The 57671-nt window shown below is 61.0% G+C and carries 46 protein-coding genes and 5 pseudogenes (1 of these 51 running past the window's edge); 25 read left to right on the forward strand and 26 right to left on the reverse strand.

The features are described 5' to 3' along the window. Positions 1-500 (reverse strand): annotated as a pseudogene (locus tag B5E41_RS32235) (IS5 family transposase); the annotation flags it as partial. Between the two features lie 123 nt (positions 501-623). Here B5E41_RS32235 and B5E41_RS14845 point away from each other — a divergent pair. After that, positions 624-1637, forward strand: a complete 1014-nt coding sequence (locus tag B5E41_RS14845; RefSeq protein ID WP_020919719.1) for a substrate-binding domain-containing protein — start codon at positions 624-626, stop codon at positions 1635-1637. 108 nt (positions 1638-1745) lie between these two features. On the opposite strand, the gene repC is transcribed toward B5E41_RS14845, so the two are convergent. The 3 genes from repC to repA form a co-directional block, all read right to left on the reverse strand. Continuing rightward, positions 1746-3050, reverse strand: a complete 1305-nt coding sequence (gene repC, locus B5E41_RS14850; protein ID WP_088394769.1) for a plasmid replication protein RepC — start codon at positions 3048-3050, stop codon at positions 1746-1748. A gap of 154 nt (positions 3051-3204) precedes the next feature. Next, a complete protein-coding gene (gene repB, locus B5E41_RS14855; RefSeq protein ID WP_088394771.1) occupies positions 3205-4206 on the reverse strand; it encodes a plasmid partitioning protein RepB in 1002 nt (333 codons plus the stop codon). Between the two features lies 1 nt (position 4207). After that, positions 4208-5401 (reverse strand): plasmid partitioning protein RepA, encoded by a 1194-nt coding sequence (repA, locus tag B5E41_RS14860; protein ID WP_088394773.1) that lies wholly within the window; start codon positions 5399-5401, stop codon positions 4208-4210. Between the two features lie 307 nt (positions 5402-5708). On the opposite strand from repA, the pseudogene B5E41_RS32240 reads away from it, so the two are divergent. Together B5E41_RS32240 and B5E41_RS31300 are read left to right on the forward strand one after the other, a co-directional pair. Next, positions 5709-5891 (forward strand): annotated as a pseudogene (locus B5E41_RS32240) (nucleotidyltransferase); the annotation flags it as partial. 90 nt (positions 5892-5981) lie between these two features. After that, positions 5982-6491, forward strand: a pseudogene (locus tag B5E41_RS31300) (3-oxoacyl-[acyl-carrier-protein] synthase III C-terminal domain-containing protein); the annotation flags it as partial. A gap of 45 nt (positions 6492-6536) precedes the next feature. Here B5E41_RS31300 and B5E41_RS14870 read toward each other — a convergent pair. From B5E41_RS14870 to B5E41_RS14905, 8 genes are all read right to left on the reverse strand, one after another. Further along, entirely contained in the window at positions 6537-7526 is a 990-nt protein-coding gene (locus tag B5E41_RS14870) for an ABC transporter permease (RefSeq protein WP_088394775.1), read from the reverse strand. Beyond that, complete coding sequence (locus B5E41_RS14875) at positions 7523-8503, reverse strand: ABC transporter permease (protein WP_088394777.1); 981 nt, start codon at positions 8501-8503, stop codon at positions 7523-7525. The genes B5E41_RS14870 and B5E41_RS14875 overlap by 4 nt, the downstream gene beginning before the upstream one ends. Beyond that, positions 8500-10053 carry a sugar ABC transporter ATP-binding protein gene (locus B5E41_RS14880; protein WP_088394779.1) on the reverse strand — a complete coding sequence of 518 codons (1554 nt, stop codon included), beginning with the start codon at positions 10051-10053 and terminating at the stop codon, positions 8500-8502. Before B5E41_RS14880 ends, B5E41_RS14875 begins: the two co-directional genes overlap by 4 nt. Positions 10054-10135: 82 nt before the next feature. Further along, positions 10136-11260: a sugar ABC transporter substrate-binding protein gene (locus tag B5E41_RS14885; RefSeq protein WP_085861867.1), complete on the reverse strand. Its 1125-nt coding sequence runs from the start codon at positions 11258-11260 to the stop codon at positions 10136-10138. 530 nt (positions 11261-11790) lie between these two features. Continuing rightward, positions 11791-12576: a PhzF family phenazine biosynthesis protein gene (locus B5E41_RS14890; RefSeq protein ID WP_064914143.1), complete on the reverse strand. Its 786-nt coding sequence runs from the start codon at positions 12574-12576 to the stop codon at positions 11791-11793. A gap of 951 nt (positions 12577-13527) precedes the next feature. Next, positions 13528-14553, reverse strand: a complete 1026-nt coding sequence (locus tag B5E41_RS14895; protein WP_088394781.1) for an ABC transporter permease — start codon at positions 14551-14553, stop codon at positions 13528-13530. 43 nt (positions 14554-14596) lie between these two features. Beyond that, on the reverse strand, positions 14597-16138 hold the full coding sequence (locus tag B5E41_RS14900; protein WP_088394783.1) for a sugar ABC transporter ATP-binding protein: 1542 nt from the start codon (positions 16136-16138) through the stop codon (positions 14597-14599). Positions 16139-16212: 74 nt separating this feature from the next. Next, positions 16213-17175, reverse strand: coding sequence for a sugar-binding protein (locus tag B5E41_RS14905; protein WP_011428525.1), 963 nt, complete (start codon positions 17173-17175; stop codon positions 16213-16215). A gap of 328 nt (positions 17176-17503) precedes the next feature. On the opposite strand from B5E41_RS14905, the gene B5E41_RS14910 reads away from it, so the two are divergent. Next, a complete protein-coding gene (locus B5E41_RS14910; protein WP_088394785.1) occupies positions 17504-18607 on the forward strand; it encodes a LacI family DNA-binding transcriptional regulator in 1104 nt (367 codons plus the stop codon). Positions 18608-18923: 316 nt separating this feature from the next. On the opposite strand, the pseudogene B5E41_RS14920 reads toward B5E41_RS14910, so the two are convergent. Beyond that, positions 18924-19192, reverse strand: a pseudogene (locus tag B5E41_RS14920) (AbrB/MazE/SpoVT family DNA-binding domain-containing protein). Between the two features lie 56 nt (positions 19193-19248). Next, positions 19249-20000, reverse strand: a pseudogene (locus B5E41_RS14925) (SDR family oxidoreductase). Between the two features lie 336 nt (positions 20001-20336). Between B5E41_RS14925 and B5E41_RS14930 the strand changes: the two are divergent. From B5E41_RS14930 to B5E41_RS14960, 7 genes are all read left to right on the forward strand, one after another. After that, a complete protein-coding gene (locus B5E41_RS14930) occupies positions 20337-23975 on the forward strand; it encodes a PAS domain-containing protein (RefSeq protein ID WP_088394787.1) in 3639 nt (1212 codons plus the stop codon). Beyond that, positions 23972-24613, forward strand: coding sequence for a response regulator transcription factor (locus B5E41_RS14935; RefSeq protein ID WP_088394789.1), 642 nt, complete (start codon positions 23972-23974; stop codon positions 24611-24613). Before B5E41_RS14930 ends, B5E41_RS14935 begins: the two co-directional genes overlap by 4 nt. Before the next feature lie 2 nt (positions 24614-24615). Next, positions 24616-24993 carry a response regulator gene (locus B5E41_RS14940; protein WP_085861875.1) on the forward strand — a complete coding sequence of 126 codons (378 nt, stop codon included), beginning with the start codon at positions 24616-24618 and terminating at the stop codon, positions 24991-24993. 1 nt (position 24994) lies between these two features. Beyond that, complete coding sequence (locus B5E41_RS14945) at positions 24995-25687, forward strand: response regulator transcription factor (protein ID WP_088394791.1); 693 nt, start codon at positions 24995-24997, stop codon at positions 25685-25687. Positions 25688-25870: 183 nt separating this feature from the next. Continuing rightward, positions 25871-26224 (forward strand): ArsR/SmtB family transcription factor, encoded by a 354-nt coding sequence (locus tag B5E41_RS14950; protein WP_064807491.1) that lies wholly within the window; start codon positions 25871-25873, stop codon positions 26222-26224. A 195-nt stretch (positions 26225-26419) separates the two neighbouring features. Next, on the forward strand, positions 26420-27085 hold the full coding sequence (locus B5E41_RS14955; RefSeq protein WP_088395100.1) for a nitroreductase: 666 nt from the start codon (positions 26420-26422) through the stop codon (positions 27083-27085). Positions 27086-27168: 83 nt separating this feature from the next. Then, positions 27169-27741 carry an NADPH-dependent FMN reductase gene (locus tag B5E41_RS14960; protein WP_011428535.1) on the forward strand — a complete coding sequence of 191 codons (573 nt, stop codon included), beginning with the start codon at positions 27169-27171 and terminating at the stop codon, positions 27739-27741. Between the two features lie 106 nt (positions 27742-27847). Here the strand turns inward: B5E41_RS14960 and B5E41_RS14965 are convergent, their stop codons facing one another. From B5E41_RS14965 to B5E41_RS14990, 6 genes are all read right to left on the reverse strand, one after another. Continuing rightward, the gene (locus B5E41_RS14965) at positions 27848-29035 is read right to left on the reverse strand and encodes a galactarate dehydratase (RefSeq protein WP_064813191.1); all 1188 of its coding nucleotides are present in this window, start codon (positions 29033-29035) and stop codon (positions 27848-27850) included. A 12-nt stretch (positions 29036-29047) separates the two neighbouring features. Further along, positions 29048-30265, reverse strand: a complete 1218-nt coding sequence (locus B5E41_RS14970; protein WP_088394793.1) for a mandelate racemase/muconate lactonizing enzyme family protein — start codon at positions 30263-30265, stop codon at positions 29048-29050. Further along, entirely contained in the window at positions 30262-31983 is a 1722-nt protein-coding gene (locus B5E41_RS14975) for an ABC transporter ATP-binding protein (RefSeq protein WP_088394795.1), read from the reverse strand. Before B5E41_RS14975 ends, B5E41_RS14970 begins: the two co-directional genes overlap by 4 nt. Before the next feature lie 7 nt (positions 31984-31990). Beyond that, the gene (locus tag B5E41_RS14980) at positions 31991-33112 is read right to left on the reverse strand and encodes an ABC transporter permease (RefSeq protein ID WP_088394797.1); all 1122 of its coding nucleotides are present in this window, start codon (positions 33110-33112) and stop codon (positions 31991-31993) included. A 9-nt stretch (positions 33113-33121) separates the two neighbouring features. Next, positions 33122-34108: an ABC transporter permease gene (locus tag B5E41_RS14985; RefSeq protein WP_064807967.1), complete on the reverse strand. Its 987-nt coding sequence runs from the start codon at positions 34106-34108 to the stop codon at positions 33122-33124. A gap of 116 nt (positions 34109-34224) precedes the next feature. Further along, a complete protein-coding gene (locus B5E41_RS14990; RefSeq protein ID WP_088394799.1) occupies positions 34225-36162 on the reverse strand; it encodes an ABC transporter substrate-binding protein in 1938 nt (645 codons plus the stop codon). 347 nt (positions 36163-36509) lie between these two features. Between B5E41_RS14990 and B5E41_RS14995 the strand changes: the two genes are divergently transcribed. From B5E41_RS14995 to B5E41_RS15050, 11 genes are all read left to right on the forward strand, one after another. Next, the gene (locus tag B5E41_RS14995) at positions 36510-37223 is read left to right on the forward strand and encodes a FadR/GntR family transcriptional regulator (protein WP_088394801.1); all 714 of its coding nucleotides are present in this window, start codon (positions 36510-36512) and stop codon (positions 37221-37223) included. Positions 37224-37244: 21 nt separating this feature from the next. Next, positions 37245-38075 (forward strand): NAD-dependent epimerase/dehydratase family protein, encoded by an 831-nt coding sequence (locus B5E41_RS15000; protein WP_088394803.1) that lies wholly within the window; start codon positions 37245-37247, stop codon positions 38073-38075. Next, on the forward strand, positions 38072-38947 hold the full coding sequence (locus tag B5E41_RS15005) for an SMP-30/gluconolactonase/LRE family protein (RefSeq protein WP_088394805.1): 876 nt from the start codon (positions 38072-38074) through the stop codon (positions 38945-38947). Before B5E41_RS15000 ends, B5E41_RS15005 begins: the two co-directional genes overlap by 4 nt. Positions 38948-38982: 35 nt before the next feature. Then, positions 38983-39927, forward strand: a complete 945-nt coding sequence (locus B5E41_RS15010; protein WP_088394807.1) for a dihydrodipicolinate synthase family protein — start codon at positions 38983-38985, stop codon at positions 39925-39927. 45 nt (positions 39928-39972) lie between these two features. Further along, a complete protein-coding gene (locus B5E41_RS15015; RefSeq protein ID WP_088394809.1) occupies positions 39973-41559 on the forward strand; it encodes an ABC transporter substrate-binding protein in 1587 nt (528 codons plus the stop codon). Between the two features lie 5 nt (positions 41560-41564). Then, positions 41565-42662: an ABC transporter permease gene (locus B5E41_RS15020; protein ID WP_088394811.1), complete on the forward strand. Its 1098-nt coding sequence runs from the start codon at positions 41565-41567 to the stop codon at positions 42660-42662. A gap of 4 nt (positions 42663-42666) precedes the next feature. Next, positions 42667-43602 carry an ABC transporter permease gene (locus tag B5E41_RS15025; RefSeq protein ID WP_088394813.1) on the forward strand — a complete coding sequence of 312 codons (936 nt, stop codon included), beginning with the start codon at positions 42667-42669 and terminating at the stop codon, positions 43600-43602. Next, on the forward strand, positions 43599-44453 hold the full coding sequence (locus B5E41_RS15030; RefSeq protein ID WP_088394815.1) for an ABC transporter ATP-binding protein: 855 nt from the start codon (positions 43599-43601) through the stop codon (positions 44451-44453). The genes B5E41_RS15025 and B5E41_RS15030 overlap by 4 nt, the downstream gene beginning before the upstream one ends. Then, positions 44450-45193, forward strand: coding sequence for an ABC transporter ATP-binding protein (locus B5E41_RS15035; protein WP_088394816.1), 744 nt, complete (start codon positions 44450-44452; stop codon positions 45191-45193). Before B5E41_RS15030 ends, B5E41_RS15035 begins: the two co-directional genes overlap by 4 nt. A 237-nt stretch (positions 45194-45430) precedes the next feature. Next, positions 45431-46525: a hypothetical protein gene (locus B5E41_RS15040; RefSeq protein ID WP_088394817.1), complete on the forward strand. Its 1095-nt coding sequence runs from the start codon at positions 45431-45433 to the stop codon at positions 46523-46525. A 281-nt stretch (positions 46526-46806) separates the two neighbouring features. Beyond that, a complete protein-coding gene (locus B5E41_RS15050; protein ID WP_088394821.1) occupies positions 46807-47724 on the forward strand; it encodes a DMT family transporter in 918 nt (305 codons plus the stop codon). A 3-nt stretch (positions 47725-47727) separates the two neighbouring features. Here B5E41_RS15050 and B5E41_RS15055 read toward each other — a convergent pair whose 3' ends face one another. Then, complete coding sequence (locus tag B5E41_RS15055; RefSeq protein WP_088394823.1) at positions 47728-48975, reverse strand: DUF763 domain-containing protein; 1248 nt, start codon at positions 48973-48975, stop codon at positions 47728-47730. Positions 48976-49083: 108 nt separating this feature from the next. Here B5E41_RS15055 and B5E41_RS15060 point away from each other — a divergent pair, with 108 nt between their 5' ends. Then, complete coding sequence (locus B5E41_RS15060) at positions 49084-50592, forward strand: phospholipase D-like domain-containing protein (protein ID WP_088395102.1); 1509 nt, start codon at positions 49084-49086, stop codon at positions 50590-50592. On the opposite strand, the gene B5E41_RS15065 is transcribed toward B5E41_RS15060, so the two are convergent. After that, positions 50539-51498 carry a lysylphosphatidylglycerol synthase domain-containing protein gene (locus B5E41_RS15065; protein ID WP_088394825.1) on the reverse strand — a complete coding sequence of 320 codons (960 nt, stop codon included), beginning with the start codon at positions 51496-51498 and terminating at the stop codon, positions 50539-50541. The two genes, B5E41_RS15060 and B5E41_RS15065, sit on opposite strands and share 54 nt — an antisense overlap. Before the next feature lie 126 nt (positions 51499-51624). Here B5E41_RS15065 and B5E41_RS15070 point away from each other — a divergent pair, with 126 nt between their 5' ends. After that, positions 51625-52353, forward strand: coding sequence for an endonuclease/exonuclease/phosphatase family protein (locus B5E41_RS15070; RefSeq protein ID WP_064812608.1), 729 nt, complete (start codon positions 51625-51627; stop codon positions 52351-52353). 218 nt (positions 52354-52571) lie between these two features. Continuing rightward, complete coding sequence (locus B5E41_RS15075; RefSeq protein WP_088394827.1) at positions 52572-55076, forward strand: methyl-accepting chemotaxis protein; 2505 nt, start codon at positions 52572-52574, stop codon at positions 55074-55076. 27 nt (positions 55077-55103) lie between these two features. Here the strand turns inward: B5E41_RS15075 and B5E41_RS15080 are convergent, their stop codons facing one another. The 4 genes from B5E41_RS15080 to B5E41_RS32580 form a co-directional block, all read right to left on the reverse strand. Then, a complete protein-coding gene (locus tag B5E41_RS15080; RefSeq protein WP_088394829.1) occupies positions 55104-55355 on the reverse strand; it encodes a hypothetical protein in 252 nt (83 codons plus the stop codon). A gap of 118 nt (positions 55356-55473) precedes the next feature. Then, positions 55474-55986, reverse strand: a complete 513-nt coding sequence (locus B5E41_RS15085) for a hypothetical protein (protein ID WP_088394831.1) — start codon at positions 55984-55986, stop codon at positions 55474-55476. A 94-nt stretch (positions 55987-56080) separates the two neighbouring features. After that, on the reverse strand, positions 56081-57217 hold the full coding sequence (locus B5E41_RS15090; RefSeq protein ID WP_088394833.1) for an NAD(P)/FAD-dependent oxidoreductase: 1137 nt from the start codon (positions 57215-57217) through the stop codon (positions 56081-56083). Between the two features lie 65 nt (positions 57218-57282). After that, positions 57283-57671 carry the 3' end of an amino acid ABC transporter permease/ATP-binding protein gene (locus B5E41_RS32580; protein WP_088395104.1) on the reverse strand. Its footprint extends 1153 nt past the window's final position, so only the last 389 of its 1542 coding nucleotides appear in the window; the start codon falls outside the window, past its right edge — the gene reads right to left on this strand; it ends in the stop codon at positions 57283-57285.

A 57671-nucleotide genomic window follows, 5' to 3' on the forward strand; every position in this document is an offset into this window, starting at 1 on the left:
CAATCAGGTGATCGGCGGGAGGCAAGGCGTCGAGCACGAGACGTGCGCCCTTATGGTCGCTCATCTGACCCTCTGACAGAAGCAGGATAATCGGCCGTCCGTCTACGTCGCATACGGTGTGGAGCTTTGAATTCAGCCCGCCCTTGGTTCGCCCAACACGACGGGGAACATCCCCTTTTTAAGCAGGCTCGCCGCCGTGCGGTGGGCTTTGAGATGGGTCGCGTCGATCATGATGCGCTCCGGCTTCGGCCCCTCGCCGGCGAGCCCGGCGAAGATGCGGTCGAACACGCCCAGCCGGCTCCAGCGGACGAAGCGGTTGTAGAGCGTCTTGTGCGGACCATGGCCCGCCGGCGCGACTTCCACTGGAGACCGTTGCGGATCACGTAGACGATCCCGCTCACCACCCGCCGGTCGTCGACCCGCGCGACACCATGTGAAAGCGGGAAATGTGGCGATATCCGCGCCATCTGGCGCTCGCTCAGCAAAAACAAATCACCCATCACGGCCTCCCTCTCGAAGACCTGAATCACATCTCAAGTCAAATTAATAGGTCCTGAGCCTAGGTGCCCGTTGCGCATCGCCAACGCATCGTCCATTGATTGCATGGACAAAGAAGACATCCGATGAAACTTCGTGAATTTGCAAAGCAGCTTGGGCTTTCTCCGACGACGGTCAGCCGTGCGCTCAGCGGCTACCCGGAGGTCAGCGAAGCCACGCGTGCCCGGGTTGCAAGCGAAGCAATGCGGCTTGGCTATCGCCCCGATATCAATGCCGTGCGGCTAAAGACCGGAAGAGCCGGAGCGATCGGCGTGATGATGGCGCGGTCGGGAGAAATCCATTTCGCTGAATTCATGTCGGGCATGGCGCAGCGCCTGGAAACGGCCGATACCGATATTCTCATCACGCCCATCACCGCGCATAATGACGACGACGAGATCCAGGCCTACAGACGCCTGGTCGAAAGCCGCCGCGTGGATGCGGTGATCATTCACTCGCCTCGTCCTCGGGACCCGCGGATCGAGATGCTGAGTAGCCTGCGTCTGCCTTTCCTGGTTCACGGCCGGTCGGAGACGGAGCACGTTCACGCCTGGCTTGATATCGATAATGAAAATGCGGTGCGCAGGTCCACCGAACACCTGCTCGATCTCGGGCACCGCCGCATCGCCATGATCAATGGCCTCAGGGGCAAGACTTATTCGATCCATCGCGAACAGGGTTTTCGGCTCGCCCACCAGGAGCGTGGACTCATCGCCGATCCCAACATGATGATCTGCGATAAATTCTCCGACGAGAGCGGCTTTCGTCATGCCCGCTCCTTCCTCGAGAGAGCAAATGCACCGACCGCCATCGTCGCCGGTTCCACGATGACAGCGCTTGGGGTTTACCGCGCCGTCCGCTCGCTTGGGATGACGGTGGGACAGGATGTTTCCGTCATCGCCCATGACGACGTCTTCCCTTATCTGACGGCCGAAAACATGGTGCCGTCGCTCTCGACAACCCGATCTTCCATGCGTGCTGCGGGCACACGCTGCGCCGAACTGACGCTGCAGCTGATCGCCGGACGCGCCGCCGAGGAGATACATGAATTATGGCCGGTCGAGCTGATCCTACGAGAAAGCACTGCGCCGCCGCGCTGACTGGGCGGCTCCTGTCGCCGAAAGCTTTCGTCCAGCCCGCCAACCGGACTTGAAGCAGGTGAGTTTACCAGATGAGGCAACGGCACAACTGCGCTGTAGCTGGGGCCATTAGCCGGCATGGCGCTTCGCCCCGCCATTCGCCCTGACGAGCGCCATCAGCATCGGGCCGATCGCGAATTCGCCCCTTTCGGTCCTGCGGGTGAGATCGCGGAGATAACCGCCGGGCGAGTTGATGTGTCCTCCCCGTTCCAAGATGCAGGCGATCACGGTCGCGGCGTTTTCCGGCCCCATGCCGGCGCAGGCTTCCTCATAGGCCGAGGGGCTGACGCCGAGCATCGAGCGGACAACGACCGCAGCCGACATCAGGTCGCGCCAGTTGCCGATCGTTCCGCCTGGCCCATAATCGAGAATTTGCGGGCAGGCCTGAAGAACCAGACCAAGCGGGAAGGATTTCAGCGTATGTCCCGCCGCCGGTTCAGCCGCACCGGATTTCCTGCCGCTCATTGCGCCGGCCGATGTCGGACGTTTCAATCTTTGCCCGTCCTGCGGCCCGGCGACAGGTCTATTGTCAGCCACCGGCTTCGCGCCCTGCTTCGTCTCGAAGCTTGGTTCAAGTTCAGATGTGGAGTTGGGGTTTGAATTCTGTTTGTGGTGCTCAGTTTGAGACTCATTGGCGTCTAATTTTTGTAATTTTATATGTCTTTCCAGCAGGTTGACGGCTTCTTCGCGCAGCAGCCCCATCTCGTCGAGCAGTGATGCCAATTCCTCGGCCCCTGCGACACGCGGAATCCTGCGTACAAGATCGCGAAACATCAGCGACATCTGCTCCCAGTCGCCAGGCACAGCTTCCTCGATCGCTGCTGCGATCAGCTTCGAGATATCCCGCCTGCACACGGTGAGGCGCTCCCTGGTCGCCCGGATGAGTTCTCGGTCGGCAACCACCTCGGCGGCCAGGTTTTCGATTTCGACCGCGCGCGCCAGCAGTGGCGCGACGCTGAAGCCGAAAGCCTCATCGATCTCCCCTTCCCTGTCGCGGCGCGCATAGCGCTTTCCGTTCGGGCTGTCCTTGCGCAGGATCAGGCCGGCCTCAACCAGCACGGCAAGATGCCGCCGCAGCGTTGCCGGCGTCATTCCGCGGGCGCGAAGCGAAAGCTGCGCGTTCGAGGGAAAGACGATCAGGCCGTTTTCCTCGGAAATTTCGTCGTCGGGATAGAAGGTCAGCAGCGCATCGAGCACCGTCAGCGCCCGATCGGTCACGCCGAGAGCCGGCCGCGCCTCGCAGATCGCCCTGAACAATTTCCACTTGCTGCGTCTCATTCCAGGCTCGATCGTCTCGGCCAGTTGCTGGCTTGCCAGCATGCCGAGCGACATCGGCCGCCGCCCAAAGGGCGTCGTCACATATCCACTCTCCATTCGCCTTCACCTTCGTTCAGGCAAAAGAAAACAGTCCACCACTTTGGTGCCTAAGACGCTTGACTGTGATTCGTGGAAATGCGATTCTCGATGTGCTTAAGATCTGAGAAGGGCTTCCGCGACGGCGTCGTTGGGGGCCTTTTTCTTTTGCGCGCTACGCTCCTCTGTGCTTTTTGAATTCCTGGAACAGGCCCTGCAGCCGTTCCTGGACGAATTGATCAAAACCGGGCGCGCTCTTGCCGTCGAAGATAAAGGTGGCGCCGGACGCTGTTTTCTTGACGGCCACCGGCACGCCGCTGACCTCGGATTTGACGACCGCCGGCTTCGGTGCCGCGACCTTCTTCGTTGCCAGAACGAATGCCCGGTGAAATCGCTCGTCGCTCGACATCCTGCGCGCGTCGTCCGCGGACAACTCCGCGATGATCTTGTCGACATCGGCGCTTTCCAGCCGTTCGCCCAGTTCCAGCCATCGCCGCCGGCCGATGTCAGGCGCCGCCCCGATGGCGTTGATGAGATCTAGGGGCACCTGCCGTATTACGATCAGCATCCTCGACAGCGCCGCCTTGTCGACGCTCAGCGCCGCCATGATGACGTCGCGGCCGAAGCCGCGTTCCTCGAGCCGCGACGCGAAGAGCGCGCGCTCGATATAGGAGAGATTCGTTCGGGCGCTGTTTTCCTGCCCCTGGCTGACGACAAGCTGGCCGTCGGTCAGATCGCGCACGACCGCGCGCACCCTGACACCGATCTCTCTCGTCGCCGCCAAGCGGCGATGGCCATAGGCGACCTGATAGCGGCCTTTGGCTTCCGGATGCGGACGTACGAGGATCGGGACCTGCTGCCCATGCTCTCGGATCTGCTCGACCAGCTCGGCGAGTTCAGCCGCGTCGATCGCCAGGCGGTCGCTGACGAAAGACCCGTCGATCAGTCCGGGGTCGAGCTCGACAATCATCTGGCCAGCAGCAAGCTGCCGCTCCAGCTCGCCGGCACGCTCCACCTTCTCGGTGATGTTGCCGAGCGTCTTGGTAATGCCGCCGACTGGCCCGCCACTGCGCTCCTGCGGTACGAAGCCGGCAATCGGGCGATTATCACGTGGCGCGACCGCTTCCGCCCTTGCCGGGCTCGGTGCGGAAAATTCGATGAGGTTCTTGCGCGCCATGCTATCTCCTTCCCCAGGTGGAGCGAATATGCGCTTCGATCTCACCATTCACGAGGTTCAGTGACTCCAGCGCCCGATCATAGGTTCCGCGCGTGAACTGCGACCGCTCGACTTCGTAGAGTGTCTGCTTGGTGACGCCGGCATCGGAAACGGCCGTCGATTTCACCATGGCATTGTGGAGCATGCGATTGCCGAAGATCGCCCGCATGAAGCCGGTCATCTGGCTCTGCGGCCCGTCATTCGGCTCGAACCGCGTCACGAGGTAGCGCATCCAGTCGTAGCTGGTGCGCCCACCGGCCCTTTCGACGACCGACATCAGTTCGCTCGTCATCGTCAGAAACTGCGACATCGACATGACGTCGAGCATCTGCGGGTGAACCGTGATCAATACCGAGGTCGCGGCGCAGAGCGCCGACATCGTCAGGAAGCCGAGCTGCGGCGGGCAGTCGACGACGACGATGTCATAGAGGCTTTCGATATCGGTCAGCACCTCGCCGATACGGGCAAAGAACATCGTCTCCGCCGTGCCCGATGCCATGGCCTTCGGCGTCTCGTGCTCGAATTCCATTAATTCGAGATTGCCGGGAATGAGATGCAGGTTCGGCGTATAGGTGGCGCGCACGATATCGGCGATCGGGCGCGGATCGTCATAGCGGATTGCGCCGTAGATCGTTTCGCCCTCGCCGACGTCGAATTCCGGCTGATGGCCGAACAGCGCGGACAAGGAAGCCTGCGGGTCGAGATCGACGGCGAGTACGCGGTAGCCCCGGAGCGCCATGAATTGCGCGAAGTGAGCCGCGGTCGTGGTCTTGCCCGAGCCACCCTTGAAATTCATGACGGAGACGATCTGGAGCTTTTCGCCCGGCCTGCGGGCCGGCACATATTTCGGTGTGCCGTTCCGTTCGTCGAGGACGCGTCGGATCCGGTCCATGTCGGTTGCACTATAGAGCCGGCGTCCATTTGCCAGCGGATCCGGGCCATGGCCGTCGGCCGCTACCTGCCGGAGATAACCTTCGCCGATGCCGATGAAGGCCGCAGCCTCCGCCGGGGAAAATGTCCTGATCGTCTTTTGCGACAGCGGGGGAAAGATTTTGGCCTGATGCTGCTGAAGTTGATAGGATAACTCCTGCGCATCTGTTGCCAGAAGCGATGGGAGATGCTCTTGATCGTCTTGGAGAGCAAGACTCGGCTGCATATTGGTTTTCCCGCGTAACTGCGCAATTTTTAACGAAAGCGCTTCAGTTGCGCAGTTGCTATATGCCCCGATTCGTTGGCATTTTACAAACGCTTAACTAAACAGCACTGTTCAGATCCCAGACGGTGAACCGAGCGAGATAGATTTCATGGCTTTGCCAGCCATCTCGACGGCGACATTCGACTGGCAGGCCGGTCGGATTTCAAGTAGGGCTGAAAGCCCGTGAAGCTTCAGAATAGCATTCCCCCGATCACTGTGGCCCGGATATCCCGATCGTGTCTCTACTCTCCTTTTGGAAGACGATTTCAACGAGTTCGATCTCCCAATAATCGGCAACAACGGCAAGCTCTGCGAATTCGCCGAATATTGGTCCAAGGCGGCCGACCGCCTGATCCACGAAACCGCGATCGAGACGCCGGTAAGCTTCATTGTCCACTCCAGGCTCGAGGTGTATACTTACCTCAAAGAAGGACAATACTTCTTCTCCGACAGCGGGGTCTCGTGTGGGCTGGGTCCGAATTGCCCGCCTTGCCGAACGAAGTAGTCACCTAATTCCTGAAGATCCTGGTGATCTCGACGAGAGCGCGCGAGTTCGATTCTCTTCGCCGATGCGGCCGGCGCAGTCGTGCTTTTATCATCGCGTGATTGTTACAGCGGTCTCCTCGGCGCCGATCTTGCCGCCGACGGAAGCGGTTGCGACTTGATCTCGATTTCCGCCGGCGGCAGCAACTGTCCCTTTGCACCGGGATGAGGACGGAAAACTTCCTGATGACGATGCGCGATGGACGCGAGGTGTTTTCGCGGGCCGTTGAAATGATGACAGTCACCTCGAAGCGGGCACTCGACCAGTCACGAATTGCGGTAGAGGTTATCAGCCGCTTTGCCCCGCATCAGGCCAATACTAGAATCTTCAGCGCTGTGTGCTAGAAGCTGGGTATCCCGACTGTGAAGACGGTGAACACGATCGGCGATTACGGCAATCGTCGGCCACGACCATTCCGCTGTCGCTGTCGATTGCCAATGAGGAGCGCCGGTTTTTTCCAGGAGAGACGCTCCTTCTGGCTCGGCGGGTGCCGGACTGACGGGCGGCGGTGGTCCTGCGATTTTGATCCGGCGTTGCAGTGACGCAGGCGCGCTACTGCCGGTTGGCTGGGCTGCGGCCGTAAAGCAAAAGCATGGCGATGATGACGACGCCGTAGATGATCTGCCGCCCTGCCTCCGGCATCTGCATGACGGAGAGGATCGATTGCAGCAGCGTAATCAGGATCACGCCGGCGACGGTGCCGAGATAGGAGCCCTTGCCCCCGAGAATGGAGGTTCCGCCGAGGACGACGGCGGCGATCGAGGGCAGGAGATAAGCATCGCCCATGGATTGCGCCGCTTTCGAGGCATAGCCAGCAAGCAGCGCACCGCCGAAGGCGCTCAGCGCCCCTGAGGCAATGAAGGCGATCATGACGATCCGGCGGGTATTGATACCGGAAAGATAGGCGGCACTCTCCCGATTGCCGATACCATAGACGGACCGGCCGAATGTCGTGCGGTTAAGGACGAAGACCGTTGCAGCGCCGACGACCGCCCAGATGAGAACGGCATTGGGTAGCCCGGGCAGAAGGAAGCCGGTTGCCAGATAGCGCATCGCAAATGTTGCCGAATCCTGTGGCGAGAAGCCGCCAGTATAGACGACCATCAGTCCTTGCGCGACGGCGTTGGTCGCCAGCGTGATGATCATCGAGGGGATGCGCAAATAGGCGACGCCGATCCCGTTGGAGAGCCCGATCGCCATGCCGCAGGCAATGCCGAAGGGAATGGCTAGAGCCTCGCCGAGTGGCCCGTAAGCGGCAGCCGCGCACGCCATCATTCCGCCGACGGCGACAGACCACGGTACGGAAAGATCGATCTGGCCGAGCAGCACGACGATCATCATGCCTGTGGCGATCACGCCAAGAAAGGATGCGACCTTCAACTGCTGCAGGAGATATTCCGGCGACAGGAAACTCGCCGAATAGAAACTGCCGATGATGAGCAGCAGGAAAATGCAGGCGAAGGCGGTGGCGATGGCCGGGTCCAGCCGATGCATGAACTTGGAAAGCCGGGTCACTGAGTGTTCTCGCATTAGGTTGTTCATCCGAACCATTCCAGGCGATTGCGCACACGGAACAATGCGAACGCGCCAAGGCTCACGGCGACGAGCAGCACCACACCCTGGAACAGCGGCTGCCACAGCGGATCGAAATCGAAGACGAAGAGCAGGTCGCCGATGGTTCGGAAGGCGAGGGCTCCGAAGATTGCGCCGATCGCGCTGCCTTTGCCGCCGAACAGGGATACGCCGCCGAGGACCACCGAAGCGATTGAGAACAGCGTATAGGCATTGCCGCTCGCAAAGGCTGCCTCGCCGGTGAAGGTGAAGAAGGTGAGGAAAAGCCCGCCAATCGACGCAAGAAGACCGGCGAGCGCATAGGCGGTAAATTTCGCGCGGCGGATGGGCAGGCCGGACATATAAGCCGCGATCTCCGATGAACCGGAGGCATAGGCTGCCCGCCCGATCAGGGAGCGGCTGAACGGTACCCATATGACGAGAACGACGGCGATGAGAGCGACAAGGCTGGCCGGCAAGAGGTTGAAGACCTTGCCGGTCATGACGTCGGCCAGTTCCTCGTTGACCGATCCGCCGGGAAAGGGTCGCAGCAGGAGGGCAATGCCGAAGAACACAGCGCCGGTGGCGATCGTGGCAACGATCGGCTGCAACCGTCCATAGATGACGATCAGGCCGTTGAGCGCGCCGCAGGCAAGACCGGTTGCCAGGACGGCCATCACCCCAAGAGCAGTTTCAAGCGGCGAGCCGAGCACGAGCCAGGAGGCCAGCGCATTGGTCAGGATGAAGATCATGCCGACCGAGAGGTCGATGCCGGCGGTGATCACCACCAACGTCTGAGCCATCGCGACGAAGGCAAGCAGCACGCCCTTGTTCGCCGCGGTCTGGACGACGTTGGCCGTCAGTCCGGCGGGATGATTGGAGACGTAGATTGCAAACATGACGAGGAATATGCCGGCTGCCATCAGCGTGCCGCGCCGTTCGCCCAACCGGTAACGCCACTCCGTCATGCCGCGCTCCCCACATTCTCGCTGCCGACATTCAGTGCGCTCGCCACCAGCGCATGCTCGGTGATGCCGTCGCCCTTCAATTCGCGTCTGATGCTGCCGTTGTAGAAGACGAGAACGCGATCGCAGCAGCCGATCAACTCGCCGTAATCCGTCGAATAAAAGAGAATGGCTGCTCCCGCTTCGGCCAAGCGCCGCAGCAACTGATAGATCTCCTGCTTGGTGCCGACATCGATGCCGCGTGTCGGATCGTTGAGCAGAATGATCCGCGGCTTGCGCATCAGCCACTTGGCGATGACGACCTTCTGTTGGTTGCCGCCGGAGAGCGCTCCTACCGGAATGTCGAGACCTGCCGTCTTGATCGCCAGTAGCTGTACCATCTCCTCGATCAGCCGTTCTTCCTTTTCCTGATCTATCACCCACGCTCTGGACACCCGGTCCAGTACCGCAAAGGATAGATTTTCCCGGACCGTCATCGGCAGCATCAAGCCTTCCGTCTTGCGGTCCTCGGGGATGAGCGCCATGCCGATCTGTCCGGATTTTGCCGCTGCCGGGCTTGCGAGCGTAACCGCCTTGCCGTCGACAAGGACGGAACCTGTGGTCCCGCGCAGGACGCCAAAGAGCGCAAGCAGCAGCTCGCGCTGCCCTTGTCCATCCAGGCCTCCAAGGCCGACGACTTCACCACGACCGACAGTGAGTGAAATGTCGTGCAGCGTATCCGCCCAGCCGAGCTTGCGGCATTCCAGGACCGGACGGACTTCATCCTTCGCAACCCGTTCCGGTTTCGGCGGAAAGGCGCGGCTGTATTCCCGTCCGATCATCATTTCGACGATCTCGCCATCGCTGCGCGTGGCTGCCGGGAAACTCGCCACATTGCGGCCGTTGCGCAAGACCGTGCATTGATCCGCCAATTCGGCGATCTCCTGCATGCGATGAGAAATGTAAAGGAGTGCCAGCCCTTCGGACCTCAGCCGCCGCAAGACGGAGAAGACCTCGGCGACATCGGCTGCCGTCAGTGCCGACGTTCCTTCATCAAGAATGAGAATGCGCGGTTTCCAGGCAAGCGCCTTGGCGATCTCCACCAGTTGTCGGCGCGAGAGCGGCAGGTCCTTGACCAGCTCGCGCGGATGAATGTCGCTGGCGCCTGCCCGCGCGAGCATCTCCTCGGCGATGACGCGTTGCGCCTTCCGGTCAATCAGGCCGAAACGGCGCGGCGGAGCGGCGATAGAGATGTTGTCAGCAACGCTGAGGTCCGGGATCAGCGAGAGTTCCTGAAATACGCAGGTGACGCCGGCGGCGGAAGCCTCGGCCGGAGAGCGGAAGGTCACCGGATGTCCGTTGAGCAGCATGCGGCCTTCATCCGGCGCGACGACGCCGGCCATGATCTTGATCAGCGTCGATTTGCCCGCCCCGTTCTCGCCGAGAATGGCGTGGATTTTCCCGGCTTCCACGGCGAGTTTGGCGTTTTCCAACGCATGCACGCCGCCGTAACGCTTCGATACACCGCTCATCTCAAAGAGCGGGGTTGCCGCCGTTTCTTCTGTTACCGTCATGAATGTCCTCGGGGCAGGTGTTTCTCGCGCGCCGCGGGCAGAGCCGCGGCACGCCGCTCAAGCGATCCGGTTGGACCCCGGCCTATTGGTTTTCCTTCGACTGCCCCATGATCTCCTGTGCGGTGAAATTGATGCCGCAGGTCGGAAAAGCGTTGCCGACGAAGAAATTGTCCGACTGATCCGGATAGTAGTCCTGGCCCTCTTTGAAGTTCGGGTCTTCGACGATTGCCAGCGGCAGCTTGATGGACTGCGGCACGACCTGTCCTTCAAGTGCTGCGATCGCCGTCTTGATTGCAACCGCCACCTGGGCAGGCCCGGTGCCGGCCGAGGAGCATTTCAGGCCCTCGCCAGCATATTTGGCGCAGAACTTACGGAAGCCGTTCTCGGTTTCGCCACCGAACGGCACGAATGGATGTTTGGCATCGATCATTGCCTGCACGACGCCGGTATCGCCGCCTTGCGCGGTGATGCCGTCGAACTTCTTGTGCACGGCTATCGCGTCGGCGGTGGCCTTCTGTGCCGTTGGGTCGTCCCACTTGCCTAGTACTTCGACCACATCCCACTTCTTGCCCGTGGCATCCAGGGTTTCGTGTATGCCGTTGTGGCGGTCGGTATCGACTGACGTTCCGGCAACCCCGCGCACCTCGAGAACTTTGCCGCCGTCAGGCAGGTGCTTTGCTAGCCAGTTCGCCCACAACACGCCGAGGCCCTTCTGATCGACGTTGACGTTGATTGCGTCTTGCGTATCCAGAATATTGTCGAAGGCGACCAGGACAACGCCGGCCTGCTTGGCGCGCTTGATGACGGGTCCGAATGCCGTCGGATTCTGGGCATTGACGACGATGGCGTCGTAACCGGAATCGATGAAGTTGTTGATCGCCGAAATCTGCGCCGGCACGTCTTCACCGGTGGAAACGACCTTGAACTCCTTAAGTTTGGCGGCGACATCCGGCTGAGCGGCATAGGCTTTCGCCGTCTGGATCATCTGAATGCGCCAGGTGTTGGCGATATACCCATTGGCGAGCGCGATGCGATACGGTCCGTCTTTTTTGGGAAATTTGAAGAACTTGGTATCCGCCGTCCACGGCACGAAGCAGTCAGGGTCGGCCGCAGGCCCGCTGACAATTTCCGGTTGGGCAAGAGCCGTGGAGTGGGAAAGCGTAAATACAGCCGCGGCGAGAAGGCCGCCGACCAATGTCTTGTACATCGAATCCTCCCATTTGTTGCCATGTTCGGATCGGCATCGAATGGGTGTCGGAATCATCGACTGTCCGCTGCAGTTTGTTCTGCAGTCGGTTGCCGGTCCGGCAATGCATGTCGACACGCTATCCAAATGACGCCGAATGGGCTCCTCCCGAGGGCGTCACGCAGCCGATGGTAGCGCTGCCAATCATGATTGTAAAGAAGCACGCAATGACCTGATTAGCGCGGATTCTCAGGCTCAACCGGAGCAGATAGGGTCGCTGGGGCCTGTCCTGAAGCTGCTCTTTTGCCGCCGCGAATTGACTTCACACGATGCCGTGGCACTGGAGCTTGTCGCAGCAACGAAATTGTCCGATGCCGTGCCTCGAGCAGGCTCGAAGGCACCTAAGTCGCCCAAAGCTGCTAGCAAATAGCGACATTCTGGAGCAGCTGCCACAATATCCAAGCGAAGGGCTGATGCTACCGTGGCACTTGCTACATAATGCCGCAACTATGTCGGCGCTGCTGAAAACACTAGCGGTTCGAATGGCAGCATCAGATTTCTGCCTGGCCTTCGAGGTAGAAGACGCAAGAACCCTCAAGCTCGACGCGCTCGCCTAGAGTACGGCAACGTAGCTCACCACCACGCGCGGAGGCCTGGAATGCGCGTAGGCTGGTTTTGCCGAGCCGGTTTGCCCAATAGGGCGTGAGCGCACAATGCGCTCCGCCCGTGACCGGATCTTCAGGAATGCCTTTGGCGGGGGCGAAATAGCGGCTGACGCAGTCATAACCATCGTCGCCCGGTGCGGTGACAATCAGACCAGCCCGGCCAAGAAGGGTGACTACCCCGAGATCCGGGGCCAGTTTCCGAACCTGTTCGGCAGTTTCCAGGACCGCGAGATAGTTATGCTGATCCACCAAAGTCTCGGTCGGGTTCTGCCCGATCGCCGCGGTCAGCGCCTCGGGCGTGGAAGTGGCAAGCATGGGCCGAGCCGGAAAGTCCATGACGTAGCTGTCCCCCGAACGGGAAACGACGAGCGGGCCGCTCGCGGAATGAAAGGTTACGACCTCCCGACGCGGCTCAAGCCGCTCAAGAACCACAGCAGCGCTTGCGAGCGTGGCATGGCCGCATAGAGGCACCTCAACGGTCGGCGTGAACCAACGCAAACGATAGTCGGCGCCGTCACGAACTAGGAATGCGGTCTCTGCGAGATTATTCTCGGCGGCGATGTCCTGCAGACGCGCATCATCGAGGAAGCTTTCGAGGATCATCACGGCAGCCGGATTGCCGCCAAAGCGCCGCCGCGTAAAGGCGTCTACCTGGAAAATCTGTACCAACATTAAGGTCTCCGTTCATTTGCTCCCAGACAGCCGCTGATTGACCAGCAGTCAATTCGCTTGTTGTCGCCGTGACAATTTCAAGGAACACGTCGATGCTTTGTGGCACTTGCTCCATAATGCCGTAAAATAACCCCATGGTGCTCACCCCCGCGAGAATGCGGGGCTTTTTTTGTTTGGCATCTACTGGAACCGCACTACAAATCACGGCGCCCCATAGTGCGACTTTAGTCCGTCTTTCTCTGGCTAAGATTCAAGATAGATTTTCTTCATCCTTGTCGAGAGGACGCCAGGGAGGTTTTAGCAATGTTGCTGCGTATCCAGTCAGAACCTCCCTGGCGAAGCAAATAACACTTGCCAAGATGAGTTAAACTATGTTCAACACCGCAGTGGAACCTAGTCAGTCCCTCTTTCGTTGAAGTAACAGGAAGCACGGGTGTTCCTCCTGTGCGATCCGTTGTCAAGACTCGCCCCGCTTCGGCGGGGCTTTTTTTGGCATCGGTATCGGAACCGAGTTGATACAATAAAGTTAACTCACCGGATCGCGAGAGAAAGCAAGTAACGTTCAGATCGCACAATGCCCTTTCTCTTAGCGATCCACTCCATCCCAGAGTTGGGTCGTGCGGAGGTAAGTTTCCCGGTCTGCTCCCAAAGCCACGCTCCGCGCGGCCCGACGCTTTCGATAATTCAAAAGGAGTAGGGATAAAGGAGGGTCCGTTGGTTTCCACTGAGAACTGACCGGTATTTCCAACGAGATCTGACCCGCCTTTTATGCATGTTTCGGGTCTGTGTTTGCGGTCAAGGTCGTTTCACGAACGTTGTCGCTCGCGGAGGGACGAGCGGATTTCTTGAGGAAAATTGGCAGGCGATCATCGATCTGGAAGGCGCGACAATGTCCTCCAATTTCGGTCACGCTCACCTCGACGAGCAGCAGTAAAAACTCGACTAACCTGCCTAATCCCTGTTTGCAACGAGTGGCAAGGTCCCGTCATTCGGATGGCGGGATTCAGCCTGTCGTGCGGCGGAGACGAGACGTCGCCTTGCGCGGATCGAATGCCATTGTTGGTCGATCAGGACGCCGATGAGAATCACGCCACCCATGACGGCGAAGTTCAGCGACGAGGGAATGCCGAGCAGGTTCACAAGATTTTGCAACTCTTGCAGTAGGACCGTACCCAGCACGACCCCGACGATCGATCCCTCACCGCCGCGGAGTGAAAAGCCGCCGAGCACGGCGGCGGCGATCGCGTAGAGCTCGTAGAACTGGCCATGGCTCGCCGGCGAGATCGACCGCGTGTACATGGCGAAATAGATCGCCGAAAGCGCCGTAAGCAGTCCGCAGATGACATAGGCCGTCATAACCAAACGGTCGGTCCGGATACCTGAATAGCGAGCAGCCTCTTCGTTCTTTCCAATCGCGTAAAGATAACGGCCGAACACAGAGCGATGAAGCACCAACCACATGGCCACGGCGATGACGACCATAGCAATGAAGGTGCTGGGAATGCCATAGAGCCGCCCCGCGGTCAGAAACTCAAGCTCCGGAAAATTCTGGCCGAAAGCAAATCCCGCCGTTCCGTCGGCCGTATAGAAGCGCGCAGCCCCGCGATAGATCAGGAGGCCGCAGAGGGTGACGACGAATGGCTGCAAGTTGAGCCGGGTGATGAGCCAACCGTGGACGGCCCCTATGACTGCGCCGAGCAGGAGAATGAGCGGTAGCGCCAGCGTCCAGGGCATATCTTGTACGGCAATGAAATCGACGAACAGTACGCCAAGAAGCGCTACGAGCGAGCCCACCGAAAGCTCGATACCGCCCGTAATAATGACAAAAGCTTGCCCCATCGACAGGATGCCGAACAGGCCGATCAGGTTGGCGGTGTTCGCAAGGTTGATCGGCAGCAAGAAGCGCGGGTTGATGATGGCGACAACGACGCCGACAACGACGATCAAAAGCAGCAGTCCAAGATCTTTCTTGATCATTCGAGACCCATCCCCCGATACCAATTCATAATGGCCGCAGCCGCTATTTTAGGCTTTTGCCGACAGCAAGCAAAAGGACGCTTTCCTGGCTGAATTCGTCCTCTTCGAGAATGCCGGCAATCTGGCCCTCGTGCATGACGGCGATGCGGTCAGAAACGCCAATCACCTCTTCCATGTCGCTGGAGATCATCAGGATCGCGACACCGGCATCGGCAAGCGCTCGCATCAGGCCATAGATTTCGTTCTTCGCGCCGATATCGATGCCGCGTGTCGGCTCATCGAAGATCATTACCCTCGGGCTCATCGACAACCATTTGGCCAGAACCACCTTCTGCTGGTTGCCACCGGACAGAGTGCCGGTTCGTGTCGAAACGGAGGGCGCTTTGATACCGAGACGAACACGCTGCTTTTCAGCGGCCTCGATCTCCCGCGCAGCGGAGACCATGAAGCGGCTGGAAATCCTGGGAAGATCGGCAAGCGTGATGTTCTGGGCGATCGGAAGATCTAGAAGAATGCCATTGCGCTTGCGATCCTCCGGCACCAGAAAGATGCCGCGGGCGACAGCGTCCCGGGCAGAACCGATCTTAATTTGGCGTCCGTCCTGCAGAATGGCTCCGCCGTAACTCCGGTCGATGCCGAAGAGTACCCTTGCAAGCTCGCTGCGGCCAGACCCGACGAGGCCTGCAAGCCCCAGGATTTCTCCGTACCTGATTTCCAGGTCAACGGGGCGGCTGGGATAGGCCTCGGTGCGCACGCCGCTTACCTTCAATGCGACCGGGCCTGGCGAACGCTGCGGTTTTGCCGTCCGGGCCGCGAGCAACCGGCCGATCATCAGCTTGACCATCTGATCATGGCCAATGTCCTTCTTGGCGAGCGTACCCACGAGCGTGCCGTCGCGCAAGACGACCACCCGGTCTGCTACGCGCTCAACTTCGTGGAGGCGGTGCGAGATGAAGATTACACTGATACCGTCCGCTTTCAGCGATTTGATGATGTTCAGCAGCCGTTCGGTTTCGGCCAGCGGCAGGCTGGAAGTGGGTTCATCGAAGATGACAAGCCTGGCCTTGATCGACAGTGCCTTGGCGATTTCCACCATCTGTTGCTCGGCAAGGGAAAGCAACGCAACGGGTGTGTCGGCGGAAAAATGTGCCCCTACCCGCTTCAAGAGCGGGGTCACCATCTCTCGAAGCCGGGCGCGATCGACAAACTTGAAAGGTCCCGCTTTCAACGGCTCACGGCCCAGGAAGATATTGGCGGCGACGTCGAGATTGTCAAAGAGGTTGAGTTCTTGATGCACGAAAGCGATGCCGGAGGCGATGCTCGACTCCACAGTGAGGTGGCGAAGTTCTACGCCGTCGAGCAGGATCGTGCCCCGATCCGGAGCGATCACGCCGCCAAGAATATTCATCAGCGTCGATTTCCCGGCCCCGTTCTCGCCGACCAAGCCGATGACCTCTCCCGGCACGATGTCGAGCGACAACCCCTCAAGCGCTACAACGCCTGGAAAAGTCTTACCAACGCCGGAAAGCGAAAGGAACGGCGTTGCAGGCGCGTCCGGTGACGGGATGTCTGAGCTATGATTCATTGCCTGTCCATGACTGCGGGTGCTGCGGCATGAAACGCCTTTCGCGGCGGGGAGTACCCCGCCGCGAAAGAGAATTACTTTCCAGCCATGGCCTTCAGGTTAGCGGCATATTTGTCGACGTCATCCTTGCCGATGATCACCGTCGGAATGATGATCAAACCGTTGCTGGGAACACCTGATTTGTCGCCTTTGAGGTAGGCGGCCATCAGCTTCATCCCCTGATAAGCCCATTCGAACGGCTGCTGCACGACGGTTGCCGCGACCGTGCCTTCCTTGACGCCGCCGAGCGTGATCGGATCGTCGTCAAAGCCGACGACGGTGATCTGGCCGAGCTTTCCGGCGTCGCGCAGCGCCTCATAGATGCGTGGCGTGTTATAGGAGTAGAAGCCGACCATGCAGGTCACGTCCGGGCTGGCCACCAGCGCATCCTCGACATTCTTTTTTGCGCGTGTCTGGTCGATATCGTCGCCACGCACATCTGTCAGCTCGATCTTCGTGCCCTTAAGCCCATCCTTCATGCCCTGAATGCGTTCCTTGGCATTATCGGCTCCAAGGAGCCCGACAAAACCAATGCACTTGCCGCCATCCGGCATTGCCTTCTTCGCGATTTCGGCCGCCTGCAGACCGGCGTCGATATTGGATGAGCCGATATAAGCTACGCGGTTGGTCTGCGGCGCGTCGCTGTCGGTCGTGAAGAGAGCTGTTTGTGAGCCGATCTTGTTCAAGCCCTCGGTCTGAGTCTTGGGATCGACTGCGGAAACCATGATCCCCTTGACCCCCGCACTGACGAGGTCTTCCATCAGGCGCTGCTGGATGGCTACCGATGCCTGCTCAGGGTACTTCAGCTCCAGTTGGTAATCTGGCAATTCGGCCTGGGCCTTCTTCACGCCCGCTTCCGCAGCTTTCCAGAAGTCGGACGCTCCGTTGACGACGAAAGCAAGAGTCGGTTTGTCGGCGGCATCGGATACTGCAATCGGCGCCGCGCTCAGTATCAGCCCGGCAAGGAACAAGGCTGCATTCCGTTTCAGCTGTTTCATAATATACCTCCCGAGGGGCCGCAGTCGCATGGGCCCGTTTGCGAATTACGGCCGGCCGATGCGCGCCCCCTCCTAGGGCCGCCGCAAAAACGCGACGAGTGGCATAGGTTCCGATCGCTCTCTGACGGTATACAAGAATCTTAATTAGTAAATAGTATTATCAATGCACATCAAAACATTTCATCGCGGAACAGTGAGAATGAAGTTTTACAGTGAGGATTGGCAAGCATTGCAGGCGTTCGCGCGATTGCCAGCACTTTCGGATAAATGCTAATATTAATTACCTAAACCGCCATTCCTTCTAAGATCCGGAGATCATTCCCCCCGAATGCGAAAGCCTAAGACCCGAAAGAATCCTGAAATGGATAAGCCCGCCCGCGTGACCATGATGGACATCGCGGCAGCGGCCGGCTGCTCACAGGCTGCTGTTTCCTTCGTGCTCAACGACACGCCCGGCACCCGCATCTCACAGCAGACGCGCGACCGCGTATTGGAGGCGGCGCGCGCCCTCGGCTACATGGGGACAAGCTATACTATGAAGGCCTCTTATTCGGGCCTGGACAATGTGATTGGTTTCGCCGTGGATCAGCTCGCTACCAGCCCGGAAGCGATTGTCGCGATCGAGGGCGCCCGCCAAGCGTCGTGGAATACGGGCAACGTGCTGTTGGTTACCCAAACGCTCGGTGATCCCGTCATGGAGCCAAAAGCAATCAAGGCTCTGACGAACGGGGGCATATCCGCACTCATATACATGACAATCTATACCAGAGAGGTCAAACTCCCTTCTTATGTCTGTGAACTCAACATCCCGACGGTATTGTTGAACTGCTACACGGCGGATCACGCCTTTCCAGCCGTGGTGCCAAGTGAAATCGCCGGCGGCCAGAGCTCCACCCGGCATCTGATCACGCACGGCCACCATCGCATAGGGACGATCACTGGTGAAATCTGGATGCAGGCTGCACAAGACCGGCTGACGGGATACCGCCGCGCACTGGCGACCGCCGATATACCCTTCGATCCGGAATTAGTCGTTGAAGGCGACTGGTCGGCCGGTGCCGGCTACTCCGCTACGATGCAATTGCTTGCTTTGCAGGAACCCCCGACCGCGATTTTCTGCCAGAACGATCGCACTGCCGTGGGATGCTACGAAGCGCTCAAAGATGCTGGCCTTCGCATTCCCCAGGACATGTCGGTGGTCGGTTATGACGACGAAGAAATTTCGAGACATCTGGTACCGGCGCTGACCACTTCGGTCCTTCCGCACCTCGCCATGGGTCAGTGGGCGATTGAACATCTCAACCTGCAGACCATGCCCGGCAAGCGCTACCCAATTACGAAGCTCGAATGCTCGCTGGTCAATCGTCATTCCGTCGCTGCGCCGAGGGCCAAGGCGCGGCATATCTTCGATGGCGCGCAAGCGCCGAGATAGGCACGAGAAACGCCCGTCGGGCGTGACAGGGGCTGACGCATGGCGCCTGTCTCGGACGCATCATGCTCTAACTATCATTAGCACAGAATACAACGTTTGGTGCGACCCGCCATTCGCCGAACCCTTGCCGGAAGAAACAAGGCGGGTTTCGGCATCGGCCTCATCTCGAGGGCAGCCTGTTCCACAAAGGCCGCCGGCGCCTCGATCTCTCGTATGAACCGCAAGTTCTAAACGACATCGTTAATGAGCAGAGGACTCTCGATACTCGCGGCTTCGAGCTGGGCAATAGACCAATCCGCCCATTCCGAGTGGTCAGTTACGAGGTCCAGGAACACATTGGTATCAACGAAGGCCACGGTTTCCCGCGCGTCAAAGCCATGATAGCGTCGGTATCGAGGCCCTTGCCGGCATGGCCGCGCAGCTTCTCGCAGCGGCTTGCCGGCCGTTTCTTGTCGGCGCGCGTCAGAACCACACTGCCGTCGGCAGCACGATGAAAATCGACCTGGCTGCCAGGAACGATGCCAAGGATGTTCCGTACAGGCTTCGGAATAGTCACTGCCCTTTCGCAGCAACGGTCGTGGCCATAGCGAACGCCTTCTGTGTAATACTCTCCAAGAAGACGGCAAAATTCAAGATGGCCGCTAAGCCGCCATCGATCGGTAGAGCCATTCGGAGAGCTTCTGGGTCGCCACGCGCGCGCCGACATGAGGCAGCAACACGTCACCGGTGAGTTCGACGCCGAAATACGAGGTGGAAGGATCGGCGATCACCTGTCGCTGGTCTTCGTTGGCGGCGAGATAGATCCGGGCAATTTCATCGATGCCGAACTGTTCGGGGCCGCCGATCTCGATGATGTTGCCCAAGGGATCTCCTGTCGCCAGTTCCGCCAGGAATGCCGCGACTTCATGAGCCGCGACCGGCCTCGACGAGGCCGGAGGCAAACGAACGACGTTGCCCTCGGCGCCGATGTCGATCACGCCGTTGATGAATTCGTAAAACTGCGTCGAGCGGACAATCGTGTAGGGACGAGCCGAGGCCCGAACGAGATTTTCCTGCACCGCTTTCGCGCGGAAATAATCGCTTTCGACGAGGCGCGGCGTGCCAACGACAGAAAGCGCGAGATAATGCCGGACGCGGGCTTCCGCCGCGGCTGCGAGCAGGTTCTTCGTCGATGCCTTGAAGAAATCGAGCGCGAATTATCGCCGAAGGAGGCGGCATTGGTCACATCGACTACGACTTCGGCACCTGTCATTGCCGCTTCCAGGCCCTTGCCGGTCACCGTATCGACGCCGAGCGACAGAGATGCGGCCGCGACGTCGTGGCCCGAGCGCCGCAAATCCGCCGCCAGTTGCGTTCCGATAAGGCCGCTTGCTCCCGCTACCACGATTTTCATGTCGGCCTCCTCTGTTGCATCGTCCTCGTGCTTGCGCGGATGGAGAATGGCCGGAACGCCGAGCGCATTCCATCATGCCTGAGGTCGAACGTCCGAGACGCAGGGCATAGCGAAGCCAGCCCAAAGTTTAGGATGCCTCATCGGAAACACAAAAGGCTACGCCAGGGGACGAAAAATCGGCTCCATTCCCGCGCAATGCATGGGTTTCCATGAGTTGCGGTTGTGGCGCGGCAAGATTACGGTTTCAATATGAGCGCGCCGGCCCCGAAATGGAAAACAACTGCTGCAGGACATGCTGACGATTCCCCGGCTTTGCCTGTCCGGCCGGAGCGATGGATGGAAACAGTCTGGTCGCAACGCCCCCCATTTCTGCGTCTGGCGCTTTTCTTCCTCGCCTATGTGCTCGCCTGCGGCTTCGCCCAGTCGCTCGCGGTGGTGCCGGGAACCGGTATTTCCATCTGGCCTCCGGCCGGGCTGTTCATCGCGACCCTCATCCTCGCCTCCCGACCCAGCTGGCCGTGGTGGATAGTGGCGGGCTGCCTGGCGGAGATGTTCAGCAACGTCCTGTGGTTCCATAGTCCGCAAGTTGCGGCCTTCCTGATCTATATCGGCAACGCTCTCGAAGCGATGGTCGCGGCATGGCTCGTCAACCGGACTTTGAAGCTTCCGGTTCGGCTCGAAACCCTGCAGGAAGTGACCGCATTCGTCGTCATCAGCGCCGGAATTGCGCCAATCGTCAGCGCGACCGTCGGAAGCGCCACGCTTGCCTGGTTCAGCATCCAGTCGCAATCCTTCCTGACGGCTTGGCCCTTATGGTGGATCGGAGACGCGACCGGTGTCCTGATCGTGGCGCCGCTGGCGCTGGTCCTCTTCCACAGCTGGCGCGGCAAGACCCAGCTTTCGATTGGGCAATGGGTGGAAGCGGCCGTCCTGGCGCTGATCTTTCTCGGCGTCGCCACGCTTTCGCTGAGTGGCTATCTCCCCTTCGCCTATATCATCATGCCGCCTCTTCTCTGGGCCGCGGTCCGCTTCGAATTCAAGGGAGCGGCGGTGTCGCTCGCTCTCCTCGCCCTGATCACCGCCGTCTTCACGATAACCGGCGCCAGCCAGTTTGCCGGCGATCCGGAGTCCCAGAGACACAATCAGGTCATGCTGCAGCTTTTCCTGGCGATCTCGGCATTCTCAGCGCTGATCGTCGCCGCCATATCGCGTCAGCATCAGCTGGCGGTGCTTTCGTTGCGCCAGAGCGTGGAAGCGCTCAGCGAAAGGGAACGGGAACTGTCGCAGCTCGTGGACATGGTGCCGAGCCATGTCTGGCGCCTGAGACCCGACGGCGAGCCTACCTTCTTCAACAAGCGTATGGTCGATTTCCTCGGCCTTGACGTAGGGGACTCCGACAAGCCGGATATGAGCCGGCTGGAAGCGCTTTTTCAGGCCATCGTTCATCCCGATGATGCGGCCGAATTCAGCACTGCCCTCAGCCATTGCCTCATCACCGGCGAGACCTTCGCCATGCGCTACCGGCTGCGCCGTGCCGACGGTGTTTATCGATGGATGTCGAGCCGCGCCGAGCCGCTGAGGGATCAGGCCGGCAACATCCTCCAATGGTACGGGCTTTGCCATGACATTGACGATCAGGTCCATGCCGAAGAGGCGGTCAGACAAAGCGAACGGCAGCTTCAGCAGATGATCGACGCCGTTCCGGTCCGAGTGTGGAGCGTTGAGCCGGCGGGCAGGTCGATCTACTTCAACAAACGCTACCAGGATCACTTCCGCGCAGTCATTGCCGATTTCGAAGCGATCGGCGAGCCGAGCATCGAAGATCTGCTGCAGCAGCTGATCCATCCCGAGGATGCCCCCGAGGTTCAGCATACGCTGCGGAACTGCTTCGAAACCGGCGGCGGTACGGTGATGCGGTTTCGCTGGCGCGAACAGGACGGCGTCTACCGCTGGGCCGAATGCAGAGTGGAACCGCGGCGCGATGATGATGGAAAAGTTGTGCAGTGGTACGGGGTTTCTCTCGACGTCGACGAAGAGGTGCGTGCGCTGGAGGCCTTGCGTGACCGCGAGCGCGAGCTCTCGCAACTCGTGGACATGGTCCCGGTTCACATTGCCCGCATGGCGCCCAACGGCGAACCAACGTTCTTCAGCCGGCGTACACTGCAATCCATCGGGGTGGATGATGTCGCAGCCTGGGACAAGCCTGATATCAGCCGCTCGGCGGCCATCATCGGGGCGACCGTGCATCCCGAGGATGGACCCCGCATGAGAGAGGTGCTCGCGCGCGCGCTTGCGACCGGGGAGCCTTACACGATACGATATCGCCGGCGTCGGGCGGACGGCGAATATCGCTGGATGGAAGGCCGAGCCGAGCCGTTGCGGGATCAGAATGGAGCGATCGTGCAATGGTACGCGGCTGCGATCGACATCGATGACGAGGTGCGCGCGCAACAGGCTCTGCGTGAGCGGGAACGGGAGTTATCGCAGCTCGTCGACATCGTGCCGAGCCTTCTCTGGCGCCTGAATGCGGAGGGAGAGCCGACCTTCTTTAATAAGCGGCTGATCAATTTTCTCGGTCCCGATATTGCAGACACAGGCAAACCGGGTACGAACCGGCTGTCCGCCATCATTGAAGCCGCCATCCATCCCGACGATGCGGAAAGCCTTGGCGAGGCGCTGAGGCATTCCTTCGCCACCGGCGAGCGCTTCTCCAAACAGTATCGCCTGCGGCGCGCCGATGGCATCTACCGCTGGGTCAGAGGCAGCGCGGAGCCGCTGAGGGACGAAAGCGGGCGGATCATTCAATGGTACGGTCTGACGCATGACATAGACGATCAACTGCGCATCGAGGAGGAGTTGCGCGAGAGGGAACGGTCGCTCTGGCAGATCGTCGAAACACTGCCTGCGATGATCGATTGTGCGGCTCCGGATGGAGAACCGGTATACCGCAACCCTCAACTGCGCGACTTCCTCGGATATAAGCTCGAAGAGCTTGATGGAACGGGAAAAACCCGGCTGGACGGCACACTCGATGCCGGCGTTCATCCCGACGACTTGGCGAGTGTCAAAGAGAACTATGCCCATTCATTGCGCACCGGCGAGCCCTATGCGCGCCGGCATCGTCTGCGGCGGTTCGATGGCGAATATCGCTGGGTCGAGACGCGGGCTGCGCCGATGCGCAATGCCGAAGGCGTGATCGTCCAGTGGAATGTCATCTGCCTCGATATCGACGCCGAAGTTCGGGCAGAGGAAGATCTCCGTCAGGCGCGAGAGGGCCTTGCAAGATCGAGTCAGGTGGCAAGCCTTGCCGAACTCTCGGCCTCCATCGCCCACGAGGTGAACCAGCCGCTCGCAGCCGTCGTCGCCAACTCGCATGCCTGCCAGCGCTGGCTGATGGCCGAACCGCCGAATCTTGAGCGAGCGCAGCGGACGGTCGAGCGCATTATCCGCGACGCCAATTCGGCCGCGGATGTCGTCAGCCGCATCCGCGCCCTGTTCAAACAATCCGCAGACAGGAGGGTACAAACGGCGCTTTCGGGCATCGTCAACGAAGCGCGTAACCTCATGGCCGACGAGATGGCACGCCGTCGCGCCCGCATGGAGGTGGAGGTCGATGGCAACCTTCCGCTCATCGCCATCGATCGCGTCCAAATCCAGCAAGTTCTGATCAACCTCATCCGCAACGGCATCGAGGCGATGGACGCCATTGCCGGCGACAGGGTGATCGAGATGCGTGTGCGTCATGTGGGAAATGCCATCCAGACCGAAATCAGCGACCGCGGCGAGGGAATCGAATTCCCCGAGAAGATGTTCGAGCCGTTCTTCACGACCAAGGAAAACGGCATGGGCATGGGGCTGGCGATCTGCCGCTCGATCGTCGAACTGCATGGCGGACGATTGTGGGCGGAGAAGAACCAACCGCACGGAGCGACGTTGATCTTTTCATTGCCGGTTGAAACGAAGGCGGCGTCATGACGACCGATGACCATATCGTCTTCATCGTAGATGACGATGAACGGATCCGGGAGGCTCTCGGCGAGCTGCTGGACTCGCATGGCATACGCGCCATCGCCTTCGAGTCGGCCTGCGACTATGTGCAAGCAGACAAGCCGGATGTTCCCGCCTGCCTTATCCTCGATATCGAACTGCCCGATATCAACGGCCTCGACCTGCAGAGGCAGATCGCGGATGGCGATCATCCGCCGATCGTCTTCATCACCGGACATGGGGACATCCCCTCCTCCGTGCGCGCCATCAAGCGCGGCGCGGTGGATTTTCTCACCAAGCCGTTCAGCGATGAGCACCTTATGGCGGCAATCCAGGCGGCGATCGCCCAGGATCGGAAAAAGAGGGCCGAGCGAGCCGAACTCGGCATGCTGAGACAACACTATCTCGACCTGACACCGCGCGAACGTGAGGTGTTGCCGCTCGTCGTCAGCGGCCTCCTCAACAAGCAGGCGGCGGCGGAACTGGGGATCAGCGAAGTCACGCTGCAGATCCACAGAAGAAACGTGATGCAGAAGATGGCGGCGGCATCGCTCGCCGACCTCGTCCGCATCGCGGAGAAACTGGAAATACCGATAACCCACTCGCGCCGGGTGGGAGGGAATTGAACATGAACAAGACAAGACATGTCGTGGCGATTGTCGATGACGATCCAAGACTCCTTGAATCGATGAGCGACCTTCTGGAATCGGCGGGCTATGTCGCCCGCGGCTTCTCGTCGGCAGGCTCGCTGCTCGTCGCCGGGCTGTCGGACCTGGATCTGCTCATCACCGACATCGGAATGCCCGGCATAGACGGCTTCGAACTTCGTGATCTCGTCAGGAAATCCCGTCCGGAGCTGCCGGTTTTCCTGATCACGGGCCGTCACGAGATCGCGGATCAGGGCCGCGCTCAAGGCGCCGGCGGATTCTTCCGCAAGCCATTCGATGCCCAGGCCCTGATCGCGGCCATCGCCAATGCCTTGCACAAATCGAGAGATGGAGGGTGACATGAGGGTTGACCAGCCGTTCGTTCGTAGATCGGCGCCTTTGTCAGCGCAGCGTGAACGTGAAGAGGATCAGCCGCTCGTCATGATCGTGGACGACGACGCATCCATTCGCGAGGCGCTGTCGGAGCTGATCCTGTCGGCTGGTTTTCAGCCGGTCAGCTTTGCTTCGACCCGCGAACTGCTCGACGCGGATATATTGGACAGACCCGGCTGCCTGATCCTCGATGTGCGCATGCCGGGGGCAAGCGGTCTCCACCTGCAGAGCCATCTGGCCGAGAACGGCATTGCCAAGCCGATCATCTTCCTGACCGGCCATGGCGATATCCCGATGACCGTCCAGGCGATGAAAGCCGGCGCCGTGGATTTCCTCACCAAGCCGGCGCGGGACCAGACGCTGCTCGATGCCGTGACAGCAGCCATCGTCATGGACGGCAAACGACGAGCGGAAGCGGCGATCGCCAATCGCAATATCGAACGGCTGGAGACGCTGACGCAGCGCGAGCGCGAGGTTCTGCACGAAGTGGCGCGCGGGCGCCTCAACAAGCAGATCGCCTTCGACCTTGGCATCAGCGAGGTGACGGTCAAGCTGCATCGCAGCAATGTCATGCACAAGATGGGGGCCGCCTCGATCGGCGAACTGATCCGGGCCTGGGAAACATTGCCGGCACAGATGCGTCAGGTTGGGGCGCGTTAGCTTTTAATCAAAGAGCCAGGAACGCCGGCTGTCCATTTGATGCACGCCGTATCCGATTCACGCCAAAAAAGAGGATGCGGCGCCGGTAATGGGTTTCGGCCCCGCACGCTTGCGTTATCTCTAAATTAAAGTTCGGGGATATGACATCGTACCCGGCTTTGGTTCCCCAAAGGAGATCTCGCCTTGAACAATCAATCGTCAGTCGCGCCTTCCCCTAAAACCAATGCCTTCGACAACGAAGCAAACTTCCTGTCGGCCATGGGGAATGCCAAACGGCTTCACATTCTGCATCTGTTGACCGAAGGAGAAATGTCCGTAACCGTCCTGGCTGACGAAGTGGGGTTGAGCCAATCTTCGACGTCTCAGCATCTGGCAATTCTTCGAGACCAGGAACTCGTGCAAACACGAAGGGCTGCGCAGACGATCTATTATTCACTTCAATCTGACGGGGTCAGGGCAATGCTCGATACGCTCGCTGACATTTTCGGATCGCATCGTCGTACGGCGGCTGAACGTGCCCGAGCCGTGGGCACCTAACGCCATTGGCGGAACGCTGATCTTTCCGCTCATGATTGGTCTCCAATTCTGCTGACATGCCCCTCGACCACGTCAATCGCTGATGTACGTTTGATGTACGCCTCCTAGACCACGGTGTGATTACGCCTCCATTGCGAGTGGCGATAATGAACCACATCAGGAACGGAACAAACGGCCCGGCACATGGAGGCGGTCATGGACGTATATGAGGCAGTCACAAGCCGACGGTCAGTGCGCGGATTTAAAGACCAGCCTGTGGCGATGGAGATACTCGAGCGCGTGCTGGCCGCTGCGGCTTGGTCGCCGTCGGGATCGAACATCCAGCCGTGGAATACCTACGTGATCACCGGTGCGCCCCTGACCGAACTCAAGACATCAGCTGTCGAGCGCGTGGCGCATGGCGACGCCTGGGACAAGCGGCAGTACGAGATGTACCCGTCCGTGCTGAAGCCGCCCTACGGCGAGCGCCGCTCCGCCTTCGGCAAGGAGCGCTACAGCGCGCTCGGCATTGCGCGCGAGGACTGGGAGGCGCGCCAGCGGGCAGCAATCGCCAACTGGAATTGTTTCGGCGCGCCCGCCGCCCTGTTCTGCTACATCGACCGCGACTTGGGTCTGCCCCAATGGGCCGACGTCGGCATGTATCTGCAGACTGTGATGCTGCTACTCCGCGCCGAAGGACTGCACAGTTGCCCGCAGATGGCGTGGTCGCAGGTTCGCGAGACGGTCGCCGAGGTCCTGTCGCCGCCCGATGGGCTGATCCTCTTCTGCGGCATGTCGATCGGCTACGAAGACCCTGCGGTAAGTTACGCCCGTACGGGCCGCGCCCCGCTGGCCGAGACAGTCACGTTTATCGGCGAATAGTTGCCTGCGCCCAAAGGACAGAGACCCCGTCGAGAATTCCGCGTATGATAGGTCTTCTATCGTGCGGGATATTGGAGAACGCCATGACCACGCATAAAGTAGGCTATCTTATCGGCAGCCTCGCCAAGGGCTCGATCAACCGTAAGCTCGCCAAGGCGCTGGTGCGCGTCGCCCCACCGGAACTTGAAATGTCGGAGATATCCTTCAAGGACCTGCCGCTCTACAGTTACGATTACGACGCCGACTACCCTCCGGCCGGCAGGGCATTCAAGGCGGCAATCGCGGCCGTCGACGCCGTGCTGTTCGTGACGCCCGAATACAATCGATCCATTCCCGGCGGGCTGAAAAACGCAATCGACTGGGCGAGCCGCCCCTACGGCACCAACTCGTTCACACGCAAGCCGTCGGCGGTGATCGGCACGTCGCCGGGCGCCATCGGCACAGCCGTCGCCCAGCAGAATTTGCGCAGCGTGCTCAGTTTCTGCAACTCTCCGCAGATGAATGCTCCGGAAGCCTACATCCAGTTCACTCCGGGGCTGATCACCGATGACGGCGAGGTCACGAACGAGGCCACGGCGGAATTCCTCCGCAAGTTCATGCAGGACTTCCATCTCTTCATCGCGAGGGTTCGCTCAGTGTTGCCGAAAGATGCCTAAGGGCGCTTGGAATGGGATCGCAATGTTCCTACAATGCCTGCAAACGTCGCCCAGGGAGCTGGCTGCCTCATTCCGGCGGCCAAATCTGGTTTAGCATGTAACACCCTCAGGCGAAGGCATAAGAGCCGTCCGGCCGCTTCGGCACGCGCCGCTGCCAATGGATATAGCCTTCCTCCTCCATCGCCTTTTCATCCATCTCGACGCCCCAGCCGGGCCGGTCGGGGCGCAGTTCGAGATAACCATCCTTCGGCAGATAGGGGTCCACGACGTAGCGTGTTTCCCCCTGCCGCTTCTCGATGTCGAGGCCTCCATAGACATAGGCCTGGCCCTTCGGCAGCCGGTATTCGAGGATGCGAAAATTCTGGGCCGCGGCTGAAAAATGCACATTGACCGCCGTCGCCAGCGGCCCCATCGGGTTGTGCGGAGCGACGCCGACGAAATAGGCTTCGGCCAGCGTGGCGATGCGGCGCATTTCGCTGATGCCGCCGACGACGCAGATATCGGGCTGGATCAGGTCGGCGCCCTTGACCTGTAGCAGCCGCAGGAATTCGTTCCTGTTATAGAGCGACTCGCCGGTGGCCAGCACGCAGTTGAGCCCCTGCTTCAGATCGCCCCAGGCCTCGATATTCTCAGGACGCAGCGGCTCTTCGTAGAACAGCGGGTCATAGGGCGCCAGCGCATTGCCGAGTTGCCTTGCGGCGATCGGTTCGAAAATCTTGGCATGAGCATCGAAGGCAATCTCGTATTCGTCATTCACCGTCTCGCGAAGCGAGCGGAAATAGTCGGCCGAGGCTTTTACGACATTGCCCCAGCGATGAGCATGCATGTCGATACGCCAGGGGCTGAGCTTGAAGGCAGTGAATCCCCATTCCTCCTTCAGGCGATCGAACTCGTCGCGGGCGGCCGGCGCGTCGGGCGCGGTGTAGACCCCGGCATAGACCTTGATGCGGTCGCGCACCTCGCCACCCAGCAGCTTGTAGACCGGGACATTCGCGGCTTTGGCCGCCAAATCCCACAGGCAATGGTCGAGCGCGGAAATCGCAGCAAGGCCGAGTGCGCCCGGCGGGAAGCGGCTTTGCTGGATCAGCAGGTTGACGAGATAATCGACGCGTGTCGGGTCCTGGCCGGAGAGAAAGCCGTAGAGATAATCGAGCAGCGGCGGCAGCGCCTTGTCGGGGCCGTGATTGTAGCATTCGCCCCAGCCCGTCAGCCCGTCATCGGTGTCCAGTGCGACGATCACCCGGGGTCGGTCCTTGTCACGGGTCATGAACACCCGCATGCGGTCGATCTTCATCATTCTGTCCTTCTAGCGATTGTAATAACTGCGGCGCGCCACGCGCGTCTGCACGTAGAGATGCTCGTTGTAGGTTCCGGGATTATAGGATCCGGCGGCCTCCGGCACGGGAACGGAGACGTTGCCGCCGCTCGGAAAGCGGGCGACGAATTCCTCGTCGATATCACAGCCGAGCCCGGGGGCATCGGGAACGGCGATCAGCCCATCGACCTGCTCGGGATGCGGCACGATCGTCCGGCGGCGGCCGTCCCAGTCGTCGTCCAGCCGCTCGAGGATGAACGCGTTCGGAATGGCGGCCAACAGATGCAGGGCTGCATATTCCGCCACCGGTCCGAGCGAGCCACAATGCGGTGCCATCTGGATGTGATGGGCTTCGGCCATGGCCGCGATCTTCTTCATCTGAGTGATGCCGCCGGCCCGGCCGGTATCGGGCTGAATGACATCGACCAGCTCTCGTTCGATGAGCTCGCGCTCGCCAAAGATGGTTGCCGAGCGTTCGCCGGCGGCAAGCGGCACATGAGCGGCGTCGCGAATGCGCTTGTAGCCTTCGAGATTGTCGGGCGCGATCGGATCTTCCACCCACATCAGTTCATAGGGTTCGAGCGCCCGCACCAGGCGGCAGGCGTCCGCAGGGGTCAGCCATGGCGGACCGTGCAGGTCGATGGCGATGTCCATATCGTCGCCGACCGCCTCGCGCAGTGCTGCGACCTTGCGAACAGGATCGGCCACGCCACCGCACTTGATCGCCTTTATGCCACGCTGCTTGATCGCAAGCGCACGTTCGGGCGTGTTGGCATGCGAATAGATCGGGATCCTGTCGCGCACCTTGCCGCCGAGCAACATCCAGACCGGCACGCCGAGCGCCTTGCCCTTGATGTCCCAGAGCGCCATGTCGATGCCGGTCATCGCACCGCCGCCGACCGTGCCGAGCATGCCGTGACCCATCATTGCGATATGCAGCTTCTGCCATAGGCGCTCGATATGGGCCGGATCTTCGCCGATCAGGAGCGGCGCCAAATCATGGATCGCCGTCTCGATAACGCGCGGCCAGCCGGAGCATTCGCCGATGCCGGTGATGCCCTCGTCGGTGTCGATCTTCAAAAACAGCCAGTTTCTCGTGTCCCGCAGCTGCGTTGACGCCCCCTCTCCCGAACGCTCATCCGAAGCCCATTTCGACGGATCGGGCTGACCTGCATGCATGAGAAACGTTCTGATGCCGGTGATCTTCATCGCTGAGCGCTCCCGTTCTTCAGAGTGTCGGGAGCGACATAACGGAAGCGCCGCGAACGGTCGCGGTCGCGTGGATCCGGCCGCGGAATGGCCGATATGAGCGCTTGCGTGTAAGCATGCTCGGGCGTGCGGCAGACCCTCTCCGCCTCGCCGATTTCGACGAGCTGGCCCTTATACATGACGCCGACGCGGTCGCACATGTAGCGGATGACGCCGATGTCATGGCTGATGAAGATATAGGCGAGCCCGAGTTCGTCCTGTAGGCGCATCAGGAGATCGAGCACCTGCGAGCGCACGGAGACGTCGAGCGCCGAGGTCGCCTCATCGGCGACGATGACGCGCGGATTGAGGGTGATGGCGCGGGCAATGCCGATGCGCTGGCGCTGGCCGCCGGAGAAGGCATGCGGATAGCGTTCGCGGGCCCTGGGATCAAGGCCGACCTGCTCCATCAGGTGGCAGACGCGCTCGTCCAGCGCCCGTCCCTTTGCGATGCCGTTGACGAGCAAGGGTTCACCGATGATCTGGGAGACGGTCATGCGTGGATTGAGGGAGCCGAAGGGATCCTGGAACACCATGCGCAATTCGCGGCGCGCGGCGGCAAGCGTCTGGCCTTTTGCCGTTGCCAGGTCGATGATGCCGCCATCGGCGCGGCGATAGAGGATTTCGCCGGCGGTTGGATCGAGCAGCCGCATGATCGAGCGGCCCATCGTCGTCTTACCGGATCCGCTTTCGCCGACGATGCCGAGCGTTTCGCCCGGCAAAAGCGAAATCGAGACGTCGTCGAGTGCTTTGACCTCGCCGAAATCCATCGAAAGATTACGCAATTCCAGGATTGGCGCCGCCGTCCGATCGAGCGGTGCCCGCGCCAGGCGAATCTCGGCCTTCTGCTCCAACTTCAGCACCGAACCAATCAACATGCGGGTATAGTCGTCTTTCGGAGCGTGAAAGATCTGCTCGACCGGCGCATATTCCTTGGCGACGCCATTGTGCATCACCAGCACATCGTCGGCGATCTGAGCCACGACGCCCATATCATGCGTGATGAAGAGAACGGCCATGCCGTTGGCCTTCTGCAGCCGGGCGATCAGGTCGAGAATTTCGGCCTGCGTCGTCACGTCGAGGGCCGTGGTCGGCTCGTCGGCGATCAGCAGTTGCGGCTTGCAGGCGAGCGCCATGGCGATCATCGCGCGCTGGCGCATGCCGCCGGAATACTGGAATGCATATCGATCCAGTGCCTTTTCAGGCGCGGGAATTTCCACCTGTTTGAGCAGCGATATGGCTTCAGCACGCGCTTCCGCCTTGCTCATTCTCGTGTGAAGGCGAAGCGCCTCGATAATCTGGTTGCCGACGGTGTGGATGGGCGACAGCGACGACATCGGCTCCTGGAAAATCATCGCGATATCGCGGCCGCGGATCGCCCGGATCTGGCGCCCGCGCGGATTGAGGCTGGTCAGATCGATGGAGCCGCCCTTCGGGTGGTTCAATGTGATCGAACCGCCGGCAATGCGGCCGGGCGCGTCGACAATCTGCAGGATCGAGCGCGCCGTCACCGACTTCCCGGATCCGCTTTCACCCACCACGCAGAGCGTCTTGCCCGGCTCAATTGTAAAGGACAGGTCGCTGACGGCGCGAAAGACGCCGGTGCGCAGCGGGAATTCGACGGTGAGGTTCTTCACCTCGAGCAGCGGCCTGCCGGCAATGGGAACGATGTCGGTCATGCCGGCCTCATTTGTTGTAGGGATCGGCCGCGTCGCGCAGACCGTCGCCGAGGAGATTGAGCGCCATGACGGCGACCACGACAGCGCAGCCTGGCAGGAAGAGCCAAGGCGCCGTAGCGATCGAGCGAATATTCTGGGCTTCGCGCAAAAGCACGCCCCAGGAAATGGTCGGCGGCTGCAGCCCGAGCCCCAGGAAGGAGAGAGAGGTTTCGGCCAGAATCATCGCCGGCACCGCGAGCGTGATCGACGCGATGATGTGGCTGGCAAAGCTCGGCAGCATGTGACGAAAGATGATGCGGCCTTCACGAACGCCATCCAGCCTGGCTGCAGCGACGAATTCCTCGGTGCGCAGGGATAGGAAGCGGCCTCGAACGACGCGGGCGAGCTGAGCCCAGCCGGTCAGCGACAGGATGATCGTGATCATCATATATTGCAGCGTCGCCGGCCAATCCTGCGGCAGGGCCGCAGCCATGGCGAGCCAGATCGGGATCGTCGGCAGCGACAGCACGAAGTCGATTACACGCTGCATGAAGAAATCGATGCGGCCACCGTAATATCCGGAGATGCCGCCGATCACGATGCCGAGCATCAACGACAGGAAGACGCCGACGAGGCCGATCGACAGCGAGACCTGCGAACCCTGAACCGTCCGACTGAAGACATCGCGCCCAAGCCGGTCGGCGCCGAAGAGAAGCAGCGGCGTCGTCTTGTCGGGCGAGGCGATCAGATGGATGTTGGTGTTGAACAGGCCGAACACGGAATATTCATAGCCGCGCCCGAAGAACTGGACGTCGACGCGCTTCGTCGTGTCTTCCTTGAAGATGGCGGCGAGCGTTTCCGGATCGCGGGTCAGCTTCATCGGATAATAATGCAGGCCGAAGGAAAACCCGTTCTCGGTATCGATCAGATGCACTTTCTGCGGCGGATGGAAGGTCGCCCGCGCATTTTGCAGGTTCGGATCGTTAATGGCGAAGAAGCCCGGAACCAGGGCAACGATGTACATCATCACGGTGACGACGAGCGCCACCATGGCCAGTTTGTGGCGGCGAAAAGCCCACCAGATCAGCTGCCACTGCGATGCGACGGCGGCCCGATCCGGCTGAATGTTTGTAACGGCGATGTCGGCCATATCAGGCTCCTATTCCAACCGGATGCGGGGATCGACCAGCGCAAGCAGGATGTCGCTGATCAGAGAGCCTATCAGCGTCAGCGCGCAGATCAGCAGAACGAAGGCGCCGGCCAGATACATGTCCTGGGCCATCAGCGCCTGCAGCAGCAAGGGTGCGGCCGTCGGCAGGTTGAGAACGATGGCGACGACGACCGAGCCGGAGATGAGATTGGGCAGTAGCCAGGCAATCGTCGAGATGAACGGATTGAGCGCGATCATCATCGGATATTTCATCAGCAGGCGGAATTCCGAGAGCCCCTTTGCCCGGGCCGTCGTCACGTAAGGCTTCGGCAGCTCGTCGAGCATGTTTGCGCGCATGACGCGGATGAGGCTCGCCGTCGAGGAGACGGCAAGGATGATGACGGGAAGCCAGAGATGCGAGAAGAGATCGCCCATCTTGGCAAAGCTCCAGGGCGCATTCTCATATTGCGGCGAAAACAATCCCCCGACGTCCTGGCCGAATTCGACCGCCGCGATATACATCAGCACCAGCGCCAGCAGGAAGGACGGAACGGCCAGACCGAAAAAGGTGAAGGCGGTGAAGAAATAGTCGCCGATCGAGTATTTGCGGACGGCGGAAAAGACACCGATCGGCAGGGCGATTGCCCAGGTGGCGATCAACGTCGAGAGAGCCAGGACGAGGGTCAGCGCCATGCGCTCCCAGATCAGATCCGACACCGGCTGCTGCCATTCGAAGGAAATGCCGAAATCGCCGCGCGAGAGGATGCCCCAGATCCATTTGAAATATTGGATGAGCATCGGGTCATCGAGTCCGAAGCGTTCGCGCAATTGCGCCGCGGTGTTCTGATCGACGATTTCGTTAGAGGCCGCCAGCGTCGCAATATAAGTCGTGACATAGTCGCCCGGCGGCAGCTGGATCAGCACGAAAGCGAGAAAGCTGACGGCAAAGAGCGATGGAATCATCCACAGCAAGCGTTTGGCGATAAAGACCAGCATGGGCGCCTCTTGCATTGAGTACCGCCCTCAGGGCCTAACCGGCTCTCATCGCCGGCAAGGCATCGGAAGGCGAACCGGAGAAAGCGCCGTACCGTCGGTACGGCGCTCGATCAAAATCAGCTCGTGAAGGTGAACTGCTGCGGCATCGCAGGTCCCGGATTGGGCCAGGACCAGCTATCCGGCTGCTTCTCGGGAACATTGCGCAGATTATTGCGGATGATGCCGAAGCCGCCGACCGCAAGGCAAAGTCCGACGGTCTCGAATTCCTCCGCCGCGATGTCGAAGATCTGCTTCATGATCGCGCCGCGTTTGTCGAGATCGGCCGTCGAACGCGCTTCGTCGAACAGCTTCATGCGCCTCTTCTGGCTTTCCGGTGGCTCTTCGCCGCGCGCGCCGTTGGACGTATACCAGAGCGTCCACGGAATGGCGTAACGCGACCCCTGCGGATGGAAGGCGAAGAAATCGCGAGGGTCGAGCATTGGATCGAGACCACCCGGCCCCGGCCACACCTGCGCATCATGGGCATTGTCGTCGCCGCGGGTATAATAGAGCGCCCGCTCGATCGTATTGACCTTCATGTCGATGCCAATCTGCGACCAATGCGTCTTGACCAGCTCCAGGGCATCGACGAGATCGGGATAAAGCGTCGGAATGACGTCGACCGAGAAGAACACCTTCTGACCGTCGGGCCGAACGCGAAAGCCGTCGGGCCCCTTCTTATAACCGGCCTGATCAAGCATCGCGCCTGCCTTATCGGCGTCATATTCGGTGAATTGACGCGCATATTTCTCGTGGTACCAGGGATGGGTCGGGCGCGGCCCGGCCTGATAGGGCTCGCTCTGCCCGAAATAGACGATATCGATAAGTTCCGGGCGATTGATGCCGATCGAGAGCGCCTGCCGGAACGCCTTGTCCGCAAACATCTTGCGCATGGCAGGATCTTTATGGGTGATGTTGAAGTAGATCTGGCACTGCTGCGAGGCCGAAGGCACGAGCGTCAGCAGACGATAATCGCCCTTCTGCATGTTCTGGGAGAGCGTCGGCTTATTGGCCAGCACGCTGATGTGACGTTCCTGAATGTCGATCTTTCCGGAGATGACGTTCAGCATCAGCGATTCGACGTCCTGCGAAATGCCGAAATTGATCTCATCGATGTAGGGAAGCTGGTTGCCTGCCGTATCGACCTGCCAGAAATAGGGGTTCCGGGTCATGACGACGCGCGTGGCGCCGCCGACATAAGGCTCCTTGACCACCCAGGGATCGAGTGTCGGCTTGTCGACATTGCCCCAGCGCGTCGGAATTTCGATGTCGCCGCAGCGGTTGCGGAAGAGCTCCGTCCAGCTGGTGACGCCTGCCTTCTTGGCATCGGCCTCAATGTTGGGATTGTACTTCGGCAGGAACTGGCTGCAGTAATGCTTCGGGAAGAGCGTCGGATGCTGACCGAGCGGCGTGGCAAGGTTCTCAAGATAAAGCGCGTTGGCCGCCGCGAAGGTGAATTTCACCGTATAATCGTCGATCTTTTCGACAGTGACCGGCTTGCCGGCAACGGCTAGCTGCGCCGGCGTCGCGCTGTAAAGCTCGGTGTTCTTCACGCAGTCTTCGATCGCGAAAACAACGTCGTCGGCCGTGAACGGGTGTCCGTCTGACCAGCGCACGCCTTCGATCAGATGGAAGGTGAATTGAGTCGCGTCGTCGCTGACTTCCCAGCGTTCGGCGAGGTTCGGCTGCACGGCGGTGAATTCCAGATTCCAGCGCACGAGGCTCTGGTTGCCGACCATGCGCAGAATGCCGTTATGGTCGGATGAACCGCGCAGGCCGCGGCGCAACGTGCCGCCATAGGTGCCGACCTTCTCGAACGGCGTTACCACCATCGGCTTCTTCGGCAGGCGCTCGGCCAGCGGCGGCAGTTTGCCGTCTTTGACCAGTTGCGCCAGCGCAGGCGCTTCCCCGCCGGCGGCGAAGGCACGACCGGCGATGGACAGTGCTGCAGCACCAGCCATGCCGCCGAGAACGGCGCGGCGGGTGACACCGCGAGACAGAATTTCATTGGGCATCGATTCCTCCCCTTTTATGCCGGCACAGGCGGGCTCCCGACCTGCCGTTTTGCGCCCTCCTCGGCGCTGGAACGAAACCATAGACACGTTCTCAAATGATTACAAGAGTTGACAGATAATTACAGATTCGATAGCCATGTCGTATCAGACACAACGCCAAGCCATTGGCAATCCTGCCTTGGATAGGGAAAGAAGACAGACCTGTCAGAAGCTGTATACAGGCCGCATCGCGGCCGGTGACGGCGCGGCGCCATCCCGGCGCATGGTCGAGAAGGCATAGGCTTCTGCTCGCCGGACGAAGAGCCGACGGGGCGAATTCGCCACTTGCGGGGGAGAAAAGAGCGATAATGACGTTTGCAGTCGATGCCGTTTCAAGCCGGGGCGCAACGCGCTTCAGCGACATCATCTACGAGAAGATCGTGGGGATGATCGCGGACGGCAACTTTCCCGTGAATGAACGGCTGCCGTCGGAAACCAGGCTCGCCGCCGATTTTGGTGCATCGAGACCCGTTGTGCGAGAAGCGCTCGAACGTCTGAGGGCCGATGGCCTCGTCGTTTCCCGCAAGGGCTCTGGTTCCTATGTCCGCCAGCGGCCGGATTCGTCGATGCTGAAAATGGTTCCGGTCGGCTCGCTTGCCGATGTCCAGCGGTTCTTCGAATTCCGCGCCGGTCTCGAGGCCGAAGCTGCGGAGCTTGCCGCGCGAAACTGGCAGCCGGCCGACAAGGAGCGGATAACGGCCGCACTTCTCTCGCTTGAGCAATGTCTGCGCAACGGCGAGCTCGGCGCCGAGGAGGATCAGGCCCTCCACGACGCAATTGCGGCGGCGACAGGCAACCAGTTTCACATCACCGTGCGCGAATGGTTCAAGCCGCATTTCGCCATCGGCCATTCCGTAACGCGAAGCCTGAGCTTGAAACGGACTCCGGAGCAGATCCGCAGCGTTCAGGACGAGCATGCGGTCATCGTGGAGGCGATCTTCGCGCGGCGGGAAGCCGAAGCGCATGATGCGATGAAGACACACATACTGAATGCGCGCGCCCGCATGTTTCAAGGGGTTTGAGCGACAATGGGAGGAAGGACGATGAGACGGATTGCCATGACGGGTGCCGCCGGACGTGTCGGGACGCTGCTGCGCCCGTTTCTCCGGCAGCATGTTGAGCATCTCCGCCTGATCGATATTCATGAGCCTGCGGATCTGGCCGAGAATGAAGGCTTCGTTGGCGCCGATCTGTCAAACCTCGAAGAGGCAACGGCCGCTTTGGGCGGCATTGACGGTGTCGTTCATCTCGCCGGTCTTGCGGGCGGCGTTGATATCAACGCGATATTGCAGGCGAACGTGCTCGGCACTTACAATCTCTACGAGGCCGCCCGGATCAACAAGGTCGAGCGGGTCGTCTACGCCTCAAGCAACCATGCGACCGGCTTTTATCCCCGCGGCGAGGTCATTTCGCCGCTCGATCCCATGCGCCCGGACAGTCCCTACGGACTTTCCAAATGCTGGGGCGAGCTGGTGGCGGGGCTTTATTACGACACATCGGGCATCCGCTCCCTTTCCATCCGCATCGGCAATGCCGGCACCTACCCCAACAGCGAGCGCACGATCGCGATCTGGATCAGCGCCCGGGATCTGGCGCAACTGGTGCGGATCGGCCTCACCCATCCGCAGATCGCCGCAACGGTTGTTTACGGTGTTTCCGACACCGACACGAAATGGTGGGACAACGATCTGGCGACGCGGCTTGGCTACCAGCCGCAGGATCGGCCGCGTGATCACGCCCGTATCGAGGACGGAGCGGAGGGGCGGGTCGCCCGCTCGTTCCAGGGCGGCGGTTTCTGCGAATTCAATCACGACGGCAACATCCGCATGCGCGATGCCGAGGGCCTGGTCAAAGATCTGGAGACGGTCTCGTGACGGCGCCGCGCATCATTGAACCGAAGATCCGTTCCGTACTGCAGCAACCGCTGACGGTCGGTGAATCGCCCGTATGGGACGAGGAAACCGGCGCTCTCTGGCTTGTCGACATCCTGGCGCCGGCAATCCTGCGACTTTCCCCGCAAGGCAAGGTCGATCGCTTCGACATGCCGGCTGCAGTCGGCAGCCTCGGGCTCTGCCGCGACAACAGGATCATCGTTGGTCTGCAGACGGGCGTCCATCTCTTTGATCCCGTCTCAGGCGATATCGAATTTCTCTGCGATCCGGTCGGGCGCGACATCAATGGCCGCCTCAACGACGGCAAGGTCGGCCCGGATGGGCATTTCTGGGTCGGCTCGATCAGCGAGGCCAAGCCGCAGATGAACGACGCGGCGCTCTTCCGTGTCGGCGCCGATGGCAGCACGAAGACGGTGGCAACGGGACTGACGAGCTCCAACGGCCTTGCCTGGTCGCCGGACGGCCGGCGGATGTATCACTCCGACAGCCGACAGTGTTTTCTGCAAGCCTTCGATTTCGATCCCGCAACGGGTGAGCTCGGCGAAGGACGCCGCCTTCTCAGTTTCACGGAGGAACAAGGGCGGCCGGACGGGGCGACGACCGATCGCGATGAATTCTACTGGAGCGCCGGCGTTTCCGCCGGCCGCCTGAACAGAATATCGGCCGACGGCGAAATCGTCGAAATCTACATTCTGCCGGTCGCAGCACCGACAATGCCGTGTTTCGGAGGGCCGGATTTCACCACCCTCTACGTCACGAGCCTGTCGAGCGACCGCACCGGACGTTTCGAGGCTGGCACGGTCATCGCCTTCGATGTCGATGCGGAGGGGCTGCCGCCCTTCCGTTTCGGCTGACGATCAACTGGAAGAAAAGCGAACGGGGGAGAAAAATGAGCATCGCGATCATGCGCAAGGCGCTTAGGGGCGTGTCGGGCGTTCCGGTCACGGCTTATGACGCCGGGGGGGAAGTCGAGCCCCGGATTACCGCGAAGGTCTATGAGCGGGTGGCCGTGGCCGGCATTCACAACATCGTCGCGGCCGGCAATACCGGAGAATTCTATGCTCTGACGCCGCAGGAGATCCGGATCGTCCACGAGGCGGCGGTATCGGGTGTTGATGGCCGCGCGCCGGTGACGGCGGCGATCGGTCGGTCGCTGCGCGAAGCGATCGGCATGGCCAGGGATGCGTCCGCGATCGGCGCATCGGCGGTCATGTCGCATCAGCCCGTCGATCCTTTCGCGGCACCATCGGCCCAGATCGATTATTTCTGCAATCTCGCCGATGCTTCCCCCCTGCCGCTCGTCGCCTATGTCAGGGCGGAAGGCTTCAGCGTCGCCGAGATCGTCCGCCTCGCCAACCACGGCAATATTGCCGGCATCAAGTTCGCCACGACTGATCTGATGCTGCTGTCGCGGGCGATCCCCGCGGCCGATCCGAATGGCGCGCTGTTTGTGTGCGGCCTGGCGGAGAGCTGGGCGCCGACATTCACCGCAGCCGGCGCGCGCGGCTTCACCTCGGGCCTCGTCAACGTCGCACCGAAACTTTCGCTTGCCGTGCACGAAGCGCTTGAAAAAGGCGATTTCGCCGCGGCGAGATCGATCGTCAACAAGCTCGAACCCTTCGAGCGGATGCGCACCAAATTCCGCAACGGCGCGAACGTCACCGTCGTGAAAGAGGCCGTCACCTATTCCGGCCTCGATGTCGGCTCGGTGCGCGTGCCGGGATTGCCGCGGCTCGACGCGCAGGATCGCGACGAGCTGCATCGGCTGCTTCGAGGCTGGGAGGCCGAGGGCGATATCCAAACGGACCGGCAGGACGTGAAGGCAGCCGGCTAAGTTCGAACATCATTCCCGCAAGCAACAGGATTGGGAGGTCTTGAGATGCTGAAACAGCTACTGACGACGATCGCTATGACAGGCGCCCTGATGGCGGCACAGCCGAGCCTGGCGGCATCGCCGCCCAATATGCTCGTCATAGGCACGAATCTGACCGGCATCCGCACGCTCGATCCGGCCCAGAACAATGCCCGCACGGTCTCCGAGCTGATCTCGAACCTCTACGATAACCTCGTGCAACTGTCGCCGGACGATTTGAAGACGCTGAAGCCGATGCTGGCGACGCAATGGAGCGTATCGCCCGACGGCAAGATCATCACGCTGACCCTGCGCGACGACGCGGTCTTCCAGAGCGGCAACAAGGTGACCGCCGAGGACGCGGCCTGGTCGATCCAGCGTGTCATCAAGATGGGCCAGGTCGGCTCCACCGACGTCGCGCTCTGGGGCTTCACGGCCGATAACGTCGAAAAGCTCGTCCGCGCCAAGGACGAACACACGCTGGAGATCGAGCTGCCGCAGGCGGTCAATACCGACCTGGTGCTCTATTCGCTGGCAGGCTCCTCGATCGGCATCGTCGACAAAAAGACGGTGCTGTCGCATGAGGCGAACGGCGATTTCGGCGGCGCCTGGCTCTCGGCCAATTCCGCCGGCAGCGGCCCGTTCACTCTGGCGCAATGGCGGCCGAACGACGTGGCGATCTTCAATGCACAGCCGAAATATTGGGGCGGCAAGCCGGCCATGGCCCGCGTCGTCGCCCGCCACATTCCGGAATCCGGCAATCTCAGGCTTCAGCTGGAGGCCGGCGACGTCGATGTCGGCCAGTATGTGGCGAGCGGCGATCTCGATGCACTCTCCAGCAACAAGGATATGGTCATCGACAACGTTCCGGGTCTCGGCTTCTATTACATAGCCCTGAACCAGAAAGACCCTGACCTGCAGAAGCCGAAGGTTCGCGAGGCCTTCCAGCACGCCTTCGACTGGAAGGCGATCTCCGGCAACATCATGCGCTACACCGGCTTTCCCTGGCAGTCGATGATCCCGCGCGGGATGATCGGCGCTCCCGAAGAGGCTGCGGTCCGCTATGACTACGATCCCGCCAAGGCCAAGCAGCTGCTGGCGGAGGCCGGATATCCCAATGGCCTGAAGAAAGTGCTCAATCCGTCGGGGGCACCAACCTTGCCCTTCGCGGAAGCGCTGCAGGCGAGCGCACGAGCCGCCGGCTTCGATCTCGATCTCGTACCCGGCGAATTCACGCCCGCCTTCCGCGAGCGCAAATTCGAAGTGCTGCTCGGCAATTCCGGCGCCCGCCTGCCCGATCCCTTCGCCGTCGCCACGCAATACGCCTTCAATCCCGACAATAGCGACGAGGCACGCCTCGGCAGCTATTATCTCTGGCGTACCGGCATGAAGGTGGACGAGCTCAACACGCTCATCGATCAATCGATGAAGGAGCGCGACACGGGCAAACGCACCGATATCTTCAAGAAGATGGACGGCATCTATGCCGGCATGGCTTCCCCGCTCGTCATCTTCTTCCAGCGAACCGACCCCTATGTCATGCGCGCCAACGTGAAGGGCTATCACGGGCACACGACCTGGTCGACGCGCTGGCATGATGTGACCAAGGAGTAGAGCGCGTGGCGAGCGCCGATCTGACATCGAAGCGGGAGGCGAGCCGCCGCTCGGCGGAGGGCGGGTTCGCCGATGCGGCCCCGCACCCTCTGATCAGCCTGCTACGGCGTCTGGCGGGGCGGGTGGTGGCTGTCGTCACGACGCTGCTCGGCCTGCTCTTCCTCACCTTCTCGATGGGCCGCCTGCTGCCCGCCGACCCGGTGCTATCAATCACCGGGGCGGAGGTCAGCAAGGAGGTTTACGATCGGGTCTATAACGAGCTGGGGCTCGGCCAGCCGATATGGATGCAGTTTCTCTCCTATGTCGGCAAGATCGCCACAGGTGACCTCGGCATGTCGGCGACGACGGGACAGCCGATCCTGACCGATCTAATGACGATCTTTCCCGCGACCATCGAGCTTGCCATCATCGCCATGATCATCGGCGCAATTATCGGCATCCCGCTCGGCATCACCGCCGCCGTTAGGCGGGGGACCGTGATCGACCACATCGCCCGCATCGTTGCCCTTGCCGGCCATTCCATTCCGATCTTCTGGACCGGTCTGATGGCGCTCTTCGTCTTCTATGCGAAGCTGAAGCTGGTCGGCGCATCGGGCCGGGTCGACGTCTTCTACGAAGGCCTCGTCACACCGATGACCGGCTTCCTGCTGATCGATGCTGCGATCCAGGGCCAATGGGACGTATTTTACAACGCGCTCGGCCACATCATCCTGCCGGCGGCGATCCTCGGCTATTACTCCGTCGCCTATATCAGCCGCATGTCGCGAAGCTTCATGCTGGAACAGCTGAGCCAGGAATACATCATCACTGCGCGGGCGAAGGGGCTCGGCACCCGCAAGGTCATCTGGCGCCATGCTTTTCGGAATATCCGCGTGCAGCTCCTGACCATCCTGGCGCTGACCTTCGGCGGCCTGCTCGAAGGCGCGGTGCTGATCGAGACGGTTTTCGGCTGGCCGGGGCTCGGGCAGTATCTCACCCGCGGACTGCAGATGAACGACATGAACGTCGTGATGGGCTCGGTGCTGACGATCGGCGCCGTGTTCCTGACAATCAACATCCTGTCCGACGTGCTTTATCGCATCCTTGATCCGAGAACACGGTGACGCAATGACGATCTCCACCGAAGACGCAGACAGCAGCAACGCCGGCGGCTTTCGCGGATGGCTGCTGGCGCCGGAGCCACAGGGCTGGTTCCACTCGTCGGCGCAGCAGCTCCATCAGGGCTGGCAGAAGTTCAGCCTGCATCCGCTGGGATTGGCGGGCCTCATTGTCATCGTGCTCCTGATCGTGGTGGCGACCGCAGCCCCCCTGCTGACGGGCTACGATCCGATCATCCAGGATATGGCCGGTCGGCTTGCGCCCCCTTCGGCCGAGCACTGGCTCGGCACCGATAATTTCGGCCGCGACGTCTTTTCTCGGGTGATCTACGGCGCGCGCACGACGCTCTACATCATCATGCTCGTCACGATCATCGTCGCCCCCCTCGGCCTGCTGATCGGCACCTTCTCGGGCTATTTCGGCGGAAACGTCGATGAAATCCTGATGCGCATCACCGATATCTTCCTCTCATTCCCAGGCCTCGTGCTGGCGCTCGGTTTTGCCGCAGCGCTCGGTCCGGGCATCACCAACGCAATCATCGCCATTTCGCTGACCGCCTGGCCGCCGATCGCGCGACTGGCGCGCGCCGAGACGCTCAGCCTGCGCAAGGCGGATTATATCGCCGCCGTACGCTTGCAGGGCGCGACCTCGCTCGCAATCATCACCCGCCACATCCTGCCGATGTGCATTCCGTCGGTGATCGTCCGCGTCACGCTCAACATGGCCGGCATCATCATCACCGCCGCCGGCCTCGGCTTTCTCGGCCTCGGCGCACAGCCGCCATGGCCGGAATGGGGCTCGATGGCCGCAAGCGGGCGCGAATTCATGCTCGACAGCCCGTGGGTGATCGCAGCGCCCGGCATCGCCATTGCGCTCGTCAGCCTCGCTTTCAACCTCGTCGGCGATGCGCTTCGCGACGTCCTCGATCCCAGGGGGGCGGAATGACCGAGCTGATCGATATCCGCAACCTCGAAATCGCCTATGCCGGCGGCCATATGCGCGCCGTGCGCGGCGTGAGTTTTACGCTCGGACAGGAAAAACTCGGCATCGTCGGCGAATCCGGATCGGGCAAGTCCACCGTCGGCCGCGCCATCATGAAACTCCTGCCGCCGACGGCTGAGGTCAGCGCCGAGCGGATGCGCTTTGGTGAACTCGATCTGCTGAAGGCGGACGAGAAAACGATGATGACGATCCGGGGACGGCGCATCGGGCTCATCCTGCAGGATCCGAAATATTCGCTCAATCCGGTCATGCGGGTCGGCGAACAGATCGCCGAGACCTACAGCCTCCACCATCCCAAGGAGAGTGCTAGGAAGGCTTACGGCCAGGCGCTCGAAATGCTCGAAGCCGTCAAGATCCGCGATCCCGAGCGCGTCGCCCGTCTCTATCCGCACGAAATTTCGGGCGGGATGGGCCAGCGCGTGATGATCGCCATGATGCTGATCGCGGAACCAGAAGTGCTGATCGCCGACGAGCCGACGTCGGCGCTCGACGTGACGGTGCGGCTCGAGATCCTGGCTCTCCTCGACGAGCTGGTCTTGCGCCGCAATCTCGGCCTGATCTTCATCAGCCACGACCTCAATCTCATCCGCAATTTCTGTGACCGCGTCCTCATCATGTATGCCGGCCGCGTCGTGGAAGTGCTCGAGGCGCGTGATCTCGACAAGGCGAAGCATCCTTATACGCAAGGGCTGCTGGCATCGCTGCCGAAGATCGAGGATCCACCGGCGCGGCTGCCGATCCTGAAGCGTGATCCCGCCTGGCTTGACGATTTTGCAGTGGAGCCGCCGCGATGATCCGGATCGACAATCTCACCATCCGCTTCGGGCATGGGCAAAGGCCTGTCGTCAGAGACGTCAATCTCGCCGTCGAGAGCGGCACGGCCTTCGGTCTCGTCGGCGAATCCGGCTGCGGCAAATCTACGGTTCTTCGGGCGCTTTCCGGCCTCAACGCCGATTATGACGGGCAGATCGCGCTCAATGGCGAAACGCTCGACCGGCAGCGCAGCCGGCCGTTCTTCCGCCGGGTGCAGATGGTGTTCCAGGATCCATACGGATCGCTCCATCCGCGCAAGACCATCCGGTCGCAGTTGCAGGAGCCCTTGCGCAACCAGGGTCTGGACAGGAATTCCGTCGATGTGAACGCCGTGCTCAGATCCGTCGGCCTCGACCCGGCGCTAAGCTACCGGTTTCCGCATCAACTCTCCGGCGGGCAGCGCCAGCGCGTGGCGATCGCCCGCGCCCTGATGCTGAACCCCGACGTCCTGCTTCTCGATGAACCGACGTCGGCGCTCGACGTCTCGGTCCAGGCCGAAATCCTCAATCTGCTGCAGGACCTGCGCAAGGAGCGCGGCCTCACCTATCTCCTCGTCAGCCACGACCTCGCCGTCGTCTCCCATATGTGCAGCCGGGTCGCCATCATGGAAGCGGGTGAGATCGTCGAACAGGTCGATATCGAGGCCTTGCGAAGAGGCGCGGTCGAACATCCCTATTCGCAGCGCCTGCTGCGGGCGAGCAGGATGTACGGCAGGGGTTAGCCCCTTCTGTCAAACACCGCCGGCAGTCCCGGCAACGACCGCTTCGATGATGGCCGCCGGCGGTTCAGCCTTGGTGCGCTCTTTCCTGTGAGCACGCCAACCTCGCGACACAACCAGAGTGACATTTGGCTGGCGGACAATGTATCAATACGATCATTGCCTTGAAGCCGTTATCCCGATTCGATCAAAATCCTACCCGGCCATTGTCCGCCCGTATATTCGAAAGGCGTCATCCTCGTGCCCACTCTGGTTCTTCCCAGCCGCCCGTTATCGCTTGCACCCGATGTGATCTCTACACCGCGAGCTTATTTTTGGGCCGCCCCGTTCATGCTGGCCCTGACGGTGTTGATGCTCATCTGGGAAGGACCCGGCGTCATCAGGGATTTTCAGATCAGCCAAAATCCTCTGGTTCTTGAGGACGGTGATGTTCAAAATGGGCGATGCACGACACGCAAGCTCTTCTTTACCGACTGCAGCGCGCGCCTCATCTACAGTTACGACGGGCGGAACTACGACACGGAAGTCGACGTGATGTTTGTCGATTTTCATACCGGCGATTATGAAACCGGTGTCGTGATTTCGGCCGACCATCCGGAATTGGCAACGATCAGCCTCGGTCTGGACAAGCTCTGGAACCGGATCATCACCCTCAGCACATTTGCCCTGTTGCTCGGTGGCATGAGCCTTGGGACATTGTTCCAGGTTGTGCGGATATGGCGTGTCAAACGGCATCTGCGCCAGCCAGCCTTGTTGAACGACATACCGGTCGAAATCACAGCCTTCGATCGCAAGCGCAATATCCTATCCGTTACCTATAACGACAAAATCGCGAGTGATAAGACCGGCCGATCGGCTTACACGCGCATGAAAAAGGGCGAGGAGCCTTTGATCGTGGGTGAAGCAAATGGCAAAGCCGTTGGGCTGGCCGTCCGGCATGGCAAGACAGCCCTGCCGGTGCTTCTGGATAATCGGCTGCAGCGTGTCGAGCTGACGGAGACCGAGCGAAACCTTGCCCTTTCCCCGTTCGCGCGATCCGACGCCGACCAGGCCGTGCCTGTCTTGAGTGAGCAACCCAAGAAAACGATGTCGATCGGAGGGCGGCTCCGGCTGTTTTTTGGCACCATGCTCTTGATCCTGGGCGGTTTGGTTGGTTTCTGGCTGTGGTATGTGACCAGTGCCAGCACACCGTTTCAGTCGCCGGGGATGGACATCAACAATCTCATGCCGACGCCATTGAACAAATGGGGATGCATTCAATTGCAAAAGCGGTTCGGCCAGGATCGCGCTCCTTTCGGATGCGTTGCTGACGACTATACAAGCTGGAAATACTGAAGGCCCTTCTCCGAGCCTCCGCATCGGTTCAAAAATCAGCCGGATGCCGGAAGGAACAGGCCATCAAATCTTGCGCTTCACCTTGCGATGAGGTGGATTTCTCAAATTCTGCTTCGGAGCGGGGATGCATTCCTCCGCCTCGTTGGTTTCCAACTCCTCGATAATGGGGAGCCGGACACTCTCGCCCGCCTGTACACAAGTGAACACTTGACATCGGCCGCGTTAAAGCCGAAGCCGCACTCGGCCGCGCATGCGCGGCCGTTTTTGCGAGGATTCGAGAAATGAAGACGAAGGCGGCCGTCGCCAATGCAGGAAACCTGATCATGACGGGCGTCGTGCTGATGCTGCTCGGCGATCTGCTGTTTGCGTTGAACGATGCGATGGGCAAGTGGCTGGTGACGAGCTTTGCGGTCGGCCAGGTATTGGTGATCCGTTCGGTCGGCGCTTTCATCCTGCTCGGGCCGATGATCCTGCGGCAGGGACCGCTGGCGCTCTTCCGCGTCGAGCAGAAGGGCTTGCAATTCATGCGGGTCGTCATGGCGACCGGCGATGTCGCCCTGTTCTACGCCGCCGTCGCCTATCTGCCGCTCGCTGACGTCATGACCTTCTATATGGCCGGGCCGATCTACATAGCCGCGCTCTCGCATTTCTTTCTCGGGGAAAAGATCGGCTGGCGCCGTTGGCTCGCCGTTCTGGTCGGCTTCGCCGGCGTCGTCATCGCGTTGCGTCCGTCGACGGCAATGCTGTCGCTTCCCTCGCTCTTCGGCCTTGCAGGCAGCCTTTCCTTTGCCCTATCGTTGGTGATGAGCCGCTATCTCCGCTCGACCAGCGACACCACGCTCGTGACATGGCAGACGGTTGCGGCGCTTGCAACCGGCATCGTACTCAGCATCGGCCACTGGCAGTCGGCAACACCCATCGACTGGTCAGGCATGCTGCTGCTCGGGATCGTCGCCACGTGCGCACATCTGCTGATTACGCGCTCGCTGAAGCTCGCACCGGCATCGCTGCTTGCGCCGCTGCAATATACGCTGCTGCTCTGGGCAATCGTGCTGGGCTATATCTTCTTTAACGATATTCCCGACACGCAGATCATCGTCGGCGCAACGATCATCGTTTTTGCCGGTCTCTTCATCTTCCACCGGAAGAACCTGAAAGAGACGGTTCCGGCCGAAGCCGTGCCGCCTGACGGCCATTGAGGTTCAATCCTCCGCCGGCCGCGACTCCCAGCCGAAGACGCTGCGGCCGCCGAAATCGGCGGATTGGCGGAATTCGCCGGCGATAATCTCCTTGAGATCGGGACCGGTGACATAGCGTTCCATCTGCCGGGACTGATCGTCCAGGCGCTTCAGCGCCTGCAGCTCCTCCTCGCGCCCGAGCCTGCCCTTCAGCACCGCCGATTTCATCACGCCGATCGTCTCGTCATAGACCTTCAGCGGCACCGGGAAAGGATGGCGGTCCTTGCCGCCGTGGGCGATGGAGAAGCGCGCCGGGTCGGAAAAACGGCAGGGCGCGCCGTGTACCACTTCCGCCACCATCGCCAGCGCCTTCACCGTGCGGGCGCCGACGCCGGGGACAAGCAGCAGTTCCTGGAAATCGGCCGGTCCACGATCGGCCGCGGCAGCCAGATTTCCGTGCAGGCGCCGCATGTTGACGTCGCTCTCGCGCACCTCATGATGGGCGGGCATGATGAGATGCGGCAGCATCGGCTGTGCGACGGGTTCGCGCGCCGGTTCGTCGGCGCGCAGCAGTGCGGCGGCCTCACGCACGATCCTGTCTGGGCCGAGCGTTGCCAAGAGGTCGAGCTGACCACGCCGTGAGCGCTCGGCGCGTTTATCGGCGAGATTGACGATTTCGCCCTGACTTCTGCCTTCAATTGCCGCATGCGGCGAGTCGACGAAACTTTCGAGCCCTTCGGAGAGCCAGTGATAACGCCGGGCCTGCCGTCGATCGCCATTCATGCCTTGCTGCACCACCACCCAATGTCCGTCATCGGCGACGACAAAGCCGTGCAAATATAGATCAAAGCCGTCCTGCAGCGCGGCGCTGTCGACCTTGGCGATGAGCCGGCTCGTCGTCGCCAGCCCCTCCCCGTCGAGACCGACGCGCTCGCCGATCGAGACGAGCTCCTGCGGTGTCTTGCGCGAATGCGTGCCTCGGCCGCCGCAGACATGCAGGCCGAGCTCGCCGGCGCGCGGCTTCAGCCCGCGCTTCAACGCACCAAGAACGCTTGTCGTAATGCCGGAGGAATGCCAATCCATGCCCATGACCGCGCCGAAGGACTGGAACCAGAAAGGGTGGGCGAGCCGGCGCAGAAATTCGTCGCGGCCGTAGTGATGGACGATCGCCTCGGTGATCAGCGTTCCCAACCGAGTCATCCTGTCGCCGAGCCAATGCGGCACACGTCCCCCGTGAAGGGGAAGATCGGCACTGCCTGCCCGCTGTGACATCTCGTTTCCTATATCCTCTCTGTTCGACCCGCTATGCGGCAACGGCCGGGATCGGGAACCCGGTGAATTTCCAGGCGTTTGCTTTCAGTCAAAACGGCCGAGGCAAACATGACCGCGTTGGAAACCATGTCCAATCAACCCTACCTGACCCGAACAAAAGCGCAACATCGGGGAGGCGAAAAAGAGGGGAGTGCGGCATTGCGGCTCCAGGGACGCGCGGAAAAAGCCGCCTTTCTGATCAACGGCAACAAATATTTTGCCGAAGTCTCAAGGGCGTTGCGGCAGGCCCGCCGCAATGTGTGGATCATCGGATGGGACTTCCATCCTAATATTCGATTGGAGCCCGAGAAATCGGACGAAACCTTGGCGGACCTGCTGCATGCGCTGGCGGCGAAAAATCCCGAACTCGAAATACGCATTCTTATTTGGGCGCTCGGGCCGATCTATTCGGACAAATCGATAGATCTGCTTCGGAAGAAGAATTTCCCCAGGAATGCCAGGATCGATCTGCGTTTCGATCTTCAGGGCGCATTGCGCGGCTGTCATCATCAAAAACTTGTCTGCATCGATGACGCGGTTGCCTTCATCGGCGGCATAGACATGACGTCGCGGCGATGGGATACCAGGCGCCATCACGCCAAGGACAGGCTGAGGCGCGACCCTGACGGTGCCCCATACGATCCGCTGCACGACGTGCAGGCGATGGTTACGGGCGATGCCGCCCGACTGATTGGCAATATCGCCAGGCGGCGCTGGGAAAACGCCACCGGCGAAAAACATCTGCCGCTTGCCCGCAGCATGCCCTTCGCCTGGCCGGACGACCTCTCGATTTCGCTGCAAGACATCCCCGTCGCTTTCGCCCTCACGGAGCCGGCAACCACCTGGCGCACCGGCATCAGCGACGGCATCGCCTCGACCTTGGAGATCATCGCCCAAGCCCGGCGCCAGCTCTATATCGAGGCGCAATATTTCGCCTCCTTCCGGGTGGCCGACGCCATTGCCGCACGATTGCAGGAGGAGGACGGGCCCGAGGTGGTCGTAATCTGCACGCGCAGCTCTCACGGGCTGATCGAAAAGCTCGTCATGGGCAGCAATCGCGACCGTGTCATCCGCCGCCTCAAACGCGCCGATCGCGCCAACCGCTTGCGCGTCTACCATCCCGTCGTGCCAGGACCAAAAGAACCTGGGCCGCACAACGAGGTCGAGGTGCTCATCCATTCGAAACTGATGATCGCCGACGACGAGCTGGTGCGCATCGGCTCTTCCAATCTCAACAATCGCTCGGAAGGGCTTGATTCAGAATGCGATCTGCTGTTCGAAGCTGAAACCGTCGAGCATCGCCGCGCGATCGGGGAGTTGTACAGTCGGCTTCTTTCGGAGTATCTCGGAGCGGCTCCCGAGGCTTTCGCGACTGCCTATGCGCAACGCGGTTCGATGATCGAGGCGATCGACGCGCTGAACCAGGGGGATCGCGGCCTTAGGGAATTTGCCATCGAACTGTCAGGCAAAGTCTCGCCGATCACAGGTACGGCGATCGTCGACCCCAGCCGGCCTTTCCTGCCCTTACACCGACTGGGCCTCGGCGCGCTCATCCGCCTCTTCGTCCGCCCGGCGTGACCGCCGGAAGACAACTTCGCTGATGAGCAGAAGCACCGTGCCAAGTGCCAGCGGAATAAAGAAATAAGCGCAGCGGAAGGCGATCAGCGCTCCGATCGATGCTTCCTGCGGCACGGCATAGGAGACGGTTGCCTCCAGCACGCCGAGCCCACCCGGAACATGGGTCGCGAGGATTGCCGAATTGGCGAGCACGTAAGCCGTCACGGAGCGGAAGAAGGTAACATCGCCGAAGACCGTGAGCATCTGGTGCAGGCAGGCGGACACCAGCATGAAATTGATCGTCCCGACCCCGATCTGGGCAACCGCGATCGGAAAGCGGGGCAGCTGCAACGACCAGCGCCACAGCCGCAGCTTGCGGCGAACGAAAAACGCCAGGCTCGCATAGATGACCGGCACGATCAGTGCCGACAATCCGAAGAGGCGGGCGCCCGCCCTATCGAGGCGTAGCAGACGTGCGGCATCATCCGGATTGACGAGCAAGGCGAGGCCGGCGAGTGTCGTGAGGCCGAGCCCGACTGTGACACCGCAGAACAGGATGATCTTCGCCACGTCCTCGATCGTCAGCCCCCAACGGGAATAGTAACGATAGCGGAAGGCGCCGCTGCTCAATCCCGCAAATCCGATATTGTGGCCGAGCGAAAGGCTGATGAAGGAGGCGAGCAGGATCTTCCGGTAGGGCAAGGACTTGCCGAGCGAACGGATCGCCAGCAAGTCGAAACAGCTCAGGCATAGATACGATGACATCGCGAAGAGAAGTGCGGTGCAGAAGGTTGCAAAGGGTATGCTGCGGACCGATTGGACGATCTGCTCCAGGCTGTACTGGCGGAATATCCGGTAGAGAAGAAGGCCCGCGACGCAAAGGGCGGCAAGGAGAAATCCATTCCAGATTATGCGTTTCAGATTCATCGATTGTCCGTTTTCCGAAGTGCGAGCCCCCACGGCTCGATCATCTGGAACGATCGAAAGAGTTCTGTGTTCCCCTCGGGGAAAACGAGTCCCGTCTCTCGAGGGGAGATCAGCTTCAGCGGACCTATGCCGAATAAATCGATCAAACTCCTGACCTATAACGTTCACAGCTGCATCGGCAACGACCGGAAGCTCGACCCCGGGCGGATCGCTTCGGTCATCGCCGAGGCTGAAGCCGATATTGTTGCTCTGCAGGAGGTCGACGTCCTCCGGCGCAGGACCGCCGGCGTCGACCAGGCCCACGCAATCGCCTCCCTTCTAAAGATGCAGGCTCATTTTCACCCGGCGCTGTCGATTGCCGAGGAGCAATATGGCGATGCGATCATCACCGCGTTGCCAACCGGCGCGATCAAGGCCGGTCCGCTGCCGTCCATCGGCGAAGCAAGGGGCGCGTTATCAGTCGAAATATTGGTCGGCGACAGGAAGTTGCTCGTGGTCAATACTCATCTCGGCCTTCGAGGGCGCGAGCGCATTCAGCAGATGACGACGCTCTTGAATTCCGGCTGGCTGCGCGGCCCGTCGGACGAACCTGTCCCGAGCATCCTCTGCGGCGATTTCAATGCCATTCCGTCATCGGCGACCTACCGGCTTGCCGCGCGTTCATTGGCCGACGCCCAGCTCGCAGGCAGCGCAACGCCGAGAGCGACCTTCCCCTCCCGCTATCCGCTGATGCGCCTCGACCACATCTTCGTCACCGAAGACCTTGTCGTTCAACGGGCAACAGTGCTTCAAACCCGACTGACGAGGGTCGCCTCCGACCACCTCCCTCTCCTTGCGGAAATCAGTTTCGCATGATCACTCGCCAGCGCCGAGCGGCACGGAGTCTCACGCAGAAAACGACATTCAAACGTCGCCTTTAGCGACATTGGAACGAATATTTCACGAATTATGCCCTATGGAATATTCATTCCGCGATACCATAGGGGTCGGACGGAGACGGATAGAGTCGATTCGAGCGGATCGGGACCTTCACTCGAGATCGGCTGTTCTCCTGCAGGGAGTGGAGGGGTTTGATGTTGGGAAGGCTGTTATCGCGGGTTCGCATCCAAACGCAGGTGATGCTGTTCATCATTCCGTTCGTCTTGAGCATCATGGCCGTGGGCGCGACGGGTTTTTATGCATCGAGTCTGCTTCAGGGGCGGATGGATATTTCCAACTCCGTCCTGCAGTCCTTGAGCGGCTTTCGCAATCTGTCGGCGGCAATGGCCGAGTTCCTCGCCAATGCCACGCAGGAAAACCGGGAGACCGTCAACGCCAGACTTGCCGACCAGCGCAGCCTTCTGAAATCCGGCATCGAGCGGCTCAGCGCAGATCGCAGTGGCCAGCAGGAACTGGAGCAGGTGCTCTCATCCATTGACGGAATTGCAGCCCGCATGGATTTGCTATGGCAGCTTCAGGAGAGCAGGGCAGCGCTGCTCACCGATCTCCAGAAAGCCCAGAGCGTCGTCATATCGTCTCAGACAGATATTGTCGAAGGGACCAAGGCTCTCCAACGTGCCGCCGACCTGCAGGAAGATGAATCCCGCAACATCCTCGCCGATGCGCAGCGCATTTCGGACTTCGCGTCCTTCGCCCAATCGCTGCATGACAAGGCCCAGGCCGCAGGCACGATTGCCGGCCCGGATATGGAGGAGCTCGCCCGGCAGCAGCGCATCGTGGGGATGGCCCTTGGCGGCGAAGCGCCGGATTCCAAAAAGGCGATCGACGACGCCGTCGCTTCCCTGAAGCCGCTCGTCGAAACCTCCGGCCAGACCGAGGAACGTGCAGCCGGTCTCAGGGATAACACCAGTCAGATCGTCGCCAGGCTGCCCGAATTGCAGGTGGTCGCCACGCGGCGGATCAAGGCCGTGACCGACAAGGCGGCCGAGACAGCCAAAACGGTCGAGCGCGCCAAGACCAGTCAGAGAGACGGTCAGAAGCTGACGACCTCGGCTTACGTGATCCAGATCGTCCTGGCAAAGCTGACTCTGGCCCCGACGGACGCCAATCTCCAGCGGCTTTCGCAGGAGATCACCGCCGTCAGAAAAGGTCTGGACATGCTGATTTCCAATGCCGGCGGTGTTGCACAATTCGACAATCTCAAACCGAAGCTTCTGCCGGCGCTGGACAAGATGCAGAAATCCGCTGCCGACCTCGTCCGCATCGGCGCGCAGCGCCAGGACGAATTCCGTGCCGCCGCCGCCGACGTGGATCGGATGTGGTCCCAGCTGACGGCTTTCGCCGAAATGCAGCGGCAGAACGCGGCCGACGAACGCGACGACGCCAACTCCATGTCGCTCGCAACAACGCTCCTCGGCGTGGTGATCGCGATTCTCGCCGGCATCGGCCTGACTGTGGCGCTGAAAGGGCCGATTAATCAGATCACCTCGGCAATGCGGCGGTTGGCGGACGGGAGGCTGGAAACGTCGATCGTCGGCGAAAGCCGCGCCGATGAAATCGGCGACATGGCCCGTGCGCTTGGTGTCTTCAAGAACAATGCGATCGCCAAAGTCGAGATCGAGGAGCGCAGCGCGATCGAACGGACGCGGGCCGAGGAAGAAAGGCACCGCAATGACCAGGAGAAACGCGCGGTCGAGCAGCAGATCGATTTTGCGGTGACGGCACTGGCCGAGGGGCTCGGGCGCCTGGCGCGTGGCGACATCTCCCAGACGATCGCAACGCCTTTCTTCGGTCGGTTGGAGCAGCTTCGCAACGATTTCAATTCGTCGCTGCTTCGTCTGCAGGAAACGATCGACCAGATTCGCACCAACACGCGGATGATCGAGGGCAATGCCGGTCAGATGGATCTGTCCGCCGGCAACCTCGCGAAGCGCACGGAACAGCAGGCCGTCGCGCTCGAAGAGATCGCCGCCGCCATTGAGGAGATCACCACCACGGTTCGTTCGTCGGCGGCCTGCGCCGACGATGCCCGTGAGATTATCACCGATACCAAGAAGACGGCCGATTCTTCATCCGAGGTGGTGGCCAGCGCCATCGAGGCAATGAGCAAGATCGAAGCGGCTTCCGACGAGATCGTGCAGATCATCGGCGTTATCGATGACATCGCCTTCCAGACGAACCTGCTCGCGCTCAATGCCGGCATCGAAGCGGCCCGCGCCGGCGAGGCCGGCAAAGGTTTTGCGGTCGTGGCCCAGGAAGTCCGCGATCTCGCGCAGCGCTCCGCAGAGGCCGGCCAAAGGATCAAGCAACTCATCGGACGCTCGCGAGCGGAGATTACCAACGGGGCGCGGGTTGTTCGCGAAACGAGTGAAGTCCTCGAAAGCATTTCCGCAAAAGTGGTCACCGCATCCGAGCAGATGGATGTCATCGCCCGTTCGAGCCGGGAGCAGTACAACGCGCTGCACGAGGTCAATTCTTCCGTCAACAGGATGGATCAGATGACACAGCAGAATGCCGCCATGGTCGAGGAAACCAGCGCAGCGACGAAGGAACTTGCCGATGAGACCAGAACGCTCCTGCAGCTGATCGACCAGTTCCAGCTGGATGAAACGCACGCACGCCGGGTTGCCGCTGCTTAGAGCGATGCTCAAACGCGTGCGGGTGCGTCAGTGACGGCTATAGAGCGGCGGCGCCACTTCTTCGTCGGCGAGCTCCGGGTAAAGATGTCTGCGCGTGCGGGCGAGTGCTTCCGCCTCCCGGCGGTTCCGCTCCAACAGCGCGGCAGTAACATCCTTGTACGGTTCGCCCTCCGATACGGCGACGCTGACAGTTCCGCCCTGCGAGAGGAAGTCACAGAACGACCGTACCGAGCGAAGACGCGTCGTAATCTCGACGTAGCGATCGTCATGTCCAGCCATGTTCGCCTCCGTTAAAGCGCTAGGATGTCACGAACACTTCGGCGAGATGATGGCGTCCCTTCCATGGGGAAGAAACCGACACGCGATCTCCCCCAGACCCCATCCGTGCCCGCTGCCATCACCGTCGCGCGAGCTTTCGATTCATCGCAGCGACAGCCAAAGGCAATGCCGTTGTCACCACGGTTCCCCAAGGCAACCGTCTCAGCCCCCTTGTGACGACGAAGGCACCCGCCATCGCGCCGGCGAGCTTCAGCCACGGTTGATCGCCGAGCTGGGCATGGGCGCTGGAATCAGCCCACCGGACGTTTTCGGTTACAACGGTCGCTGCCTGGCGTCTGATCCCATGAAGGCGAGCCCGAAGGATTTCGAGCTCCCACCTCAATTCCTGCAGCCGGCTTTCCAGGATTCGCTGCCCGGAGATCCGCACCGGTTCGCCGACGTGATCCTCGGTCGGGGCGGACACATCTCTGCCCAATGTGGCAAAGTAGGCTCGGTATTCTGACTCGTTCGCGAAGCCCTCACGGCGAATGAGGTCTGGATTGATGGTCGGCTCTTCTCCATTCGGCACTGAAGCGGCGGCATCGCCGCGGTTATTTTCGGCGCCGAAGGCGGCGGCCTGATCCTTGATCATGATGCGTCTCCCGTTGGTTCCTTGCGGCAGAACGCACGATAGCTCTAAATGATCCGTGCGCCGATCAGGCTGGCAGCCACCCACACCGCGGACGTCACCGGAACGATGCGCTGAAGCGCTCAGGCCGGAAGTCCGCAAGCAGCGGGTGGCGGCGGCCCGTAGCGATCTCGTCCGCCAACAGCTCGCCGGCAATCAGGCCAAGGGTGGCGCCGCTATGACTGAAGGCGACGAAATAACCCGGAATCGAGGACAGCTCGCCGAAAACCGGCTCGCCATCAGCCGGAATCGGCTTCGGGCCGACCCCATAATCTTCGATTTCAAGCACCGGATTGCCTTCGAGGACTCTCGATGCCTCTCGCAGGAGCCCCTGCAGCGTCGATTGCCTGACATTGTAGCTGCCATCGGGGTTGGCACTCACCTCTTCCTCCGACCAGGCGGAATCGAGTGCGAAGCCGCCATTGGGCATCGGTCGGATGGCGACGCGCGGCGTGTTGAGCACGGCCTTCAGCGGATGGCGGATCGGCTTTGTCCTGACGAGAAGGGCGACGGGGGTTGCATCCTCGATCTTTTGGCCGGCCTCCGCAATGATTGCGGGAACCTTGCTGCCTGCAGCGAGCAGCACGGCGTCGGCGTCGTGGTGCGTGCCGTCCACCGTGACTACGCCGCGGGCACGCCCGTTGCTGACATCGACCGCCGCGCGTCCCGCATCCGTGCTGATCTTGCCGCCCAGCTCTTGGAATTCCTCCGCAAGCCTGCCAATCAGAGATGGAAGATCGACCCACCCCTCCCCGGGATTGAAGATTGCGCCTTGCGGCGTCACGGCGCTTGGGTCGACGCCGGGCGTCACCGCAGCGATCTTCTCCGAGGTGAGCCATTGTGCGTGATAGCCGAGGCTACGTTCATATTCGAAGACTTCGGCGATCTCGTTGCTCGCGTCGTCCGCGTCCCAGGTCAGGCCGCCGTCGAAGCGCAACCATGACGCATCGGGGTATCGGGTAGCCAGCGTGCGATAGCGGTCAATGCCCGCCAGACGCAGCCGGTGATAGGCATCGGAACGTTTTCGCGCCGAGTTCAGCCAGGCGAGCGATCGGCCGGAGGCACCGTTGGCAAGCGGACCGTCATTGACAAGCAGGGTATCAACCCCGAGCCGAGCCAAATGGAGCGCGGTCGAGACGCCGAAAATCCCGCCGCCGATGACAATGACCTTCGAAGATTTGCTGGAAGCCTTCATAATCGGGTACCCTGTTTCTGCTCTTGCTTGATCGAACCGAATTACACGCGTTACGGGCTGGCGCCTCAGAGAACTTCCGCAAGGAAGCGCTTCAGCCGCACGCTTTGCGGATCGTCGAAAATCTGCTGCGGCGAGCCGGCTTCGACGATACGGCCCTCATCCATGAAGACCACCTGGTCGGCCACGCGGCGGGCAAATCCCATCTCATGCGTCACGACGGCCATTGTCATGCCTTGGCGGCCGAGCGTCGCCATCAGGTCGAGCACGCCCTTCACCAGTTCGGGGTCAAGAGCGCTCGTCACTTCGTCGAACAGAATGATCTCCGGATCCATGGCCAATGCCCGCGCGATCGCGACGCGCTGCTGCTGCCCACCGGAGAGGCCTGCCGGCCGGTGATCCCGGCGTGCGGCCAGACCGACATCTGCCAGGCGGGCCTCGGCGACGCGCCGCGCCT

Origin of the sequence: Rhizobium esperanzae (genome assembly GCF_002204185.1) — a bacterium.
Taxonomy (GTDB): domain Bacteria; phylum Pseudomonadota; class Alphaproteobacteria; order Rhizobiales; family Rhizobiaceae; genus Rhizobium; species Rhizobium esperanzae.

Bases quoted from the DNA above. Each gene is read 5' to 3' on its own strand.
- B5E41_RS15065 (WP_088394825.1), bottom strand. From the start codon at position 51,498: ATGAATCTGAAACGCATAATCTGGAATGGATTTCTCCTTGCCGCCCTT.
- B5E41_RS14895 (WP_088394781.1), bottom strand. From the start codon at position 14,553: ATGATCAAGAAAGATCTTGGACTGCTGCTTTTGATCGTCGTTGTCGGC.
- B5E41_RS14955 (WP_088395100.1), top strand. From the start codon at position 26,420: ATGGACGTATATGAGGCAGTCACAAGCCGACGGTCAGTGCGCGGATTT.
- B5E41_RS15070 (WP_064812608.1), top strand. From the start codon at position 51,625: ATGCCGAATAAATCGATCAAACTCCTGACCTATAACGTTCACAGCTGC.
- B5E41_RS14945 (WP_088394791.1), top strand. From the start codon at position 24,995: ATGAGGGTTGACCAGCCGTTCGTTCGTAGATCGGCGCCTTTGTCAGCG.
- B5E41_RS14975 (WP_088394795.1), bottom strand. From the start codon at position 31,983: ATGACCGACATCGTTCCCATTGCCGGCAGGCCGCTGCTCGAGGTGAAG.
- repA (WP_088394773.1), bottom strand. From the start codon at position 5,401: ATGCAGCCGAGTCTTGCTCTCCAAGACGATCAAGAGCATCTCCCATCG.
- B5E41_RS15015 (WP_088394809.1), top strand. From the start codon at position 39,973: ATGCTGAAACAGCTACTGACGACGATCGCTATGACAGGCGCCCTGATG.
- B5E41_RS14970 (WP_088394793.1), bottom strand. From the start codon at position 30,265: ATGAAGATCACCGGCATCAGAACGTTTCTCATGCATGCAGGTCAGCCC.
- B5E41_RS15030 (WP_088394815.1), top strand. From the start codon at position 43,599: ATGACCGAGCTGATCGATATCCGCAACCTCGAAATCGCCTATGCCGGC.
- B5E41_RS14880 (WP_088394779.1), bottom strand. From the start codon at position 10,053: ATGACGGTAACAGAAGAAACGGCGGCAACCCCGCTCTTTGAGATGAGC.
- repB (WP_088394771.1), bottom strand. From the start codon at position 4,206: ATGGCGCGCAAGAACCTCATCGAATTTTCCGCACCGAGCCCGGCAAGG.
- B5E41_RS14845 (WP_020919719.1), top strand. From the start codon at position 624: ATGAAACTTCGTGAATTTGCAAAGCAGCTTGGGCTTTCTCCGACGACG.
- B5E41_RS14940 (WP_085861875.1), top strand. From the start codon at position 24,616: ATGAACAAGACAAGACATGTCGTGGCGATTGTCGATGACGATCCAAGA.
- B5E41_RS15010 (WP_088394807.1), top strand. From the start codon at position 38,983: ATGAGCATCGCGATCATGCGCAAGGCGCTTAGGGGCGTGTCGGGCGTT.
- B5E41_RS14960 (WP_011428535.1), top strand. From the start codon at position 27,169: ATGACCACGCATAAAGTAGGCTATCTTATCGGCAGCCTCGCCAAGGGC.
- B5E41_RS14885 (WP_085861867.1), bottom strand. From the start codon at position 11,260: ATGTACAAGACATTGGTCGGCGGCCTTCTCGCCGCGGCTGTATTTACG.
- B5E41_RS14985 (WP_064807967.1), bottom strand. From the start codon at position 34,108: ATGCTGGTCTTTATCGCCAAACGCTTGCTGTGGATGATTCCATCGCTC.
- B5E41_RS14935 (WP_088394789.1), top strand. From the start codon at position 23,972: ATGACGACCGATGACCATATCGTCTTCATCGTAGATGACGATGAACGG.
- B5E41_RS14870 (WP_088394775.1), bottom strand. From the start codon at position 7,526: ATGAACAACCTAATGCGAGAACACTCAGTGACCCGGCTTTCCAAGTTC.
- B5E41_RS15080 (WP_088394829.1), bottom strand. From the start codon at position 55,355: ATGGCTGGACATGACGATCGCTACGTCGAGATTACGACGCGTCTTCGC.
- B5E41_RS15035 (WP_088394816.1), top strand. From the start codon at position 44,450: ATGATCCGGATCGACAATCTCACCATCCGCTTCGGGCATGGGCAAAGG.
- B5E41_RS15055 (WP_088394823.1), bottom strand. From the start codon at position 48,975: ATGTCACAGCGGGCAGGCAGTGCCGATCTTCCCCTTCACGGGGGACGT.
- B5E41_RS15025 (WP_088394813.1), top strand. From the start codon at position 42,667: ATGACGATCTCCACCGAAGACGCAGACAGCAGCAACGCCGGCGGCTTT.
- B5E41_RS15075 (WP_088394827.1), top strand. From the start codon at position 52,572: ATGTTGGGAAGGCTGTTATCGCGGGTTCGCATCCAAACGCAGGTGATG.
- B5E41_RS15090 (WP_088394833.1), bottom strand. From the start codon at position 57,217: ATGAAGGCTTCCAGCAAATCTTCGAAGGTCATTGTCATCGGCGGCGGG.
- B5E41_RS14930 (WP_088394787.1), top strand. From the start codon at position 20,337: ATGGAAACAGTCTGGTCGCAACGCCCCCCATTTCTGCGTCTGGCGCTT.
- B5E41_RS14995 (WP_088394801.1), top strand. From the start codon at position 36,510: ATGACGTTTGCAGTCGATGCCGTTTCAAGCCGGGGCGCAACGCGCTTC.
- B5E41_RS15050 (WP_088394821.1), top strand. From the start codon at position 46,807: ATGAAGACGAAGGCGGCCGTCGCCAATGCAGGAAACCTGATCATGACG.
- repC (WP_088394769.1), bottom strand. From the start codon at position 3,050: ATGGAGAGTGGATATGTGACGACGCCCTTTGGGCGGCGGCCGATGTCG.
- B5E41_RS14905 (WP_011428525.1), bottom strand. From the start codon at position 17,175: ATGAAACAGCTGAAACGGAATGCAGCCTTGTTCCTTGCCGGGCTGATA.
- B5E41_RS14890 (WP_064914143.1), bottom strand. From the start codon at position 12,576: ATGTTGGTACAGATTTTCCAGGTAGACGCCTTTACGCGGCGGCGCTTT.
- B5E41_RS14875 (WP_088394777.1), bottom strand. From the start codon at position 8,503: ATGACGGAGTGGCGTTACCGGTTGGGCGAACGGCGCGGCACGCTGATG.
- B5E41_RS15000 (WP_088394803.1), top strand. From the start codon at position 37,245: ATGAGACGGATTGCCATGACGGGTGCCGCCGGACGTGTCGGGACGCTG.
- B5E41_RS14965 (WP_064813191.1), bottom strand. From the start codon at position 29,035: ATGAAGATCGACCGCATGCGGGTGTTCATGACCCGTGACAAGGACCGA.
- B5E41_RS14990 (WP_088394799.1), bottom strand. From the start codon at position 36,162: ATGCCCAATGAAATTCTGTCTCGCGGTGTCACCCGCCGCGCCGTTCTC.
- B5E41_RS14910 (WP_088394785.1), top strand. From the start codon at position 17,504: ATGCGAAAGCCTAAGACCCGAAAGAATCCTGAAATGGATAAGCCCGCC.
- B5E41_RS14900 (WP_088394783.1), bottom strand. From the start codon at position 16,138: ATGAATCATAGCTCAGACATCCCGTCACCGGACGCGCCTGCAACGCCG.
- B5E41_RS14980 (WP_088394797.1), bottom strand. From the start codon at position 33,112: ATGGCCGACATCGCCGTTACAAACATTCAGCCGGATCGGGCCGCCGTC.
- B5E41_RS15060 (WP_088395102.1), top strand. From the start codon at position 49,084: ATGACCGCGTTGGAAACCATGTCCAATCAACCCTACCTGACCCGAACA.
- B5E41_RS15085 (WP_088394831.1), bottom strand. From the start codon at position 55,986: ATGATCAAGGATCAGGCCGCCGCCTTCGGCGCCGAAAATAACCGCGGC.